Source organism: Kosakonia arachidis (genome assembly GCF_900116535.1).
Classification (GTDB): Bacteria; Pseudomonadota; Gammaproteobacteria; order Enterobacterales; family Enterobacteriaceae; genus Kosakonia; species Kosakonia arachidis.
This window is the reverse complement of the sequence record NZ_FPAU01000001.1, coordinates 57672-113519: the sequence shown is the minus strand read 5'-3', so window position 1 is coordinate 113519 and position 55848 is coordinate 57672. Positions and strand designations below refer to the sequence as shown.

Genomic DNA, 55848 nt, shown 5'->3' with positions numbered 1-55848 from the left:
GAAACCCGGCGTACTGCTGCTAAACGCCTCGCGCGGCGATCTGGTGAATGAAGCGGATCTGGCCGCCGCGCTGAATGAAGGCCGTATCGGCGGCGCGGCTGTGGATGTGCTCTCCAGTGAACCGCCAGCTGCCGATAACCCGCTGCTCTTTGCCAAAAACTGCCTTATCACCCCGCATATTGCCTGGGCATCAGTGGAAGCGCGTGGGCGTATTCTTGCGACAACCGTGGAAAACGTCGCCGCGTTTATTACCGGACAACCGAAAAACCGGGTGGATTAAGCGCCTGAAGCCCTTTTGTGCGCTTGAGCGCACAAATAAGCGCGATAGGCTACGCTTGGTTAATCACCTCTGTTTCAGCAAGGAGCCGCCGATGATTGCCACGCAGACCCTATTTCCGCGCCGCCAGCCGCACCCGGATCAAAGCGATCCGGCGATCCTCAACTGGGCGAAAAACGCCACGCTGGCGGCAGAAAATGCCCTGCAAACGCCGGAGAACGAAGCGCAATTGCAGGAAATGATCGCCGCAGCTGCGGGAAAAATTCGCTTTATCGGCAACCGGATGTCGCCGGGCAGAATGCTGGCACTTAGCGGCCAGAAAGACCGGCTTGTCGATCTCTCGCGCCTGCGCGGCGTGCTGGACGTGGGCAACGACAGCGTAACCTTTGGCGCAGGAACGCCGTTGCATGAGATGTTTGAAACGCTGACGGCGATGAACCGCATGCTGGCAGCCTCGCCGGGCGTGATTGATGCGCAGACGCTGGCGGGCGCGATCTCCACCGGCACCCACGGCCAGGGTATGCAGCAAAGCTCGCTGGCGGATGAAGCGCTGCGTATCCGGTTGGTTGATGCCACAGGTAAAGTGCATGAGATAGATCGCCAGCACCGCTGGTTTGGCGCGGCGCAACTTGGTCTGGGCACGCTCGGCGCCATCAGTGCCGTCACACTGCGTACCCGCCCTTTTACGCTTTTTACCTGCTTCAAAAGCGCCAGCAACGCCGATACGCTGGCGGAAGATCTGAACGACTGGAACGCACAATGGGCATTTAGCAAAGCCTGGTGGTTCCCGGATGAAAATAAAGTTCATGCGTGGAATGCCCGCGAAGCCACCGCCGAAGAGCAGGCGCGCTGGCACGACAATCACGGCGATCTTGTCGAGATGGAAGCGACGGACGCACAGATGAACGGCACCGTCGATAAAACGCTGGCGCAGATGCGCGACGACACGCGGATTGTCGATGACAACGGCAAACCGTTTCGCACAGTCACGCGCTTTAAAGATTTCACCGATGTGATTGGCGACATTTATCAGATCTTTTGCCGGGGGATTGCCACGCCGCAAATCAATATTGAAATCGGTATTCCCATGGCACGCGTTCCGGCGGTGATGGCGCGAATTAAGGCGTGGCATACCCGTTCGCATCCACATATGCACTACCCGATTATTTTGCGCTGCACCGGGCCTTCGCAGGCATGGCTCAGCCCCGCGTGGCAGGAACCGACCTGTTTTTTCGGTTTTGTCGTCTATTACGCCGCCGATGGCTCGCTCTCTGAAGAGGGACTGGAATTTCTGCGTGCCGCTGAGCGGCTGCTGGCAGAAGAAGGCGGTAAGCCGCACTGGGGAAAATATTTTGATCCGACGCTGTACGACTGGCCTGCGCTCTATCCGCAATGGTCAGCGTTTCAGGACGTTCGCCGACAGTTCGATCCACAGGGGAAATTCCTTAATCCTTTTATAACGGAGCTACTGGCATGAGCGATGCATTTGCCTGGGTGACGCTACTGACACAGCCGGGTTATCTGCGCGGCGTGGAGACGTTGCAGCACTCGCTGCGCGCCAGCGGTTCGCCGTGGCCACTGGTGGTAATGGTGACACCTGCAATTGATGACAACCTGCGTCAGCATCTGCAAATGCTGGGCTGCCGGGTAAAGGACGTCCCGGTCGTAGGCCCGGATCCGGCACTGGCGCACCGCTATGCCAATGAACGTTTTGCCGAAGTGTGGAGCAAGCTGGCAGTGTGGCGGTTGACGGAGTACCAGCGGGTGGCCTTTCTCGATGCCGATATGCTGGTGATTAACAATATGGATGAGGTGTTTTCACTCCCCCTCGCCGCAGATGCCATTGCCGCCTGCCATGCCTGTCGCTGTAATCCCCAGCACATTGCCAGTTACCCCGAAAGCTGGAGACCGGAAAACTGCTACTACAGCTGGTGTGATGATCCAGAAATGCACGGCCATCCGCCCGCGTCGCTGGATAACTACCTCAATGGCGGTTTTCTGGTGCTGACGCCGGACGAGGCGATGTATCAGCAGATGATGCAGAGGCTGTCGGAGAAAGCCGATATCTCAGCGTACGTTTTTGCCGAGCAGGATTTTCTCAACGATATATTTCGCGATCGCTGGCAGCCGTTGCATTACGGCTATAACGCATTAAAAACCCTGGCGCTCCAGCATCCACAGATGTGGGATCTCACGCGGGTGAAGAATATCCATTACATCATTGATAAACCGTGGGAGAAGATGCCGCAGCCGGGAGATAAGTGGTACGAATTACATAAGTTGTGGTGGGAATACGCGTAAATCATCGGGCAGGGTTCGGTTGATTTGCCCGGTGGCGGCTGCGCCTTATCGCTTACAACGCCTGTGCAGATGCAAAATTAGCATTCTTTCGCAGGTCGAATAAACGCAGCGCCATCCGGCATTTAACGCGCGTCGCAGGGTTCACCGGGCGACGCTAAGACCTCAAAGCATCTGCAAATAGATGCGGCGCAAAAGCTGAGTGATTGGCCCGGGTTTACCCTCGCCGATGGTCTGCCCGTCAACGGCTATCACCGGCCAGACAAACGTGGTGGCCGAGCTGATAAACACTTCACGCGCATTGCGCGCCTCTTCCGGGGTGAACAGCCGCTCCTCGATCGTCACGCCATGCTCCTCGGCCAGCTTCACCAGTGCTTTGCGGGTAATACCGTGCAGAATACTGTTGCTCAGTGGGCGGGTCACTACGGTGTTATCGTCCTGCACGATATAGCAGTTACAGGAACTCCCCTCGGTGATATAGCCGTTTTCCACCAGAAAAGCATCGTCCGCGCCCTGCGCTTCGGCAAAGGCTTTTGCCAGACAGGGTGCCAGCAACTGCACGGTTTTGATATCCCGCCGCTGCCAGCGAATATCCGGGCAGGTCACCACGCGAATGCCTTTGCTGGCCGCCGGATGATCCACCACCGCGCGCGCCTGGGTGAATAGCACCAGCGTCGGCGGCGTACTGGCGGGTGGAAAATGGAAATCCCGATCGCCCGCGTTACCGCGCGTCAGTTGCAGGTAAATGCCCCCTTCCTGTAATGCATTTTCCACAATCAGCCGTTGGTGGATCTCACGTAGGCCATTTTCATCCACTGCCAGCGTTAATCCCAGTTCGCCGCAGGAGCGCACCAGCCGCGCATAGTGCCCGGAAAAATCCACCAGTTTGCTATTCACCACGGCGGTCACTTCATACACGGCGTCGGCAAATAAAAAACCCCGATCAAAGATCGATACTTTCGCCGCCGCTTCCGGCAGGTATTCGCCATTCACATAAACGGTGCGTGACATTATTCTCTCCTTACGCTTCGCCATCAGCCCCACAGAGCCGGTGTCGGTGGAAAAAGTTCGCTGCCATCATAATGCAGCCCGTGCGGGCGATCGTTCGCCAGCAATAGCGGCCCGTCGAGATCGACAACGCTGGCTTGCTGCGCGACAACCACGGCGGGCGCCATCGACAGTGACGTCGCTACCATACAACCCACCATAATTTGCAGCCCAAGCTGCTGCGCATGCGCCCGTACGCGCAATGCTTCGGTCAGGCCACCGGTCTTGTCGAGCTTGATATTGATAAACTCATAGCGCCCGACCAGTTGTGCCAGCGTGGCGGAATCATGGCAGGATTCATCGGCACAAAGTGGCACCGGATGCGGCAACTGCGCCAGCACGGCGTCTTGCCCGACCGCAAGCGGCTGCTCGATAAGCGAGACGCCAAGCGCCGCCAGTGCCGTCGCCTGCTGTAAATAGATGCTTTCATTCCAGCCTTCATTGGCATCGACGATCAACCGTGTCTGCGGCGCGCCTTCTCGTACGGCCGTCACGCGGGCGATATCCTGCTCATCGGCCAGCTTCAGTTTGAGCAAAGGACGCCAGGCGTTTTCCCGCGCCGCCTGCTGCATTTTCTCCGGCGTATCCAGCGACAGCGTGTAAGCCGTTTGCAGGTGGTGCGGCGTTCCGCTGCCAGTCAGTTGCCAGATACTGTGCCCGCTGTGTTTGCACTGCCAGTCCCAGAAGGCACAGTCCAGCGCATTCCGCGCCGCGCCAGCCGGTAGCCGCTGCTGTAACTGCTCGCGGCTCATCCCGGCGACGAGATCGCCGCGCAGCGCCTCAATCTGTGCCATCACGCTCTCAACGGTTTCACCGTAGCGGGCGTAAGGCAGGCATTCACCGCGCCCGCTAATGCCCTGTGCCTGCAATGTTACCGATACCACATCGGCCGCCGTGCGACTGCCGCGCGAAATAGTAAATGCCTGCCGCAGCGGCCAGCGCTCATGCGCTACCGACAGTTCCATTACAGTGTCGCCAGCGCGTCAACCAGCGCGCCAACGCCCTGACGGAACGGATCGACTACCGGCAGCCCGGTACGCTGCTGCAGAGAGGACATCAGCGCAATCGCCTCTGTCTTATCCAGCGCCGACGTGTTGACGGAAATGCCGATAAATTTTGCTTTCGGGTTCGTTAGTTGCGCCATTTTCAGGTTCAGCGCCATGCAATCGAGAATGTCCGGTACAGGGTAATCAACGCCGCGCATATGGGTGCGGGTGGGCTCGTGGCACAGCACCAGCGCATCTGGCTGCGCACCGTGGATAAGCCCGGTGGTAACCCCGGCAAATGAAGGGTGAAACAGCGAACCCTGCCCTTCGATGACATCCCAGTGATCGGCGTCGTTATCCGGGGCGAGGGTTTCCACCGCGCCGGAGACAAAGTCCGAGACGACCGCATCCACGCTGATCCCGCTACCGCTGATCAGAATGCCGGTCTGACCGGTCGCGCGGAAGGTGGCTTTACCACCTCGGGCGAGGATCTCTTTTTCAATCGCCAGCGCCGTGTACATTTTGCCACAGGAGCAGTCCGTACCGACCGGCAGCAGACGTTTGCCGCTGCGTTTACGCCCGCTGGCAACCGGATATTGCTGAGTTGGGTGACGAACGTCAAACAGCGAGCGGCCAAGACGGTCGGCCAGTGCTTTCAGTTCCGCTACATCAGCCAGTTTATTATGCAGCCCCGCCGCCAGATCCAGCCCGCTTTCCAGCGCATGGCTGAGGATGGAAATCCACTCTTTTGAAATAATACCGCCGCGATTAGCAACGCCGACCACCAGCGTTTTTGCGCCCGCTTTTACCGCTGTCTCAATATCCATATCTGGCAACTGACAATTGGCATGACAGTTCGCCATACGGTATTGCCCGACACAATATTCCGGATGCCATTGTTTAATTCCTTCTGCGACTTTCGCCGCCAGTTGATCGTGCGCATCACCTAAAAAAAGCAGATAGGGTTTTTGAATATTCATTATTTATCCCCCTCAGGATAAGACTGAATAAAATAATTAACGCAGAAATAACATTTCTGAAAAATGGAATAATAAACTGACTGCCAATGCAGCATAACAAGGGTTTTATTATTGTCAACACATCACAATACAGGCCTTAATTACCATATTTATTGCCATTATCCAGTTTTTTATTCTGCTAAAGAGTTTGTAAAAAACAACTGAAAATATTTTTATCTTTAAACAAGGCGATCGCAGAATGCGAAGACATAAAAATATTTTGCGCGTCACCTCACTTATTTATTCACGCACCATAACGGCGCACCTGCACTATTTTAGATAGCCAAAATAGTGCTATCACGGCGGGTAAATCTATAAGAAGAATGGATGAGAAAAACCTAATTAATGGATGTATGGTGAAATCATTATTGACAGAGAAATTCTTTATTAAATAAACGCGATAAATCAAAAGCATCAGGCCGTTAATTCCTGTGTTCCGGCCGCTTCGTTATTCCAGTGTTGCGCATTAATTGATGGTTAAACATAAACAATCAACTGACGGACGTGAGGTAACAATGAAGAGTTTTGGTGGGAAAGTCTCTTTAATGGCCGTACTGATTTCCGGCCTGGCGGGCGCACACAGTGCACTGGCGGAAGAAATTAAAATCGGTGTGGTGTTGCCGCTGAGCGGCGCACTGAGCGGCTATGGTCAGCCTTCACAAAAAGGTCTGGATCTGATTCAAAGCATCACTCCGACGCTGAAAAACGGCGATACCATTAAGCTTATCGTAGTCGACGATAAGAGCGACAAAGTCGAAGCAGCGAACGCCATGCAGCGCCTGGTGTCCAGCGATAAAGTGGATGCTGTTATCGGTGAAGTGACCTCTTCAAATACGCTGGCGATGGTGAAAATCGCCGACGACACCAAAACGCCGCTGGTCTCTTCGACGGCGACGAACGACCGTGTTACCCGCAACCATCCCTATGTCAGCCGCGTCTGCTTCTCGGACAGCTTCCAGGGTGTGGTCGGCGCGAACCTCGCGTCCCGCGATCTGAAAGCCAAAACCGCAGCCATCGTATTTGACAGCAGCAACGACTACTCGGTTGGCCTGGCGAAAGCCTTCCGCACCCAGTTCCTGAAAAACGGCGGCACCATTCCTATCGAAGTGCAGGCGCCGTCGGGCAGCAAAGATTTCAAAGCACAACTCTCCAGCGTGAAAGCGAAAAACGTCGACATGATCTACATGCCGATTTACTACACCGAAGGCGCACTGATTGCCGTACAGGCGAAACAGCTCGGCCTCAACAAACCGGTTGTGGGCGGCGATGGCCTGGCGGCGGATCCGGTATTTTTCGAAGTGGGTAAAGATGCGGTCAACGGCTATATGACCACCGATTACTACTCACCGAACGCCAAAGAGCAGACACCTGCTGGTGAAGCTTTTATCAAAGCCTGGGAAGAGAAGTACAAAACCCCGACCCACACCTGGGGTGCGATGGCAGCCGATGCATACAACGTGATCGTCAACGCCATGAACCAATGTAATAACCCACGCGATCGCGTCTGTGTTAACGAGAAAATCCGCGCCACCAAAGACTTCCAGGGTGTGACCGGTACACTGACGCTGAAAGATGGCGATGCAGTGCGTAGTGCGGTGATCAACGAAGTGAAAGATGGCCAGCTAGCCTTTAAAACCGTCGTCAATCCGTAAGCAGTAACCGGCTGTTAATAAGAGGTTTTTTAATGGATGGCGCCATTTTTTTCCAGCAGGTAGTCAACGGCATGAGTCTGGGCGGCATGTACGCACTGATCGCTATCGGCTACACCATGGTTTACGGGGTTCTGCGCCTGATCAACTTCGCGCATGCGGATGTGATGATGGTCGGCGCATTTGCCACCCTGTTTCTGTTTTCCTCGATTGGGCTGCCCTTTGGGGTAGCCATTTTTCTGACCCTTGCTTTGTGCGGCCTGCTGGGCATGTTCATTGACCGGGTCGCCTATCGCCCGTTGCGCCAGGCATCGAAAATTTCGATGCTAATCACCGCTATCGGTGTCAGTTTTTTTCTTGAAAACCTGTTCAACGTGCTGTTTGGCGGCAGTTCCCGCTTCTTCTCCGCGCCGGACTATTTCAACAAAACGCTGACGTTCGGCAACATCATCATTACCAACGTGGCGTGGATCGTGCCGGTGATCACCGTGCTGTTGCTGCTGGCGATCCTCTGGCTGCTCTATCGCACTCGCTATGGTATGGCGATCCGCGCAGTGGCGTTTGACGTTAATACTGTGCGGCTAATGGGCATCGACGCGAACCGCATTATCTCGCTGGTGTTTGCCCTCGGCAGCAGCCTCGCGGCACTGGGTGGGGTGTTTTACTCCATCAGCTACCCAACCATTGATCCGTTAATGGGCGTGCTGATTGGCCTGAAAGCCTTTGCTGCGGCGGTACTTGGCGGTATTGGCAGCGTCACCGGCGCGGTGCTCGGCGGCTTTATTCTCGGTTTTACCGAAGTGGTTGCGGTTGCCATTTTCCCGGAGCTTGGCGGCTATAAGGACGCGTTCGCTTTCATGTTTTTGATTCTGGTCTTGTTGTTCCGCCCGGTAGGCATTATGGGTGACGAACGCCTGGAAAGGAGCCGTTTCTGATGTTGAACCCGACCACGACGCTTGCCGCACAGGGGCGTAATCTGCTGATTATTCTGATCACCATTGCACTACTGGTGGGGATTAACCTGCTGTTTAACGACTACATTGTGCGGGTGATCAGCACCGTTTTCGTCTTTATGATCCTCGCCGTCAGCTACAACCTGATAAACGGCGTCACCGGCCAGCTTTCGCTGGAGCCTAACGGGTTTGTCGCCGTTGGCGCGTATGTTACCTCGCTGTTTATTCTCTCCAGTGACAGCAAGATGGATATGTTCGAAATGGCGGCGCCCAGCCCATTTATTATGGTATTGCACGCCAGCTTCCTGCCCGCGCTGTTAATCAGCGGCGTGTGTGCTGCCGTGCTGGCAGTGTGCCTGGCGTTTCCGGTATTCCGTGTGCGCGGTGACTATCTGGCGATTGTCACGCTGGGCTTCGGTTTTATTATCAAGATCCTCGCCATTAACAACCCGCAAATCACCAACGGCGCGATTGGGCTGAACGATATTCCTCAGCAACCGCATCTGCTGTTCTGGTGCGGCCTGTTCGCGCTGGCGGCAACCGGGATAATCCTGCAACTGGTGTGGTCGAAGTATGGCCGCATGATGAAGGCGATTCGCGACGATGAAGATGCGGCAATTGCGATGGGCATCAATACCTTCCGCATTAAAACCTGCGCCTTCGCCACCAGCGCTTTTTTTGAAGGGATTGGCGGTGGCCTGCTGGCCTCGCTGCTGACGACGATCTCGCCGGGATTGTTTGATTTTATGCTCACCTTCCAGTTGCTGATCATTATTGTGCTCGGTGGTCTGGGCAGCACCACGGGTGCGCTGCTGGGCACCATTGTGGTGGTGGGTAGCGGCGAATGGCTACGTTTCCTTGACCAGCCGCTGTCGCTGTTCGGTCACGATCTGGGTGCCTATCCGGGGCTGCGTATGGTGGTCTTCTCGCTGCTGCTGTTGCTGATTATGTTGTTCGCCCGCGAAGGGTTGCTGGGAAAAAAAGAGCTGTGGCAGTTGCGCAGAAGGAGCCGTCATGACAGCAAATAACGTCATCCTGCAAGTCGAGGATATAGTGATGCAGTTCGGCGGGTTACGGGCCATCGACAACGTCAGTTTTCATGTCGATGAAGCTGAGATCTTCGGCCTTATCGGCCCCAATGGCGCAGGGAAAACCACGCTGTTTAACGTCATCACCGCTAACTACAAACCGACCAGCGGCAGCGTGACGCTGGCGGGGAAATCAATCAAAGGGTTGAAACCCAATCAGGTGGTGAATGCCGGTATTGCACGTACCTTCCAGAATATCCGCCTGTTTAACTCCATGACGGTGCTGGAAAATGTGATGGTCGGGCTGGATCACGCCAGCCGCTATTCGCTACTGGAAGCGGCGCTGCATATTGGCCGCTATTTCCCGGCTGAACGCGCCGCGCGGGCAAAGGCGATGGAACTGCTGGAGTATATCGGCATTGCTGAACACGCCAATTTGCAGGCCACCAATCTGAGTTATGGCAACCAGCGTAAAGTGGAAATTGCCCGTGCACTGGCAACGGGGCCGCAGCTGTTGTTGCTGGATGAGCCCGCCGCCGGGATGAACCCGAAAGAAACGGAAGATCTGGCCGGGCTGATTTTCCGCATGCGCAAGGATTATCAACTGAGCGTGCTGCTCATTGAACATGACATGCCTTTCGTCAACGCATTGTGCGAACGGGTGATGGTGCTGGAGTATGGCAAACCGCTGTTTAGCGGCCTGATGTCCGAGGCGATCCAACATCCGGAGGTGATCTCCGCCTACCTGGGAGAGGTACGTTATGCTTAGCGCCCGCGAGTTAAAGGTATTTTACGGCGTTATTCAGGGGCTGAAAGGCGTTGATATTGACATCAATGACCGTGAAATTGTTACGCTGATTGGCAGTAACGGTGCGGGAAAAACCTCGACGCTGAACGGCATCATCAACCTGGTTCGCTCAACCGGAACGGTGAATTTCCTCAATGAGGATATCTCGCGCAGCCAGACGCACCATATTGTGCGTAAAGGGCTGGCGCTAGTGCCGGAAGGCCGCAAAATCTTCACCAACCTGACCATCGAAGAAAACCTGCGCATGGGGGCGTATAACAACCTCGCAAACTTCACCCGCCTGCGGGATCGCATGTTTACCCTGTTTCCGCGCCTGAAGGAGCGGCGTAAGCAGATGGCGGGCACCATGAGCGGCGGTGAGCAGCAGATGCTGGCAATCGCCCGCGCATTGATGAGTGAACCGGTGCTGTTGATGCTGGATGAGCCAAGCCTCGGCCTTGCCCCGAAGATAGTGGGCGAGCTGTTTACCACCATTCGCCAGTTGCGCGAAGAGAACATCACCATTCTGCTGGTGGAGCAAAATGCTACCGCAGCGCTGACCATCGCCGATCGCGCCTATGTGCTGGAGAATGGCAAGATTGTGCTTTCCGGCGCGGCGCAGGAGGTACTCGCCAACCCGGAAGTGAAAAAAATGTATCTCGGCGGGTAAGCGGTATTCGTTGCAGGATGCCGGGAGTGGCTTCGCCTTTCCCGGCGCGATAAATGCCATACCCGATAAGCGCTTACGCCATCGGGCATGGCAGTGAAATCACGGCTGCGGCCAGCAATGCCCCGCTGAGGCCGCCGTTGCCAGCAGCCAGTCGCAGAAATCCCGGCTCATCCGCTGTAATACCGCGGATTCGTCGTAGACCAGATAATAGGCAATCGGTGAGACCACGGGAATGGCCAGCGGGCAGATCAGACGCCCACAGCTTAATGCCTCCGCCACCAGCACGCGACGCACCAGCGCAACGCCCCTCCCCGCCAGCGCGGCATCAATCACGCCGTTCGAATCGATAAATACCGGCCCTCTGTCGGTATCCACATCATGTATACCCTGCGTGTCGAACCACAAACGCCAGTCCAGCCGGTGTTCATCGTGCAGCAGTGGGTAATTCAGTAATTCGCGCGGTGATCCGGGTCGGTTTTCCGCCAGTAGCACCGGGCTGCATACCGGCAACAGATGGTCGTTCACCAGGCAGTGCGACTGCAGCCCCGGATACACGCCCGCGCCGTGACGCACGGCAAAATCAATCCCTTCATTGCTCAGATTGACCACCCGGTTAGTGGTATTAATCTGCACCTCCACACCGGGATGCAGTTTTTCGAAAGCGCCCAATCGCGGCAACAACCACTGAATGGCGAAGCCGGCCGTGCAACTGACGGTGACTTTGCTCTGGCAGGCGTTATCCATCAGACGCTGCGTGGCCTGCGATATCTGGTTAAACGCAGGCTGGATAGCGCGCAGGTAAATGTGCCCTTCTGTCGTCAGCGCCAGAAAACGTGGCCCGCGCATAAACAGCCGGATATTCAGCCACGCCTCAAGCCTGGCGATTTGCTGGCTCACAGCACTGGCGGTAATGCATAACTCCTCGGCCGCCGCTTTCATACTCATATGTCGGGCGACGGTAGCAAAACAGATTAAAGCCTGCAGGGGCGGTAGGGTCATTGCGGCTCTCCGCGTAATTAAGTACAACTAAACTGTAGCAAAAATGCTGGTTTGTCAGCCTGATGCCGCCGGGGTAAAACATTTTTAGTTAAAAACGCAACACGAGGCATTGCACAATGCGGGCCATTGATTGCCTGAGATTAATGATACTGGCGGCCATCTGGGGCGCGAGCTTTCTGTTTATGCGCATTGCCGCACCGGAATTCGGCGCCATCAACACCGCTTTCCTCCGCGTGCTGTTTGGTTTTGTTGGCCTGGCGATACTGCTGGCGTTATTTCGCCGCACCGTTGAGTTTTCCGGTAAGTTGCGCGCGACCTTGCTGCTTGGGGTGATTAACTCCGGACTGCCGTTTTTGATGTACTGCCTGGCCGCACGCTGGTTGCCTGCCGGGTATTCCGCCGTTCTCAATGCCACTACGCCGTTGATGGGCGCGTTAGCGGGCATCACGTTTTTTGGCGAACGCTTGAGCACGAAAAAGTGGGCGGGTGTTGTGCTCGGGCTGGTGGGGATTTTGACGATCACCACGCTCGGCGAAATGCGCAATGTGCAGGAGGTCGCCGCTGGCGTGGCCGCTTGCCTGGTGGCGACGGGCTGCTATGGTATTGCCGGTTTTCTCACCCGCAACTGGATAACGGCGCGCGGCGGGCTGGATCCGACGCTGGTCGCCTTCGGCAGCCAGGCAGGCGCCACGCTGTTTTTACTGCCGTTCTGCATCTGGTCGATTAGCAGCGGCGCAACCATCCATTGGGCGCAGCCGTCAGTGTGGGCCTGCGTACTGGCGGTGGGCCTGCTCTGTACCGCCGTGGCGTATATTCTCTATTTTCGCCTGATTGCCGATATCGGGCCGCTGCGCAGCCTGACTGTCACCTTTCTTATCCCGCCGTTTGCCGTGCTGTGGAGTTACCTCGCGCTGGGCGAAACGCTGGACGCCGGGTTTCTCATCGGCGCGATAATTGTCTGCCTGGCCGTGTGGCTGGTGGTCAGCCCGGCAGCCGCAAAACGCCGTTAGCACAAGGTTCAGCTACGCTTACATTTCACACCACTTTAGCGCGCTGCCGCTGCGCTTTGCATCAAAATGGTGCATTAGCGCCTGTACTCGCCACGAAAACGCATTGCCAGCCATGCTGGCATGCTTTCTGCATTTTTACAGAATCTTCACACGCGGAATGCAGGGGATGACAATGATAAAAATAACGCTTCCGACAGCACCTTACTACGATGAGATGCTCAGCGCAGAGGGCAGTCAACGCCAGCATTACGATGCCTGGTGGCAGTGGCTTCAACAGACCGACCAGCACGCCATCCATCAAAAGAAAGAACAAGCAGAACTGTTATTTCACCGGGTGGGTATTACATTCAACGTTTATGGTGAAGAGGGCGGCACTGAACGTCTGATCCCCTTTGACAGCGTACCGCGAATTATCCCGGCCCATGAATGGCGCACCCTCGATCAGGGCATCCGCCAGCGGGTCAAAGCGCTGAACGCTTTCCTGTACGATATCTATCATCAGCAAAATATCCTCAACGCCGGTATTGTCCCGCGCGAGCAGGTTCTGGCCAATGAGCAGTACCAGCCCTGTATGCAGGGTGTGGATCTGCATAACAATATTTATGCTCACATCACCGGGATCGACATGGTACGTAACAGCGATGGTCGCTATTACGTGCTGGAAGATAACCTGCGCACCCCGTCCGGCGTCTCCTATATGCTGGAGAACCGCAAGATGATGATGCGCCTCTACCCGGATCTCTTTGCCAGCCAGCATATTGCGCCGGTGGAGCGCTACCCCGGCTATCTGCTGCAAACCCTGCGTGAGAGTACTCCGGTGGACGATCCTACGGTGGTGGTGATGACGCCGGGGCGTTTTAACAGCGCCTATTTCGAGCACAGTTTTCTGGCGCAGCAGATGGGCGTTGAGCTGGTAGAAAGCGCCGATCTGTTCGTAAAAGGCGGCGCGGTTTATATGCGCACCACCGAAGGCCCGTGCAGGGTGGATGTGATCTACCGTCGCATTGACGATGCGTATCTCGATCCACTGGCGTTTCACGCCGATTCGATGCTCGGTGTTCCGGGCCTGCTGTCGGTCTACCGGGCGGGCGGCGTCGTACTGGCGAACGCGATCGGTACCGGCGTTGCCGATGATAAATCCATTTACCCCTATGTGCCGGACATGATCCGCTTCTATCTCAGCGAGGAGCCCATTCTCGGCAATATCGCCACCTGGCAGTGCCGTAAACCTGACGATCTTAACTATGTGCTGGCCCATCTCGACAGCATGGTAGTGAAAGAGGTTCACGGTGCGGGTGGGTACGGCATGCTGGTCGGGCCAAAATCGACCCGCCAGCAGATTGAGGATTTCCGCAAGCGGCTGCTGGCAAACCCCGGCAACTATATTGGCCAGGAGACGCTGGCACTTTCCACCTGCCCGACCTTTGTCGAGGAGGGGCTTGCACCGCGCCACATCGATCTGCGCCCGTTTGTGCTCTCCGGCGAAGAGATTCGCCTGGTGCCGGGCGGCCTGACGCGCGTGGCGCTGAACGAAGGTTCGCTGGTGGTGAACTCGTCGCAGGGCGGCGGCACCAAAGATACCTGGGTGATGGAGGAGGATGAATAATGCTAAGCCGCACAGCCAGCGAACTGTACTGGATGGCCCGCTACCTGGAACGGGCAGAGAGTTTTGCCCGGGTGCTGGATGTCACCTGGAAGCTGTCGATGATGCCACGCCATCGCCAGCAGCAACACGATTTGGCACTACCGCTGAATCTCACCTTTTCCCATGAACTGTTTCAGCAGCGTTATGCCCGCTTTTCCATGAACAACCTGCTGAACTTCTTCGCCCTCGACAGCCACAACCCCAGCAGCATTTATAGCTGTATTGAAATGGCGTGGAATAACGCCCATGCGGTACGCGGTAGCCTGTCGTCAGAAGTGTGGGAGTGTATCAACACCACGCGTATCGACATCCGCAATCTGCGTCAGTCCGGGGTGGATAAAATCGGTATTGATACCTTTTTTGACTGGGTGAAAGAGCGCTCTCATCTGTTTCGCGGCGCGATGTTCGGCACGCTACTGCGCAACGACGCACAGTGTTTTATCCGTGTCGGTACGCTGATTGAGCGCGCTTACGCCACCGCCCAACTGCTGGCGCTTAAAGATCAGCAACTGAACAACGATCCGGATCCGGTGCGTGAATATTATCGCCTCGACACCCTGCTGCGCGCGGTGAGTGCCCGCGAGGCCTATCACAGCATCTACCGCCAGCCGATCAGCCGCGAAACCGTCAGCGAACTGCTGGTGTTTCGTAATGATGTGCCACGTTCGCTGCATGCCAGTGTGGCGGATCTGGTACAGCAACTGGAGATGATCGGTAATACGCGGGCACATGTTCCGCTGCGCCGGGCGCACCTGCTGCATGTGGAGTTGCGCTTCGGTTCCCTCGACGAGGTGATGGCGCAGGGGCTGCAAAGCTGGCTGAACCACTTCCTCACCCAAATTAACGAGCTGGCCGACAGCATTCGCCAGACTTATCTGGAGGCGCTATGAAACTCACCATCAACCATTTAACACATTACCAGTACGATGAAGAGGTGAAATTCAGCACCCAGTATCTGCGGCTGACGCCACAAACCTCCGCGCGCCAACGGGTTAGCGAATGGAAACTGACGCTACCCGCCTCGGCCGTCGCCACCCGTGATGCTTATGGCAACCTGATGCATGTGCTGACGCTGGACAGCCCACACCAGGAGATTTTTATTCACGCTCAAGGGGTGGTAGAAATCGCCGATAATGTGGAAGAGAGCGAGGAGAGTAGCAATGAAATGTTGTCGCCGCTGGTTTTTTTACGCCACACGCCGCTGACGGAAGCGAACGATCTGATCCGCGGTTTTGCCAGCCGCTATTACCAGGAGGCGGCGCCCGAAGAGAGCCTCACATCGCTGATGGCGGAATTACGGCTAAAAATGCCGTATACTCCCGGCGCGACACATGTGCAGGACAGCGCAGCGGATGCATTCGCCAAAGGAAAAGGCGTCTGCCAGGATCATACTCATGTGTTTCTGGCCTGCTGCCGTAGCCTGAAGATCCCGGCGCGCTATGTCAGCGGTTATGTCTATAGCCAGGATACCGAGCACGTGGCGATGCATGCCTGGGCGGAAGCCTGGATCAACGACCGCTGGCACAGTTTTGATATCACCAACGATACCCGCCGGCTCAACCAGCATCTGCGGCTGGCGGTGGGAATGGATTATCTGGATGCCTGTCCGGTGCGCGGCAGCCGTTTGGGCGGCGGCTGTGAAGAGCTGTTTTCCACTGCTGAAGTGAATCTGTTTACGCAACAGCAGCAACAGGTTCAGCAGCAATAGCGTCAACTGTTATGTAGAAAGGTGTGGTAATGACCTACTGTGTGGCCATGCGTCTGTGCGACGGGCTGGTCTTCGCTTCCGACTCCCGGACTAATGCGGGCGTCGATCACATTGCGACGTTCAAAAAACTTCATGTTTTTCAGCGTGAAGGCGAACGTGTGCTGGTGATCCAGTCTGCCGGTAATCTGGCGACCACGCAGAGCATTATCAGTCTGCTGACCTCGCGTATCGAGAGCCAGCAGACGCCCAACCTGATGCAGGCCGAAACCATGTACGACGCCGCAACGCTGATCGGTGAAACGGTACGGGAAGTTATCCACCGCGACAGCAAGGCGCAGCAAAACGGCAGTAACACTAACTTTGGCTGCAACATGCTGCTGGGCGGGCAGATTAGCAACGAAGAGCACCGGCTGTTTCATATCTATCAGGAAGGGAATTTTATCGAGTCGACCAACGACACGCCCTACTTCCAGATTGGTGAAAGCAAGTATGGTAAACCGATTATCGATCGGGTATTAACGCCGGATACGCCGCTGGAGCAGGCAATGTGCTGCGCGCTGATCTCGATCGACTCCACGCTGCGCAGCAATCTCTCCGTCGGCATGCCGCTGGATGTGATGGTCTACCGCCGCGACAGCTTTCACGCCCGCGAACAGCAGCGGATTATTGAAAGCGATCCCTATTTTATTGCCATCCGCAAAGCGTGGTCCGAAGGGCTGCTTAACACCTTCCGTCAGTTAACGCCCTTCCCCACGCAACCCTGAGCCCGGCACGTCGCCGGGCGGTTTAAGCGTAGGCGATTTCGGTGACATCACCGCCGAGCGTCACCACTGTTTCTCACCTTTATGTTCGCATTTTGCGTACACTTTGCAGTCTGATTCGCTTTTTGGAGGGACGAGAAAATGAATAAACCGACGATTACTTTACATTATTGCTCGCAGTGTAACTGGATGCTGCGCGCCAGTTGGATGGCGCAAGAACTGCTGCATACGTTCAGTAGCGATCTTGGAGCGGTGCGCCTGATCCCCGGTACCGGTGGAATTTTTGTGATTGATATTGATGGTGCAGTCATCTGGGATCGCAAGCAGGAAGGCGGTTTTCCCGATGCCGCAGAGTTAAAACGCCGCGTGCGCGACTACTGCTTCCCGGAAAAATCGCTTGGACACATAGAGAAAAAAAGCGATTAAGCGTCGGGCCCCCTCCAGCGTAAGCGTATGGAAGGTGCCGGCCTACGCAGGTAACTGCCGGTGATGCTCATCGCGACAGGCAAAAAAGTACATAAACAGTTCGCTGCGCTGCCAATAAATTTATTTTTACATTCAGGAATGGACGTTATTGATTGCTATTGTCGGCAGGCGATTTGCTGTTCGCCATCATCGAAATAAAATACTTCTGATACGGAGAAAACTCAAAATTAATCGCGTCCGTCGCATTAAATTTAATAATTTTCACATACGTATAGCGCTCAATCATTTCATGGCCTGATGTGTCACCTCTGAAAAAATCGTGCATTCCGTAACTCTTTTTTTCTTTGCCCATCAACAACTCCAGATTCACATGTAAATGGCGAAAAACCAGGCCTGAGAACCGTTCTGGCTTACCGTTTTCCGGTAAGCCAAATAAAACAAAAAACAAAAAAAACAATATTTCCCGCTATCAGATTTTTCCAACAACTGATATTGCTAACGCGCTTATTCTTAATAATTATTGCGGGCTATATGGTCTATATGGTGTAGTCAGTTGCGTCAACGTTCCTAATTCTGCTTATTTGTCGTCATTAGTCAATACTCCCTCATCGTGCCATTTAAAAATTCAGAAAAAACATCCTCACAAGATTAAAATAAATGCGTTGCCAATAGTCCTGGTATTTTTACGGTTAAAGAGAAGGGAAGATATTTATCTCCTCCTGTGCACAGGCTCAATACAGTGCATTAATCAGCGTAAAACCCGGCGCCATCATCAGCAGCGATCCCACCATATGTACCAGCACGGAAGGCATTTATTAAGTCACCAGCTTAACTCCCCACGGTGTACCGCAAAATCGATGGCAGCCGGAAATAGCGGAACGCGTGCAGGTATATTTGCCGATGTCCTAAATTAGCACTATCAACGTCATTTAAGACATCTCTGGCGCAATTATGATGTTTCCATCGCATCCATTGTTGAACCAGGGAGTCTGCTATGAACATCGTGACACAACACCACAAAGGCACTGCCGTTATTACCGGTGCATCAACCGGTATCGGCGCGATTTACGCCAACCGCCTGGCCCGTATGGGCTACGACCTGATTATTATTGCCCGCAACCATAACCGCCTGAACCAGATGGCCAGCCACATTACTGCTGATACGTCGCGTAACGTGGAAGCGATCGCCGCTGACCTCAACGATCCGCAACAGCTCCGGGCACTGGAAGCCAGACTGCGCGAAGACGCCAGCATCACATTGCTGGTCAACAACGCTGGCGTTGGCACGCATACGCCGCTGCTGGGCAGCGAAATCGATCGAATGGAAGCGATGATTAACCTGAACGTCACCGCCCTCACCCGCCTTACTTACGCGGTAGTGCCGGGCTTCGTCGCCCGTGGCGTAGGCGCAGTTATCAATATTTCGTCCATCGTCGCGATCGCCCCCGAAGTGCTGAACGGCGTATACGGCGGGACAAAAGCCTTTGTGCTGGCGTTTAGCCAGTCTCTGCATCACGAACTGGCCGATAAAGGCATTCAGGTACAGGCCGTACTGCCTGGCGCAACAGCAACACCATTCTGGGACAACGGCGGACTGCCGCTGGAACAGCTCGACAAAACCATTGTGATGAGCGCCACGGACATGGTGGATGCGGCACTGGTCGGCTTTCTGCAGGGGGAGCTGGTGACCATTCCTTCTCTGCATGACGACGCCGACTGGCAGGCACTGGAACAGCATCGCCGGGCGCTTATGCCGCAACTCTCCACAAACGTACCAGCAGAGCGCTATCGCGCAACCGTCACCCACTAACCGTTAACAGAACACAGGATAAGATCATGAAACTGACAGGCAATACGATTTTTATTACCGGCGGCACCTCAGGTATTGGCCGCGCGATGGCTGAAAAATTTCACCAGCTTGGCAATCAGGTGATCATTTCCGGACGGCGCCAGGCGCTACTGGATAGCGTCACCGCCGCCAATCCCGGAATGGGCGCAGTCGTGCTGGATGTGACCCGCGCGGAGAGCATCAACACCGCAGCAAAAGAGGTGCTGTCACGCTACCCGGCGCTGAACGTCGTGATCAACAACGCAGGTATTATGCCGTTTGATAACGCTGCCGGTGAACTGGATGACGAAATGGCAACCACGCTACTGAACACGAACCTGCTGGGGCCCGTGCGCGTCAGCGCCGCGTTTATCGAACACCTGAAACAACAGTCGGACGCGGTGCTGATCAATAACAGTTCGATTCTGGCATTCCTGCCACTCGCAGCGAATGCGCTCTACTCCGCAACGAAGGCAGCCATTCACTCCTACACCCTGTCGCAGCGCTTCCTGCTGCGCGACAGCAGCGTCAAAGTGATTGAAATCTCGCCGCCATGGGTCGACACCGACCTGATTTATAAAAGCGGCGATCCGCGCGCAATGCCGTTGCAGGACTTTATCCAGCAGACCTTCGACAAACTTGGCACCGATACCCTTGAAGCGATTGTGGACAGCGTTTTGCCCGCGCGCGACAACCCCGGCGCGAATGAACATGCGATGGTTAACGCATTTAACCAGTCTCTCGTCGATAACCCCATTCCTGTTGCATAACCGATGATGGGGCAGCTTGCTGCCCCCTTGCAGGAGTTCAAGATGCAGAACCCAATCTCCCCTTCGCAAAGACGCGCCCTGTGGGCGCTGAGCCTGGCCTACTTTGTTCAGGCGACCGGCGCACTGTCGGTTGCGGGCAGCCTGGCCGCAGTCTCCCATGAATGGGGATTAAGTGACGGGCAAAGCGCCCGTCTGCTCTCCATTTTCGGTTTGACCTTCGCGCTGGCCGCTCCGCTGGCGCAGATCTTTTTCGGTCACCTGATGCGTAAATATCAGGTACTGGCCGGGATGCTGGTATTTGGCCTCGGCGCCCTGCTCTTCGCGATAGCCGCTAATTACCCGATGCTTATCGCTTCGCGCATTGTGATGGGGCTTGGCGCTTCGCTGATTGGCCCGGTACTGGTGGCGCTCGGCGCGGAGTTAGTGGCGCAGCACGATCGTGGCAGTGCTATCGCCATGATATTGCTTGGCGTCTCGATGGCGAGCATGGTGGGGATCCCGCTGGCCGCCTGGATTGCAACAACATGGGGCGCGCGTGAACTGTTTGCGCTGGTCGCCTTGTTCAGCTTGCTTACGGCGCTGGCAGTCTGGTTAAGCGTGCCGAATATCGTCAAAGGCGCGGATATCCACTTTCGCCAGCTGGTCGCTGTGCTGGCGGAGGGTAAATCGTTGGCGGCGTTCCTGGTGGTATTTTTTATCACCTCCGGCGTCTACGACATGTACGCCTTTATCTCTCCGCTGATCCGCGATAACTGGCACGGCACAGCCAGCAGCGTTTCTGTTGCCTTAGCGGTGATTGGTGTCGCCGGGATTTTGGGCAACCTGTTTGTTGGCCGCGCGGCGCGTCGCTACAGCGCCGAGCGTTTACTGGTGGTGGGCATCACACTGCTGATTGTGGATATGCTGGCGATAATGATCCTGCCCGCAAAACTGATGCTGCTTTATCTGCTGTTGGTCCTGTGGGCGTTCTCTACCGATCTGCTGTGGCCGTCCCAGCAACGGCGAGTGGTGGAAATCGCCACTGCCGAAACGCGCGGGATTTCGCTGGCGTTAACCAGCGCCTTTATGTTCTGCGGTATTGGTTTTGGCTCGGCCGTCGCGTCGTGGATCTATCCGCTGTGGGGTTTTTATGGTGTGATGATCAGCGCTGTTCTGTTTTTATTACTGGCATTAATCAGCTTGCTGATTTCGGAGCGCTTACGCGTTCGCTGCCTGACGCTCCAGCCCACCAGCCTGCCATCTTAGGGAGTCGCGATGCACAAAATTGGCTTAATCATTGCCGACCATTTCCAGATGCTGGCGATCTCCACACTGACCGTGTTTGAGTTTGCCAACATGGCCGCCGGCAAAGCCTTTTACCAGCCCGTGGTCTACTCCGAATTTGGTGGCACGGTGCGCTCATCATCGGGCATTGGTGTGGATTCGCTGCCGCTTTCGGATGACACGCAGGTGGATAGCTGGCTGGTGGCGGGTGTACTGACACCGGTTGAAGAACCGGCATCGGCTGGCATCGTCGATTTTCTGCAAACCACTGCGCGCCGGGCACGCCGCATTGCAGGAGTCTGTACCGGCGCCTTTGTGCTGGCCCAGGCCGGATTACTGGAGAAAAAACGCGCGACTACGCACTGGGCGCACGCCCGCAGTTTGTTGCAGATGCATCCCGACATACAGCTTGAAGATGACCGCATCTTTATCATCGATGATAGAATCTGGACCTCTGCAGGCATGACCGCCGGGCTGGATATGGCGCTCGGCATGGTGGAAAAAGATCTGGGCGCAGAGATCGCCCGCGCGGTTGCGCACAATCTGGTGATGAACCAGCGGCGCTCTGGCGGGCAAACACAGCATTCGGAGATGCTGGCGCTGGCACCGCGTTCCGATCGTCTGCAAAGCGCGCTCGAATATGCCCGCAGCAATCTGAGTAAAGCGCTGACGGTGGAACTGCTGGCCGACGCTGTCCATCTGAGCGCCCGCCAGCTTAGCCGCCTGTTTCGCCAGGAGACGGGGAAATCACCGGCCAAGGCGATTGAGGGATTACGTCTGGAAGCTGCGCGGCTGATGATTGAGCAAAGCCGTTTGTCGCTGGACGCCATCGCCCGCGAATCGGGTTTTCGCGATCGCCGCCATATGCGGGAAGTCTTTATTCGCGGCTATGGCATTCCACCGCAGTCGTTGCGTAGCGGGCGCTAAGCCCTATTTGCTCTTTGCGGATGAAAGTGTTGTCGCCAGAAAGTGAATTATTTGTTCACCCAGACGGCGTAGACTGAGTGCAGTTTTATACGCTTAAAGGAGCAGAAAAATGCAGGAAAAAATTACGATTGTCGCCACCATTACCGCCCATGCCGGTGCCCGCGACAAAGTAGCCCAGGCGCTGAAAACCGTGGAACGGGACGTTCAGGGCGAGCCAGGATGCGAGCTGTACCAACTACATGTCAACAGCAAAAACGATCATCAATTCGTGATGATTGAGCGCTGGAAATCGGCGCAAATGCTGGCACAGCATGAACAGGCCGCGCCGTTCAAAGCGATGGTTAGCGCTATCGACGGCTTAGCCGATTTGCAGGTAACGACGCTGACGGCTGTTGCCTGACGACTAAGAGCCTATCCCATCAGGCTCTAAACCCAGGCGTTCTGGCCTGGGTTTCTTATCTTCATGCATTCACCAGCTCCGGCCATAAACGCAGCGTGGTGTCGATAATCTGCATCAGCTTTTCCCGCGTCGCACCTTCCCGCGCGCTGACCGCCATCCCCTGCACAATACACATTAAGAAATGCGCAATAACTGGCAGATCGCCGTGCGACGGGATCTCGCCGCGCAACTGGCGCTGCTGCAAAAACGTCAGCAGGGTCTGTTCCTGGGAGGCATGCTTTGCCCGGATCGCCCCGACGATAGGCTCAGCCGACGCGGATACGGTGGCAGACGTGTTAATCAAAAAGCAGCCCGCTGGCGTGTCGCTACGGGTAAAACAGCTGGCGACCGCTGTGAAATAATCCCGCAGCGCCTGGGTTACGCTCTTCTCATCACAAAACAGCGTCGCCCGGTGTTTCGCAATAAAGCGTGCCATGTAGCGGTCGAGAACCGCCATGAATAACCCTTCTTTATTCGTAAACTCCGCGTATAACGTTGGCGCTTTCGCGCCGGTAGCTTCTGCCAGCTCAGCCAGCGATGTAGCTTCATAGCCATGCTGCCAGAACAGCATCATCGCCTTGTCCATCATTTCCGCTCTGTCGAAGACTTTCGGTCGTCCACGACTTTTTTTCGTACCGCATGTGACATCGGTTGTCATGGTTCCTCCCTTGTCCACATGAATTTAATTAATAATCATTATAAAAACATTGCAACGGCGATGACCAGCGGAAATTTTAAAAAAAATTCACCTCATAACAAATTGAATAATAAAACCTTTATATTTATTTTAATGATCACTATAAAAATAATATTGACGAGTGATGCAGATCACATTTATGATTTACCTATCGATCGTTAAGTTAATACTTACGACGCCCAAACAAACAATTTTAGAAAGGTAAATCACATGAAACGCATTCAATCCCTGATCGCCGTTGCAGTCCTTAGCTCCCTCTCTTTCGCCAGCATGGCTGCGGTAGAAGTTCAGTCTTCTCCGGCTAACCAGCAGAAAGTGGGCGTGATTTCCGCCAATGCCGGTACCAACCTCTCTTCGCTGGAAAGTGAACTGGCGCAGAAAGCCGATGAAATGGGCGCGAAATCGTTCCGCATCACCTCAGTAACCGGCCCGAACACCCTGCACGGCACTGCGGTTATTTACAAATAAGACGCTGACTGGTCACCGTGACCCGCCGCAACAGAAGATTTTAGATTCGGGCAATAACGCCCAACACGAATGAGAAATTTAAGGAATAACACCATGAAAACTTTCAATACTATCGCTATCGCTGCTGCACTTTCTGCTCTCTCTTTTGGTGCTTTCGCCCAGACCGTTACGGCAACCGGCCGCACGATGGATGATGCAGAATCCGTGATTGCCGCCCAGGCGCAGAAAGAAGGTGCGTCTTACAAAATTATTGAAGCCAATACCAATAACAACGTACACATGACCGCTGAACTGACTAAATAAGTTTGTTGCGATGTTCTGTGTGAGAGGCGCCTTCGGGCGCTTTTTTTATGTCTGCGGAGGCGACGCGAATGTCATTAACCAGCCCGGACGCCGACATCATGTTTCCGCGACAGGAGAGTTAGTTACAGGAGAGTTAGTTTTATAAAACAACTAGTTACTACGCATCCTAACAATGCCAATGCAACAGATTGACACTCACGTGAAAGCACCGTCGCCAGGCATAAAAAAAGGCTGCCGGGCAGCCTTTACGCATTTATCGGGGCTGACACTTCAGCCAGGCGATAAGTTTTATTCAAAATACACCGTCGGATTTTCGGCCAGCGAAACGTATTTCTTGCTGTTTTTATCCAACGTACGGATTTCGCCACTTTCAATATCGTAAACCCACCCGTGCAGACGCAGCGCGTTGTCACGAAGCCCGACGGCCACAGAAGGATGCGTTTTGATATTGTTCAGCTGCGCAATCACGTTCTCTTCAACCATCGCATTGACTTTGTCGGTCTCGTTTTCGAAAGTTCTTTTCTCAACAACGGCTTTTGCCGCATCTGAATAGTGCAGCCAGTGGGCAACCGCTGGCATTGGCTCCAGGCTCTGTGCAGTAGCGATCGCTTTCATCGCGCCGCAGTTGGAGTGACCACAAATCACGATATCCGTCACGCCCAGCGCCACAACCGCATATTCGATTGTCGCTGATACACCACCCGGCTCCGGCCCGAACGACGGCACGATATTACCGGCATTGCGGATAACGAAAAGCTGACCCGGTTCTTGTTGCGTTACCAGCTCCGGCACCAGACGGCTGTCTGAGCAGGAGATAAACAACGCTTTCGGGTTCTGGCTGGATGCCAGGCTACGGAACAGCTCTTTACGTTGCGGGAAAATTTCTTTCTGGAAGCTGAGGAAGCCTTCAATGATATGTTGCATAGCACGTTCTCTTTTTTCGGTATTTATATCGGGTTGAGAAAAACCTCCCGCCAAAAGTCCCGCATCTTGACGCAAATTGCAATAGCTCTCTTTCAGCATCTCTTTTTGCGTCTCGTCAGCTCACGGCGAGGCGCAGGCCAAGATTGGCGGGATAAGGCGCGAAATAGTTCTGTGTTTGCAGGTAACTGTCAGGATGTTCCGCCAGATAGTGTTGCAGCAATGTTAACGGCGCAAGCAGTGGCAATAACCCAAGCCGATAATTGGTGATCACCGACAGCAGTTCGGCGCGCTGTCGGCTGTTGAGCTGCCGGGTAAAATACCCCTGAATATGCATCAGCACGTTGGTGTGATTCTTGCGCGAAGCGACATGCTTGAGGATCGCCATAAACTGCTCGCGGTAAGCGACAAAGAAAGCGTCCAGATCTTGCCACTCGGCGAGCCGGGCCACAAAAGGCCCGATTTTGCGGTAGCCCCCCTGATGATGAGCCAGCAACTGAAGTTTGTAGCGGCTGTGAAACGCCAGCAGATTGCTGCGGGTTAACCCCTCTTCACGCAGCGCATTCAGCTCACGCAACGCGAAGATCCGCTCGACAAAGTTCTCGCACAGCAATGGATCGTGCAAACGCCCGTCCTCTTCTACCGGTAGCCACGGGTATTTTTTCAGTAGTGCAGCGGTAAACAACCCGGTGCCCTCTTTGCGCCCGCGATGGCCCTGCTCATCATACAGCCGTACGCGTTCCATCCCGCAACTGGGGGATTTAGCGCAGACAATAAAGCCGGATAAGTTACTGACGGAAGGCAGAAAACGCTCGGCAAAGTCAGCCATTTTGGCCGTAACATCTTCTTGCGGATCGTGGCTAAAACGCATGCGGGTGTCGCCATCGGTCGTCTGGATCAGACGCAGCGCCGGACGAGGAACCGGCAGACCGATGGCCATCTCCGGGCAGACAGGCTTAAACGTAACCCACTGCGCCAGTTCATCCATGACAAACCCCATGCGCTTATGTCCTCCGTCGAAGCGCACGGCGGATCCCGTCAGACATCCGCTAATCCCAATCATGGGTTGATGGTTCATAAATGCCCCCAGCGCTTAACAGGTATAAAAAGCGTTTCTTTAAAAATTACACAACAAAGCATATTTGTCTAAGTTTTATAGATGAAATTTATAAATAAACAAATATTACAAAGCGTTATGAAAAATAAAAAAATTAAGCTAACGGGCGTATTTTTAAAGGGTAATCACGTCGAGGGAGACAACCTGCTGCCACTGCGTAATCTGTTTTTTACGCGCGGCGGTCAGCTTTCCGCTGGTTACCAGCAGCCATTTGCGCTGCGGGAAGATTTCGGGTGCCAGCATTGCCGGAGGAGACGGGAGAATATCAATACGCTGCCCCTGTCCGGTCCGCAGTAACGCTTCAAGCCAGATTTCACAGGGATCGTTAAGGTGCCAGCCAGTGAGCAGATAGGGTTCGCCGGGCGCTTTTCTATCCCCTTCCAGACAAAACGCCGTGTAGGAGATAATGATGCCATCGAGAATTTCCCTCAATGTCATCATCGCTGCAACATTCGCCGACACCAGGCCGCGCAGCGGACGCAACACTTCGTGTACCAGCTCGCTCCTTGGATATTCACGGCCTGAGTTATAAATGAGCTGACGCAGGGATTCGATTTTGCCCTCTTTCAGATGCTGAAGCATCGTCTGCTGAAGCGTCAGCCAGTTATTCGCCTGACGGCTACCCGGACGCGCCAGTAGAGGTTTCACCTGGCTGACCGGCACACCTTTTTTTACCCAGTCGAGGATTTTTAGCGCCTGCTGCACATCGTCATCGCTGTACACCCTGTGCCCACCTTCAGTACGCATCGGCTTGAGCAGACCATAACGGCTCTGCCATGCACGCAGCGTCGTGGCGGGGATCCCGCAAAGCCTGGCAAATTCGCCGATCGAGTAGGACATGGGTTGCGCCTGATGAAAAAGAATAACGCTCAATATATCACGGATATTTTCTTGTTGAATGAAGCACCTGCCCGTCAGCTGGAGTGCCGTTCCCCTTTTCTCGTTGCTGTCGCGCTAATCCAAAGGATAGCACTGCGTCCAGTTGTAATTGATGCGGGCCAGTTTCAGATTGCCAGCAACATCACCATAATCACGCCCCTGTCGGGCGAGGAAGAATTCTCGCAGCGTCTGCGGCAAGTATGTTGCGCCGTAACGTAACAGTGTGCTGTGCCAAAATAACGGCGGCAAGGGTGACGCCGGGTGCCTGGCAAGCAACGTGTCCCGCCATGTTGAATGCAAAACTTGCCGGCAAAAAGCGTGGCGCATCGCCATCGCCCGTTCATCAGCGATACCCGCCAGCAATAGCTGACCGGGTAACGCCACCAGCCGTAATGCATCTATGTTAATTGTCTGAGCAGCATAGCTCTCCCAACACGTTGTTAAGTGATGGATTTTCTCCGGTAAAGGCTCCCCCTGTTCATAGAGCGGTAATGTCAGGGGTAAAAAGGTGAAATGAAATCCTTCAGCGGGCAGGATATCCGCTAACGGATCGCGCCCGGCAAGTTGCTGCAAATCATCAAGCAGCGCCCTGACCTGCACAGGCATGTCGGGTTGTATCCCTGCGGCCAGCGCAAGCCTGCACGGATCGTAATACGCGCCGCGTGGCTCGCCGATATCGCGGTTGATCCGCCACTGTGCAAGGGTTTGTTGGTTTGTCGAATGGTAGAGAGCATCCAGTTCGCGGTTAATCATCTGGCATCCCGTCGGCATAAAAAATAATGTTAGTACAAAGGTATGCCTGGCGGGTATCGCAACGCTTACCCGCCAGCAGAGGGTTATTCAGGTGATTTTATGGCTCGCGCCACAGGGCGGGCTACCGAAGAACGAACGTTTATCCGGTACCCGATAGCGTACACCGGCAGAGAATTTATAGCGGAACGGAGAACTGAAAACACGCGCCCTGCTGTTGTGGCTCAACCAGTCGGATATCCCCGCCGTGAAGCTGCAAAATACGGTGCACAATCATGAGCCCCAGCCCGCCCGCGCGGTGTTTGTTGGTGCTGAGAATTGACGGCCGCACAAACAGGCTGTCTTTTAGCTCCGGCGCAATGCCCGGCCCGGTGTCTTTCAACTGTACAATGACCTGTTCGCCGTTTTTCCACAGTTTAATCTCAATGACGCCGCCTTCCGGCGTGTGGCGGATAGCATTATCCATCAGGTTCGTCAGCACGCGCTCAATCATGCCCAAATCGGCATTCACCAACGGAATACCCGGCGTGATATCTGCCAGCAATTTCTGCCCGCGTGTTTCGGTCGCCAGCTCAAATTTCTGAAATACGTCCTGCACCAGTTCGCTCAGGGAAAACGGCTCTTTCTGCGGCTTCACCACGCCATATTCCAGGCGCGCCAGTTCAAATAATTCCAGCGCCAGACGCCCGACTTTTTTACTTTGCATCAGGGCAATATTCAGATACCGCAGCCGGTCTTCGTTACTCAGATGATCTGATTTCACCGACAGCGTTTCGAGATAGCCGTGCAGTGAGGTCAGCGGTGTCCGCAAATCGTGGGAAATATTGGCGATAAATTCACGGCGCTGCTGATCCTGCACCTTCAGACTTTGCCATTGCTGGTCGATGCGTTTTGCCAGCGCGACAAACGCCAGTTGCAACTGCGACACTTCATCGCGCGGCGCACCGGCAGGCGTCGGACTTTTTGCCAACGCCTGAATGGCGTCCATTCCGCCGCTGTCGAGTTGCGCAATCTGCTGCGTCAGTTTACGCACCGGATGCGTCACCCAGCGAAACGCCAGCGCCCCCGCCAGTAAACCGAACAGCGCCACCAGCCCCATGGAACGTAGCGCCAGCGCAATGGAAGACTGGTATTGCGCGTTGCTGGTCAGCGCAGTGTATTCATCACCTAGCAGCACAATATACACATAACCTTTGGTCACACCGTTCTCTTTGAGCGGTGCCACCGAGAACACCTGACGGGTTTGTGGATCACGCGGATTGTCGCCGAAAACCGGCATATCCGCGCCCTCAAGCAGCGCGTTAACCGGCATCAGATCGACTTTATCGGTTTTCAGACGCCCTGCCGGTGCCGCGTTGCTCACAATATTGCCGTCTTTATCCAGCAGATACACTTCCACACTCGGGTTCACCGCCATCAACTGATCAAACAGCGAATGCACGGCTTTCGGATCCCAGTTGCCCTGGCTGAGTAGCGGATTATTGGCCGCAATCTGCGTCGCCAGATTCGCGGAAAGCCGCTGGATAACCGACTGGCTGTACTGATTGCTGGAACGCACCTGCATGTAGCCGGAAAGCGCACAGCAGGCGATAAGCAGTACCGTAAACACCAGGGTCAGTCTTTGCGCCAGCGTGAAATTTTTCATGATTTACCCTTGCGCGTCTTCAGCAGAGGACACGAATTTATAGCCTTTTCCCCAAACGGTCAGAATGCGTTTCGGCTCGGCCGGATTGGCTTCTATCTTGATGCGCAGCCGGTTGATATGCGTGTTCACCGTATGTTCATACCCTTCGTGCTCATAGCCCCAGACCTGATTTAACAGGCTCAGGCGCGAGAACACTTTGCCGGGGTTTTTGGCAACGAAGTACAGCAAATCAAACTCACGCGGCGTCAGTTCTACCGGCTGATGGTCGAGCATCACTTCGCGCGCAATCGGGTCAATAACCAGCCCGGCAAAACTCAGCGTTCCGGCATCCATTTTCAGGTTGCGGCTCATCGCTTCCTGACGGCGGAACAGCGCTTTCACCCGCGCCACCAGTTCCAGCATGGAGAACGGTTTCGCAAGATAATCATCGGCTCCCAGTTCCAGCCCGAGCACGCGATGCACTTCGCTCGAACGGGCGCTGATAATGATGATGGGTGTGTAGCGCGTCATGTTGCGTGCACGGCGGCAGATTTCCAGCCCGTCCACGCCGGGCAACATCAGATCCAGGATCAACGCATCCCAGCCGCCTTTTTCCAGATGGGCGATGCCCAGATTGCCGTCCGGCGCATGCGTAGTTTCATAACCTTCGTCACGCAAATGCAGGCTCAGCAGTTCCGCAATATCCCCATCATCTTCAACGATAAGGATTTTTTTTGTTTTATCCATTTTGTTATCCCACCGTGTGGCGTCCTCATATCGTTTGAGTCTACACAAGCAATGCCCCCTGAGTTATCACATTTTATTTAACTTTGCGTGAGGTTTCGGGGAACAAATCTGCTCAATACTCGCTACATCACAGGGCAGTTGGCGGAAACGCATCATGACAATTCCCAGAGAAATCCCTCCGGCCGCGGCGCAAAAACCGGCAACGATCCATCCTTTATGGCTGCGTCTTGCACATTGGCTGAATGCGCTGGCGGTGCTGATTATGGTGACCAGCGGCTGGCAGATTTATAACGCGTCGCCACTGTTTGATTTTGATTTTCCTTCCACCGTCACCCTGGGCGGCTGGCTGGGTGGCGCGATCCAGTGGCATTTCGCTGGGATGTGGCTGTTCGGTTTTAACGGCCTGTTCTATCTGCTGATGAACATTCTGACCGGCCGGATGAAACGAAAATTCTGGCCGCTGACGCCGCACGGCATCTTCAACGATTTGCGTGCTGCCCTGCGCGGCAAGCTGCAACACAACGATTTACGCCACTACAACATGGTGCAACGCGCGGCGTATGTATTCGTGATGTTCGACGGCATCGTATTGGTGCTTTCCGGGCTGGTGGTATGGAAATCGGTACAGTTTCCATTACTGCGCGAACTGATGGGCGGCTACGACACCGCGCGTTACGTCCACTTTTTAGCGATGGCGTCGTTAGTCGGGTTTGCCGTGCTGCATTTAATCATGGTGGCGGTGGTGCCGAAAACGCTGATCGCCATGATCCGCGGACGTTAAGGGCCGAAGATGAAGAACACAATCAAAAAGATTTTCAGCACGTCAGACAGTGAAGCGATTGTGCAGGAAGCTAAAAAACAGATTATCCGCGAACTGGACGTCCCCTCGCGCCGCCTGTTTTTACAACGCGGTCTGACGCTCGGCGGCATCGCCATGCTGACCGGCTGCGACATCAGCGATAATGCCAGCGTGGAAACCGCACTGGGGAAAATTTCCGGCTTCAACGACCGCGTTCAGGGCTGGCTGTTTGGCTCAACGCGCCTCGCACCGGTATATGCCGAATCAATGATCACCCGCCCGTTTCCGTTTAATGCGTTTTACGCCGAAGACGATGCTCCGGACGTTGACGGGCTGGCCTATCGCCTAAAAATCGCTGGTCTGGCGTTGGATAAACGCGAATGGTCGTTGCTGGCGCTCTACAAAATGGCGCAGGTCAGCCAGGTGACGCGGCATATCTGCGTGGAAGGCTGGAGCGCAATTGGCAAATGGGGTGGCGTACCGTTTGGTGATTTTTTACGGCTGATTGGGGCTGACCTCACTGCGGAATACGTCAGTTTCAAATGCGCTGACGAGTATTACACCAGCATTGATATGGCGACAGCGCTGCATCCGCAGACATTGCTGGCGCTGACCTACGACGGACAGATTTTACCGCGCAAATACGGTTTCCCGATGAAACTCAGGATACCGACCAAGCTCGGTTACAAAAACCCCAAACACATCGAAGTAATTGAAATTACCAATAAATTCAGTGGTGGCTACTGGGAAGATCAGGGCTACAACTGGTTTGGTGGAAGTTAGAACACACGACGATGATCCCGATAAAACACCACAGAGAAAGGAATACCCCATGAAAAAGTTAACGGTAATAATGATGTCTGCCTGTCTGATGATGGGCGCAGTGAGCACCACCTACGCCGCAGACGCGATGACGAAAAAAGACACTATGGGCCATATGTCCAAAGACTGCATGAAAAAGGACAGCATGAGCAAAGACTGTATGTCGAAAGACAAAATGTCTAAAGACCACATGTCCAAAGACGCAATGAAGAAAGACACCATGTCGAAAGAAGACATGTCGAAAGATGGCATGAAAAAAGATGCCATGAGCCAGTAACTCGACGCGTCATTCGATTTAGAGTGAACGTAAAAATCGGGATAGAGGCTGATCTCACGATCAGCCTCCTCCCACACCACCGTACATACGGGTCCGTATACGGCGGTTCGGTTATGTTGATCGTCGCCTTCCTATAACTCTGGCAGGCCCCGTCTGATGAACAGGATATTGGGGAGGGCTATACTCAGCGACGGGCTACAGCTTATTCGCCATTACTTATGGCAACTCCCTACCGTTTGCGCTGCAAGGTCTTTGCTTATACCTCGACTTCGCAGTTCTATGCTCCCATCACGTCCATGAACGTCACACGATCCGATAATCTGCGATCCGCCATCGTCTTTTAAAATCAGGTGTACAGGTACAGCCATTTTTTACGCTCCTTGTAATTAGTCATATAGCCATTTCCCGGCTTTAGCTGACGCGATCAGCATACCAATAGTGAAATCTGGAACGGGTACGGGTTCCGTTTTCTTGAACGGATTCCATGAAAACGGGAGATTGGGAAGCAACAAGGCATTACGAACGATCTGAAATTCCGATGCGTTATAGAGCGTTACAGACCCCCACGGAACTGATCTTACCCACTATTAGCGCTGTCTACTGGGAAGTTAAGCCCATGGCTAAAACCAATCACCTCAACACTTCCTTCTCTATCCTGAACGTCAACGGAACCTTTGATTAGCGCCCTCCATCATCCATTAACCATATATAAGCGGGGATCGGCATTTCATTTATTCCTTGTTTTACTCATTAACATTTTTGTTGATAAATAAATTATTAAAGCGATAACTAAAATAATGATCCAATCAATATACGAAAATGTGTCATACATAGAATCAGCGTTTACACTGCCGTATAAAAAATCACATATCTGACTGGCAAAATCATAGTTGATATAAGTCTCCGGACCAGGTAACAGATGCCCCACTCCAATAATGATAAGTATGAAATAGCAAAATCTGGCAGTTTTACGGACAAGTTTTGTTATAGCCACCAGCGATTACCTCAATCCATCCACGCGCCATGAGAGAGCGCATACAGGGAACCTGAATTAAAGAAGTATTAATTAATGCACGGTGAATTTTTGCATAATCTGCGTTATTGGCAATGGTGATGCAACCTTCTGATACGTGCCCTGGATGTAATCTGAAGTTGCCCCGTTTCACACCTTCGAACCAAGTGTAATCGTCAATTCCTTTGTCATCGCGCCACAATGCAAACCAGTCAGACTTGCCAAAGGCGCGGCGCCCAGCAACGCTATTAAAGAAGTCACTCACCTCACGCTGCTTCTGAGAGAACCAGTTACCCTCAAGCCGATCAACAATCCAGTATTTGCCCGGTGGGATTGGGCCGCCAGAAGCTATTGATCCGCAGCCCCCTTTGTTTCTGTATACCCCTTTTCCAGAATGAGCCATAAATACGCCCACGCCATACAACTCAAAAGGCACATAATCTGCACCGTTTAATACCAACTTCCCTTGTAGCGCCATTTGGTCCCTCGCGTAACCGCCATTTATCAATGGCTATTTGGGGATATTAAAGTTAAACGGCCAGTAAACAACCAACGAAATTAAACTCTTTTCAGAATATAGAATCACCACAGGTTAGCAGGTAATTACCCCAAAAAACCAGCGCATGCGTTGCACTTCGGGTTTCAGGATGATAATCAACAGATAGGCATCGGGATCCATCGCACCCCGGCAATATACCAAATGCGCCTGATCGTTGGTTCGTTTGAACTGACGTAAAAACTCAGGGAATGGTGCATTACCATTAGCGAGGTGGATGTGGGCCACCCGGTCTTCTTTTACCAAGGGACAGGTGCGGTCATCATCATAAGGCGCATCACGACCAAAGGCATCTGGCAACATATCATCCCTTTTTTTGTCTCCATACAATGCACAACAAAAATTGAAGTCTGTTATGAGTACAAGCCATACAACAAGCACACGTTAAATAGCTGATATCGGGTCGCTGATCCGCTTATAAGCTGGCGCACGACGGCCAGCTTATGGCGATGTTATCCTCCAGGTGCGGATCGCGCTTCTCCGGGGCAATTTTCTCCGGGGAATGCTGGTTAATCCGGCGGCGGGCGGTAAAGCACAGTGTGCAGTACGGGCGGTAACGGCTGCTTCATTCCTGTTCCTCCCCGTCGAGCCAGCGCTGGTTGCAGCGATCGATCACGGCATCGAGTTGATCCGTCATCAGGTAAATCAGGGAAAGAAGTTGCAGACGCTCAGCCGGATCGCGGCGGGCGGTCGCCTTGTCCTGTTCCGCTGCCAGCTCGCTGACCAGATGGCCGATATTGCGCAGGTGTTCGAGATGTCTGAGATCGTCAAGGGTTAGGATGGGCTGGCTCATGCGTACACCTCCGCAACCGGCAGGCGAGCGATGTGTTCACCAGCGGCAAGAGTGCACAGCATACAGACACGCGGTTTACGTACGGAGCGACAAACGGCAGCGAAAACAAAGATAAATTTCGGGTGAGACAGGGTGAGGATCGTAGCCATAAGGGCACCTCCTTGAAGTAGTGTGAAAAACTACCACCGGAAACGCCAATTTCACTGGTGGCAGCCCGAACGGGGTTGGCGTAACCGGCCTTCAAGGGTACCGGCCAGCCCGAAGGCTGCCCCGCCCGGACTGCCATTATCTGAACGAAGCCATGGTGCAAAATTAGACACCACAGCCCGGAAAATGGGTGAGTCTGAGCCACGACACAAAAAAACACGCCTGGCGCGTGTTGTGTCGCCTTGAAGTCATTCGGAACGCCAATTCCGGCTGCCGATTTTGCGACAGCGGCAAAACTATACCTGGAAACGCCGAAAAGAAGCAAGCCAGAAAAAGGGCATTTTGCAGACAGGGCAACATTATGGGCAACATTATGCGTCACAACCCCGATTACGCGCAGCAATGCGACCACTTAACCCGGGAATAATTTCACTATGCTGCCAGGAGACATTTTTGCCGCCGAGGGAAACTGTTATGGAAAGGCAGTGCTGGTCGTGAGCTGGCGGAGAACTTCACCGGTCTGATTGCTGACCTGGAGACGGACAACTTCCGCGCCATGCTGGAGGTTCAACGGAGCACACACGCGCCTAACCGAGGATCAGCCGATAATAGGAGCAAATCAAAAACCTAACCACTTGATTTATAAATGTTTAATATTAAGAATCCATAAAAATGCCCCCAAATATGCCCCCAATAGTTTTTTATTTTAGAAATACTACAAGACGGGGTACGCCTTGTAGTTAATGATTCTAAGGTTCTTCAGTTACATAAAACTTATGGTCACGATCCAAGAAAACGACATAAAAAGTATTACTATCGAATGGCTGAGGAAGGTCTATAGTTTCAGCACAGTTGAACCCCTTAGGAACAATAAATCCAACTAGCCTTACTAAATTTTCTAATCGGAATCTTGCCCATGAAACATCATGAGGAACATGTTTTGGATGAATAAAGTTACTTTTCTTAGGGAAATCACCATAAATTTCGAAAACTTTCAACCCCCCTCTCCCGACTCTTTGATGGCGCCAGTATTCTAAAGAAGAACCTGAATAATTTTTCAATTTATCCATCAATTTAATCAGTTCATTATGAGACCAATCCTGAAAATCTTGTCCGTGTGGTTGGGTACAATCAAAAAATGAAAAGTTAAACTTGCAACGCTCGACAATCTCTCCTGACTCAAGACTAATAGAAGGTAGGCTTTCAAGAAAAGCCAATTTCCTTTTATTTGTAAACTCCTTGGCGCTCATAATTTAGGCACCCCACCAATTTTACCTTCATTATAAATAGGTGCAATCGCTCGTCCGTGCCTTAATATATCCCCACCTATCTCATCCAAACGATAGCAAAAACATTCATTATTCTCTTTATTAACCAAATAAGTCCTATATTTACTCAGTTTTTCAAGAACTTCAGTAATATGTGAAGTAAATATAAACTGTGCATCTAGTGGATTAGTCTCTCTGGATTCAAATAACTCTAGCAACTTAGGTAAAATAAAAGGATGACAATTTAGATCAAACTCATCTAAAACCAAAACACTGCCCAATGACAGAGCTCGCCAATAATGATTTAATTTGACATATAGAGATTTCGTTCCACTTGATTGATCATATATCGTTAATCGGAACTTCTTGTTCCCAACCCTGTGCTCGAACATTGGGAAATAATATTTTTTGCTATTTTCATCTACTCCCTCGACAATATCAACATCGCTTATCCCCAAGTCACTTTTAACAATGATATCCTTTACAAAATTAAAAGCCTTTTTATTTTTAAAATAATATTCTGATACAGATCTAATGCTATCTGAATCCAGAGAAAAATCTTTAAGCCCTGTATAACGGACATTTGTAATAAATGAAGAAAAAAAGATAAATACTTCATTTAATATTTTCAATGGTTCATCAAATTTATAATGAAATGCACTACTAATCAGTGAAGCATTATCTTTTAAAGAAATGATTTTCACTTGGTTGATCTCTGATAGGCAATCAGAGATCTCATTCCCCTCTCTAATAAAGACAGGAATCTTTCTTGTTTTTTTTGAATCCCCTTCGCTTTTATTGCTTTTCCTGAATAATCTCTCATAGATAACTTTATTGACAGTTACAGCTAGTTCATAGGTATAAACATATTCGCCATAAAGAAATTCAATATAAAACTCAGAAGGAGATTTATTATTAAAGTATGGATCTGCATCAATCGTTTCATCTTCTTTTGAATAAAAAGAATATGAGCAAAATGAAGAAAGAAAGTAAAGAGCTTTTAATAAATTAGTCTTACCTGCACCGTTAGCACCTTTTACTCCTAGTATCGTGGCAACGTTACGACCATATGACACATCTTTAGGCACCCTACCATTAAGGAGGAAAGAAACGTTAGCCCCTTCCTTGAATCCAAAATAATTTTTGAAACCATATGAGTAAATCATGACAACCCCAATAAATGCTCAACACATCGCATTTTCGCACTAAATAAAGTTAAAGAATAACTAAATCATAGCATAACATAAGATTTAGCGACAAAAAAGTCGCGAAGCTAAGATAAGACTCATAAGTGAAAGGCATCAAAACTGATATCCTATTAGATCGCTTTCACTCGGAAGTACATATGCCATAGCCACGCTATTGGATGCCATCGTTCTGCTGGCGGATCTATCAAGACAGTGTGCTAATCGCGCGCACTTGAATGCGCTATACACCACTCATAAAGTACACACAGACATACCACCGCATTTCTATTAGCGTAACCTTGCCAAACATGCACAAAACGCACCCCAGAAAAATAAAAACATCACAGACAAAAACGGCACTACACCGCACCCGCCTGCCACTTTCATGGCAGTAAAATTTTTCAGTTTTGTTTTTCTACAAACCGGTAAGCCAGCCCGCGCCAGTGCTGGCTCTCTGGCATCAAAACCGGACTGAAAAAATTGAAACTGATTTCAGTTTTTTTCAGTTTCTGCACTTTCAGGACTGGCGATAATTTTTTCAGGCGATTGTTTCAGAAGGGATTTTTAATTTTACGTCACTGTCCGGCAAGAAATAACGCCAAATACGAAATAATAATTTTATTAAATTCAGTCAGTTATTAAAGGAGCATACTGAAAAAGTTGCATCATAAATAAGCAGTACCGGGCACTTGTATCGCCTCCCGGTCTGCCGCCGTTAAGCCCGTTTTTTTGCCTGAAGAGCGCTTTTTCGCGATCCTGTTCCGGCAGGGCATCAATCAGTTCTTTTACCCTTCAGAGCGCTGGGGCTGATGGTAGATGTGCTGGTGCCGAATCACCTGACGCAGCATGCCATGCAAATCGACTCATTCCTGGCGGGGAATGGCACAAATATGGCACAAGGCGCTTTTGCAGAACTGGTGAATATCGCGTGAACCCGCGTGGTTAGTAGTGCGATAACAGGAAGTTGAAGTGGTGCCGATAATAGGAGTCGAACCTACGACCTTCGCATTACGAATGCGCTGCTCTACCAACTGAGCTATATCGGCCCTGCGATGTGTTCACGAACGTGAATCACGGGGTAGAAGGTTAAAACTAAGCGAGTGATGCGTCAATGCCCTTGGGAATCAAACGGCTACTTTTGCACCATACTGCTTCATTTCTGCTCGGTGGAGCATACTGTCGCGGGTAGATTGCCGATATTTTCAGCTGTCGCGCCGTTTTTGTATACCGTCACCGCAGGCATATCGTCGCCGGATCAAACGGGCGGTACATCATAACTGGATGTACCGCCCGTTTTATTTATGCGCGAACGGTATTGTCGCCAAAACCAATCCACTTATAAGTCGTCAGCGCTTCTAAACCCATCGGGCCACGCGCATGCAGCTTCTGCGTGCTGACAGCCACTTCCGCACCAAGGCCAAACTGGCCGCCATCGGTAAAGCGCGTGGAGGCGTTCACATACACCGCGGAAGAGTCCACTTCATTGATAAAGCGGTCTGCATTACGCAGCGTACGGGTCAGGATTGCGTCGGAGTGCTGCGTACCGTGCTGGCGAATATGATCGATAGCCGCATCCAGATCGGCCACGACTTTCACATTCAGATCCAGCGACAAAAACTCGTCGTCGTACTGCTCCGCTCTCACGGCTTCCACTTTTGCCGGGCCGCTTTTCAGCAGCGCCAGCGCCTGTTCATCGGCGTGGAGCGTAACGCCGCTTTCCGCCATCTGTTTGCTTAGCGCAGGCAGAAAAGTCGCTGCAATGCCCTGATGCACCAGCAGGGTCTCGACGGTGTTGCAGGTGCTTGGACGCTGCGTTTTCGCGTTGACGATCACCTTCAGCGCCGGTTCGATCTCGGCAGACTCATCCACCACAATATGACAAACACCAATGCCGCCGGTGATCACCGGGATGGTTGACTGCTCGCGGCACAGCTTGTGCAGACCCGCACCACCGCGTGGGATCAGCATATCGATGTACTTATCCATGCGCAGCATTTGATTGACCAGCTCGCGGTCCGGGCTTTCAATCGCCTGCACCGCACCGGCAGGCAGGCCACACTCTTCCAGCGCCTGCTGAATCACTTTTACCGTGGCCGCATTGGTACGCCAGGTTTCCTTGCCGCCGCGCAGGATTGCCGCGTTACCGGTTTTCAGACACAGCGAGGCCACGTCCACGGTCACGTTCGGGCGCGCTTCATAAATCACGCCAATAACACCCAGCGGTACGCGACGGCGCTCAATGCGCAGACCGCTGTCCAGCAAACCACCATCAATTACCTGGCCGACCGGATCGGCCAGTTTGCAAACCTGACGGACATCATCGGCGATCCCTGTTAAGCGTGCCGGGTTCAGCGCCAGGCGATCGAGCATGGCTTCGCTCAGGCCGTTGCGACGCGCTTCCAGCAGATCCTGTTCGTTCGCCTCCAGGATCTCGTGCGACTGCGCTTCCAGGTAATCGGCGATTTTTTCCAGTACGCGATTTTTTTCGCGGCTGGAGAGCAATGCCAGCTTATATGATGCTGCTTTCGCAGCAATGCCCATTTGTTCCAGCATACTTCTGCTCCTTAACGGGTAATCATGTCGTCGCGGTGAACGGCGACAGGGCCATACTCATAGCCCAGAATGGCGTCGATTTGCTGCGAGTGATGCCCGGCAATACGGCGCAGTGCATCGCTGTTATAGCGGGTTACGCCGTGGGCGATATCGCGCCCCTGCAAATTACAGATGCGGATCACTTCACCACGCGAAAAGTTGCCTGTCACGCTTTTAATGCCTTTCGGCAGCAGGGAACTCCCCCGTTCGAGGATCGCACCGGTAGCCCCTTCATCGACGGTAATCTCACCCGCAGGCGGTGCGCCGAAGATCCAGCGTTTGCGATTTTCCAGCGGCGACGCTTGCGCGTGGAAACGCGTTCCCACGGAGATCCCCTCCATCACATCGCCAATCACGCCCGGTTTGCTGCCTGCGGCAATAATCGTGTCGATCCCGGCGCGACAGGCGACATCGGCAGCCTGCAATTTGGTGCCCATTCCGCCAGTACCCAGGCCAGAGACGCTGTCGCCCGCAATGGCACGCAGGGCATCATCGATGCCGTAAACGTCTTTAATCAGTTCCGCATCCGGGTTGTTACGCGGATCGGCAGTAAACAGCCCCTGCTGATCAGTCAGCAGCAGCAGTTTATCCGCACCGGCCAGAATCGCTGCCAGCGCAGAGAGGTTATCGTTGTCACCGACTTTGATTTCCGCCGTCGCGACTGCGTCATTCTCGTTAATCACCGGCACGATATTGTTATCGAGCAGCGCACGCAGTGTGTCGCGAGCATTAAGGAAGCGCTCTCTGTCTTCCATATCCGCGCGGGTCAGCAACATCTGCCCGACGTGAATACCGTAAATAGAAAACAGTTGTTCCCATAACTGAATCAAACGGCTCTGCCCGACTGCCGCCAGCAGTTGTTTGGAAGCGATGGTGGCGGGTAATTCCGGATAGCCCAGGTGTTCGCGCCCGGCGGCAATCGCTCCGGAAGTCACAATTACAATACGATGCCCGGCGGCATGCTGCTGCGCACACTGGCGCACCAGTTCCACAATATGGGCGCGGTTCAGGCGACGGGAACCGCCCGTTAAAACACTGGTGCCGAGTTTTACCACCAGCGTCTGGCTGTCACTCATGATTCTCTGCCGTTTTTAAGAAAAAATAAGAAATATCGATAGTCGTCAGACGTTGTAACAGGAGTCGCGGCGATTGCCAACCGTCAGTGCAATCAGGCCACTTTTTTGTTGTGCGGGATCAGCCACCGTAACGGTAAATTTTGACGTTTTTATTGCAAACACACTCAAACACAACTTTTTAAATTTATTCTTAATTTGTCATAAATATTTAATTTCTGAGCGATAAAACCCTTCATGTTTTTTCACGGGGTATATGCCCAGCGAATATTAGCGCGTTAGTTAAATCAGGAATCAAAATGAAAAAGAGCACTCTGGCATTAATGGTAATGAGCGTTGTCGCTTCTACTTCTTCCGTTCACGCAGCAGAAGTTTATAACAAGAACGGCAACAAGCTGGATGTGTACGGCAAAGTGAGAGCCATGCACTACTTCAGCGACGATACCAGCAACGACGGTGATAAAACTTATGTTCGTTTCGGTTTCAAAGGTGAAACGCAGATTAACGATCAACTGACCGGTTTTGGTCGTTGGGAAGCTGAGTTTGCCGGTAACAACGACGAAACCAACAACAACAATGCTACAAGCAGCCAGAAAACCCGCCTGGCGTTTGCTGGCCTGAAAATGAAAGACATCGGTTCTATCGACTACGGTCGTAATCTGGGCATATTGTACGACGTGGCTGCCATAACCGATATGTTCCCGGAATTCGGCGGTGACGGTCTGGCCCGTAGCGATGACTTCATGACCAAACGTACCTCTGGTATTGCGACTTACCGCAACACTGACTTCTTTGGCCTGATCGACGGTCTGAATATGTCCCTGCAGTACCAGGGTAAAAACGAAAGCAGTCGTGCTGTTAACAAACAAAACGGCGACGGCTGGGGTACTTCTCTCTCTTATAACTTCGGCGGTAGCGCATTCAGCCTGATTGGTGCCTACGCTAACTCTGACCGTACCACCGCGCAGAATACTGCAGCGTTTGGTCGTGGCGAGAAAGCTGAAGCCTGGGCGACTGGCGCGAAATACGATGCAAATAACGTGTACGTCGCCACTATGTACGGCATCGCTTACAACATGACGCCAGTCTCTGCCGCATCTTCCACCGGTCTGGGTTCAGGTTTTGCTAACAAAACTGAGAACTTCGAAGCAGTAATCCAGTACCAGTTCGACTTCGGTCTGCGTCCGTCCCTCGGCTATGTACTGACCAAAGGCAAAGATATGGAAAAAGGGATTGGCGACGAAGATCTGGTTAACTACATCGATGTTGGCGCCATTTACTACTTCAACAAAAACATGTCTGCAATGGTGGATTACAAAATCAACCAGCTGAAAAACGACAACAAACTGGGCCTGGCGAATGACGACGTTGTTGCCGTTGCCATGACCTACCAGTTCTAAGTTTTTGAACCCGTAACACCCTCGTTATATTAATGCCCTCGACTGAGGGCATTTTTTTAACTTGCTTCTCTTTAACCTGCTTCAGGTTACAAACCGGCCAGTGCCAGAAACCCGATACGTGAAAGGCGGTCGGGCCTTTTTTATTCAGAGAGATTTACGCGGGGAGTTTCAACGACGCTTTGAAATTATCGGCAGGTTCCAGCTTCAGCTCTAAGGACGCCAGCATCTTATACGCCCGTTCGTGGAAATCACGTAGCGTCTGTTCGAGGCGATCGACCACTTCCTGGTCTTTAATGGTCGTCGGCTTCCAGTGCCCTTCTTTATCAAACAGGCCAAACTGATAACGATAGGTAAAACGTGTTTCCTGCGCTTCCATTTCCATCCACCATCCCCAAAACTCGCGTTTCTCCGGCGCTGGTTTTACGTTGACGCAAACAGCCAGGCAATCAAAGAAAAAGCGGTTATCTTCGCACTGCTCTTCGCGGATATAAGGCCCAAGCGCAGTAAATTTTTTAACCAGTCTGCTTTTCGGATGTCCACTCGGTAACGTCATTGCGATCTCCTTTTGTGAAGCAACTGTTTTACCAAATCAATAGAATTTATCAATCTATTAACGGAAATGATGATTGATCCATCCTGTTATTTGCTCCAGCGCCTTATCAAAATTGCGATAGACCGGATTGAAGGGGATCTCAAACAGTTTGCCTTCACTCGATGACGTACTGATTAAATGCGACTCCTCTTCCGGGCTGAACGGATCGTTTTGCCAGAAACCGGAAAGCATCGGCGTTGGGCAACGCCGTCCGAGCAGCCCCTGCGTTTTCAGGGAGTAGCGGTTCAACTCAACGCGCAGCGCTTCATCGGAAGCGTCATGCATACCCAGACGGCTGGCCAGGACATCAAGATACATTTCCGGCACCTGCCCCTGGCGTAACGGCTGGTTAAGCAACGCATGCACTATCGGCCCCAGACACGCCACCGCTTTCAGGCGCGGCGCTTCCAGATACGCCAGGCGTACCGCCACGTTTGCGCCAAAACGGAAGCCAAACGCCGCGACCCGCGTATGATCGACCCACGGAATATTCGGCAGCGCTTTCAAAACATGCTGATGCAACAGGCTAGAATCCTGGGTTAATTTCCATTTCGACGAAAAGCCGACAGAAGGCATATCCAGCGTCAGCATCGCCATCCCCTGCGGAGCAAAGTAACGCTCATACAGGGTGTAGTAATCGATTTGCAGGCCATCCAGCCCGCCGCACATTAAGACTGTCGGGAAAGGGCCGTCGCCAGGCGGCATATGCAAAAAGCCGGTTACCGGTGCGCCCCCCGGAATACTGAACGCGATCTCCTTGAGCGCCCCAGGCAGGCGCTGTGCCGCCTCTTCATAGGCGCGATTCGCCAGCGCCTGTGCCTGTTCGGCCAGTACATCGCCTTTGATGTGCGGATAAGCTGCCACGCTGTACAAGCAGGAGGCCCGCAGCCAGTGACGACCGCTCTGCGCCGCTTCCTGCTCCTGCATCGCCTTTTGCTGCCAGAGCATCGCCTGCGTGGACCATTCGTAGATCCAGTTACCGCTGCGGTAACCCACTACCGTGTCGTACAGTTCTGGATCGGTATGCTCGGCCTGGCTTATTACAATGCGCGACTGTACTTCAAGGATCTCGCGGGCATCAATGCCGCGCCAAATCCATATTAAGCGGTTGAGCATGCGATACCAGTGTGGGACGTTTTTACCATCCAGCGTTGATAAGATTTGCTGCTGCGTGCCAGCGTTAAACCGACGAACCAGCGTTGACGTTTCAGGATGCTTGAAACGGGGTTTGAACAGGGTTTCGCTAAGATTGGTTTGTGACATCGCGCGCAAGCCTCCATGTATCTATCACTGGAGGTTATTGTAACCTGAGGCGCTATAAAATGAACAACGCCCGGTAGAACCGGGCGTTAGCAGAATGTGCGGGGGAATTAGCGACCGCTGATAGGCGGAATGAAAACGACGCCCATATCCCACGGCTGTTCAATCCAGGTATCCTGCGGAATATCAACAACATAATCGTCAACCAGCGGTCGACCTGCCGGTTTAGCGAAGATGGTGACGAAGTGCGCTTTTGGATACATTTCACGGATCGCTACCGCAGTACCGCCGGTATCGACCAGATCGTCAATCACGATAAAACCTTCCCCATCGCCTTCTGCACGTTTCAGCACTTTCAATTCGCGCTGGTTATCGTGGTCGTAGCTGGAGATGCAAACGGTATCAACATGACGAATGCCCAACTCACGCGCCAGTAATGCGCCCGGTACCAGACCGCCGCGGCTTACGGCGATAATGCCTTTCCATTGTTCTGAAGGCATCAGTCGGGCGGCCAGTTTGCGTGCGTGAATCTGCAACATGTCCCAGGTGACGACGTATTTTTCGCTCATGTGAAGTGTCCCAGCCCGTGTTTTACGGCTTAAAAAGTGTTCCAGGGGAAAATCGGTTGCGCGAGATTATAGAGATCTGCGGCACTAAAAACCAGTAGAACCCGGCATTAGCGGCGCTATTTCCATGTTTACAGGCTCGCAGTCTGGCAAGAAAGTGTTATTCTCAAGGCCATCTCGCAAGCCGCTCTTGCGATGCCCTTTTATTTAACCCTGTGACCTGCAAGGTAAGTTTCGCAGGCTCTTTGTAAGGAGACTCATTGTGTCTGAACTGTCTCAACTATCGCCACAACCGCTGTGGGATATTTTTGCCAAAATCTGTTCTATTCCTCACCCGTCCTACCATGAAGAACAACTCGCCGAACATATTATGGGCTGGGCGAAGGAAAAAGGTCTCCACGCAGAGCGCGACCAGGTGGGCAACATTCTGATCCGCAAACCGGCCACCGCTGGCATGGAAAATCGCAAACCGGTGGTATTGCAGGCGCATCTGGACATGGTGCCGCAGAAAAATAACGATACCGTTCACGACTTCACCACCGATCCGATTCGTCCGTATATTGATGGCGAATGGGTTAAAGCGCGCGGCACCACACTCGGCGCGGATAACGGCATTGGTATGGCCTCTGCGCTGGCCGTACTGGCCGATTCCACCGTGCAACACGGCCCGCTGGAAGTGCTACTGACCATGACCGAAGAAGCGGGTATGGACGGCGCGTTTGGTTTGCAGGCCAACTGGTTGCAGGCCGATATTCTGATTAACACCGACTCTGAAGAAGAGGGTGAAATTTACATGGGCTGCGCGGGCGGGATAGATTTTATCACCACCCTGCCGCTGACCCGCGAAGCCGTACCGGCCGGTTATGAAACCTTCAAATTGACGCTGAAAGGCCTGAAAGGTGGCCACTCTGGAGCAGAAATTCATGTCGGTCTGGGCAATGCCAACAAACTGCTGGCGCGCTTCCTTGCCGGACACGCGGCGGAACTGGATCTGCGTCTGCTTGATTTCACCGGTGGCACCCTGCGCAACGCCATCCCGCGCGAAGCAATTGCCATCGTTGCTGTTCCGGCTGCTAACGTCGCACAGCTCAAAACACTGGCCAGCACGTACCAGGCAATCCTGAAAAACGAGCTGGAGATGAAAGAGAAGAACCTGGTGGTGCTGCTGGAAAGCGCAAGCAGCGACAAAGCCGCGTTGACCACGACTTCCCGCGACACATTTGTTCGCCTGCTGAATGCCACGCCAAACGGCGTCATTCGTAACTCAGACGTGGCAAAAGGCGTGGTTGAAACCTCGCTGAACGTCGGCGTAGTTACCCTGCAGGATGACAGCGCGGAAATCATCTGCCTTATCCGTTCGCTGGTTGATAGCGGTAAAGATTACGTGGTGAGCATGCTGGAATCGCTGGGCGCGTTGGCTGGCGCGAAAACTGCGCCGAAAGGCGGCTACCCGGGCTGGCAGCCTGATGCGCATTCGCCGGTAATGGCGCTGGTGCGTGAGACTTATCAGCGTTTGTTCAACAAAACGCCGAACATTCAGGTGATCCACGCGGGTCTGGAGTGCGGTCTGTTCAAAAAACCGTACCCGAACATGGACATGGTCTCCATTGGGCCGACCATTACTGGCCCGCACTCTCCGGATGAGCAAGTGCATATCGAAAGCGTGGGCCATTACTGGACGCTGCTGACCGAGCTGCTGAAAGCTATTCCGGCGAAATAAGCCCGCTGTCCGCGCCACCCGGCGCGGACATTCATTTATAACCCCAGTACCAGTTGCCTTTCCAGTTGCGGATCCAGCAACGTCACATGCAGCCCTACCAGCCGCACACCGCGCCCGCCGCGACGCTCATTCCACGTTTTCCGCGCCGTTGCCAGCAGATCCTCTTTATTTAAGCGCGGCCAGACATGTTCCTGAGTCGTGAGCTGAAAATCATTAAACTTCAGCTTTACGCCCTGGCGGGCAATCAGCAAATCCGGCTTCACTTTTGCCAGCCGTCGCTCCAGCTCCGGGTATAAATGCTCAATGATCGCTTCGCACTCTTCCCAGTGGTGAATATCGTCTGCCAGCGTGCGCTCCACACCGACGGATTTACGTAACCGCTCGCTACTGATCTCCCGTTCATCAATGCCCTGGCTGCGCTCCCACAAAATACGGCCAAATTTACCAAAGCGTTTAAGCAACATTGCCAGATCGCTGCGCTGCACGTCGTCGCAGGTGCGCAGCCCCAGCGTCTCCAGTTTTGCCGCCGACACTTTTCCGACGCCCGGGATCTTGCTTAACGGCAGCGTGCGGAGAAACTGCGGAACGTCCGCTGGCGTGATCACATACTGGCCGTTGGGTTTGTTGAGATCGGAGGCAATTTTGGCGAGAAACTTCACCGGCGCGACACCCGCCGAAGCCGTCAATTGCGTTTCATTAAAAATAGTCTGGCGGATCTCCTGCGCCATTAGCGTCGCTGAACCGTGGCAGTGCGGGCTGTCGGTGACATCCAGATAGGCTTCATCCAGCGAAAGCGGTTCAATCAACGTCGTGTAGCGGGAAAAGATCTCGCGGATCTGATTTGACGCCTCTTTATAAGCATCAAAACGGCCGGGCAGCAGAGTGAGGTGAGGACAAAGTTTCAGCGCCATTGCCGTGGGCATTGCGCTGCGCACACCAAATTTACGCGCCGGATAATTGGCAGTGCTGATAACGCCACGCTTAACGCGGCTGCCGCCAATAGCCAGGGGGATGTCGCGCAGGGCGGGATTATCGCGCATCTCAACCGCCGCGAAAAAGCAATCCATATCGACATGTATGATTTTGCGCATGTGTACGCCCTCACAGAACACTGGATAAGTATACAGCACACTGTAGTGAATTGAGAAGCCAGTGCGTAAAACTGCCGAAAAGAGGGTAATTTGATAGTTACTTCTGCCGTTTTAGTTTCATAATAAGCACCAGCTAAACGGCCAGGTGTTTGAAACGCAAAACAGAACATCATTTGCGCCATGGTGAAAATATCGCCAAAAAAGAGGAAGCGTGAAAGATGAACGCTATTCTGGCTTGCGAAAAAATGCCGTAATGCTAATGTGGGCGCTCCGAAACAGATTAGTCTGAATTTTGGGCATCTTTTGCCGTCCTGGCAATGTGGTATTCGCTTTATCAAGGAAACAAGTTGTATGCGCAAAATCGCATTATTTATTGCGATGCTTCTGATCCCGTGCGTCTCGTTTGCTGGCTTAATGGGCAGCAACAGTTCGATTACGCCGGTAAGCAAAGAATATAAGCAGCAATTAATGGGGTCGCCGGTTTATATCCAAATCTTCAAAGAAGAGCGCACCCTTGATCTCTACGTCAAAATGGGTGAGCAATACCAACTGCTCAACAGCTATAAAATCTGCAATTACTCCGGCGGTCTGGGCCCGAAACAGCGCCAGGGCGATTTTAAAAGCCCGGAAGGGTTTTACTCCATTCAGCGTAATCAGTTGAAGCCGGACAGCCGCTTCTACAAAGCGATCAACATTGGTTTTCCGAATTCCTATGACCGCGCCCACGGCTATGAAGGCAAATACCTGATGATCCACGGTGCCTGCGTCTCGATTGGCTGCTATGCCATGACGGATTCGAACATTGATGAGATCTTCCAGTTTGTGACTGCCGCGCTGGTCTTTGGGCAGCCGAATGTGCAGCTGAGCATCTATCCGTTCCGCATGACTGACGCCAATATGCAGCGTCACAAATACTCGACCTATGCGGATTTCTGGAAACAACTGAAGCCAGGTTACGACTATTTTGCCACCACCCACCAGCCGCCGGTTGTCTCGGTTGTGGATGGTCGCTATGTCGTCAGCAAGCCACTGAACACCGCTGTTCAGCCACAGCTGGCGTCAAACTACGCGCTCCCCCAGACAAAATAATGCCCACTCACCTGGCATAATCTTTTGCCAGGTTTCGTTGCCGGTTAACGGCTGGGTGGCAATCACGGTAACCACATCGTTCGGTGTGGTTTCCCGCTGAAAATCAATTTCAACGTCCTGATCCAGTAGTTTCGCTACGCCAAACGGTGCCCGCCGGGTGATCGAGAACAAATTCGTCGAGCAGAACGCCATCACGTAGCGCCCGTCCGATAACAACATATTGAAAACGCCCTTCTCGCGCAGTTGCGTTGCCAGCGAGGCAATGTACTTAAACACCGCCGTCATATTGGCCGGGGTACGCGGATAACGTTCCGTAAGCTTATGCAGCAACCAGCAGAACGCTTTTTCACTGTCGGTTTCGCCAACCGGGCGAAAATTGCCGGTCTCAAGCGACTTATAGCCACTCAACTGACCGTTGTGTGCGTAAGTCCAGTTGCGCCCCCACAGCTCACGGGTGAACGGATGGGTATTTTCCAGCGCCACTTCGCCACGGTTAGCCTGGCGGATATGCGCCACTACCGAGCGGGACTTGATCGGGTAGTCCTGCACCAGCTTCGCGATCGGGGAGTTAAAACTCGGTTGCGGATCTTTGAACGTGCGACAGCCCTTGCCCTCATAAAAAGTGATGCCCCAGCCGTCTTTATGCGGCCCGGTTCCACCACCGCGCTGAACAAGCCCGGTAAAACTAAAACAGATATCGGTCGGCACATTAGCGCTCATACCGAGCAGTTCGCACATATTAACCCCCAACAACGCCTTAATTCTGGGAAGGCGTAATTGTTGCAGCCAGTGTGAACAAGGACAGCGCAGAAAAACCGGAACGTACACAGAGTACGTGAGGATTTTGAGCACCGCCCAGGTTCAAAATGGCAGATAAAATAGCCTTCCCTACGCCTTAACCATCTCTTTTTCGATCAACTGAATCAGGATATGAATCACTTTGATATGGATCTCCTGAATACGATCAGCATAACCGAAATGCGGCACACGAATTTCAACATCCGCTGTCCCTGCCATCTTGCCGCCATCTTTACCGGTCAGGGTGATGACTTTCATCCCCTTCTCACGTGCTGCCGCCACCGCTTTGATCACGTTGCCAGAGTTACCAGAAGTGGAAATACCCAGCAGCACGTCGCCTTCACGACCCACGGCTTCCACATAACGGGAGAAGACGTAGTCGTAACCGAAGTCGTTGCTTACGCAGGATAGATGGCTGACGTCGGAGATAGCAATCGCCGGATAGCCAGGACGGTTTTCACGGTAGCGACCGGTTAACTCTTCCGCAAAATGCATGGCATCGCAGTGAGAACCGCCGTTACCGCATGACAACACTTTACCACCCGCTTTGAAACTGTCCGCCAACAGCACCGCCGCGCGCTGAATCGCGTGAATATTGGCTTCATCTTTCAAGAAATTCGCCAGCGTTTCCGCCGCTTCGTTCAGTTCGTTACGAATCAGATCCTGGTACATGAGGATATCCTTCAGCATAGATGTAAATAACATTGCGCAGTGTACCGGATAGGATCCGGAGCGAGAAGCTAAAGCCACAGCACCTTCGCGTTTTCGTTTTCCGTGCGCAAAATCCCCCCAACAATGTGAACCAGGTTGTAATTATTTTGTAAACACATTGCTAAAAGAAATCTCATCCACTACAACCATAACATCACAAGTGGTCAGACCTCCTACAAGACAGGGAGCTTTTTTCTATGATGATTTTGAGCCTTATCGCAACGGTCGTTCTCCTCGGTGTGCTGTTTTATCACCGGGTCAATCTGCTCCTGGGCAGCGTGATTTTACTGGCCTGGACTGCCGCGCTGGGTGTTATGGGGCTGTGGTCCATCTGGGTGCTGCTGCCGCTGGCGATCATTCTGGTGCCGTTCAACCTGCCGCCGATGCGTAAAGCGCTAATTTCCGCTCCAGTATTTCGCGGGTTTCGCAAAGTAATGCCGCCGATGTCGCGTACCGAAAAAGAAGCGATCGACGCAGGCACGACCTGGTGGGAAGGCGATCTGTTTCGCGGTAACCCGGACTGGAAAAAGCTGCACAACTATCCGCAGCCGCGTATGACTGCTGAAGAACAAGCCTTTATCGACGGTCCGGTGGAAGAAGCCTGTCGCATGGCGAACGATTTCCAGATCACCCATGAAATGGCCGATCTGCCGCCGGCGTTGTGGGCGTTCTTAAAAGAGCACCGCTTCTTCGCGATGATCATCAAAAAAGAGTACGGCGGGCTGGAATTTTCTGCTTATGCGCAGTCCCGCGTGTTGCAAAAACTCTCCGGCGTCTCAGGTATTCTCGCCATCACTGTCGGCGTGCCGAACTCTTTAGGTCCTGGCGAACTGCTGCAACACTACGGTACGGAAGAGCAAAAAAATCATTATCTGCCGCGCCTGGCACGGGGTCTGGAGATTCCCTGCTTTGCGCTGACCAGCCCGGAAGCCGGTTCCGATGCCGGCGCTATCCCCGATACCGGTGTGGTCTGCATGGGCGAATGGCAGGGCGAGCAAGTGCTCGGCATGCGTCTGAGCTGGAATAAACGCTATATCACACTGGCACCGATTGCCACCGTACTCGGCCTGGCCTTTAAACTGTCGGATCCGGAAAAACTGCTCGGCGGCGAAGAAGAGCTGGGCATCACCTGTGCGCTGATCCCGACATCAACGCCGGGCGTGGAAATTGGCCGTCGTCACTTCCCGCTGAACGTTCCATTTCAGAACGGGCCAACCCGCGGCGACGATGTGTTTGTGCCGATTGATTACATTATTGGCGGGCCAAAAATGGCCGGTCAGGGCTGGCGTATGCTGGTGGAATGTTTGTCAGTCGGTCGCGGTATTACTCTACCGTCTAACTCCACCGGCGGCCTGAAATCTGTCGCAATGGGGATTGGCGCTTACGCCCATATTCGCCGCCAGTTCAAAGTGCCAATCGGCAAAATGGAAGGTATTGAAGAGCCGCTGGCACGCATCGGCGGTAACGCTTACGTGATGGATGCTGCAGCCTCGCTCATCACCTACGGCATTATGCTCGGCGAAAAACCGGCGGTGCTCTCCGCTATCGTCAAATACCACTGCACCCACCGGGGCCAACAATCCATCATTGATGCGATGGATATTGCTGGCGGTAAAGGCATTATGCTCGGCGAAGGCAATTTCCTGGCTCGTGCCTACCAGGGCGCGCCGATTGCCATTACCGTGGAAGGTGCGAACATCCTGACCCGCAGCATGATGATTTTCGGCCAGGGTGCGATCCGCTGCCATCCGTATGTGCTGGAAGAGATGGCCGCCGCGCAGAACAATGATGTGGACGCTTTCGATAAACTGCTGTTTAAACATATCGGCCATGTCGGCAGCAATAAAATGCGTAGCCTGTGGCTTGGCCTGACGCGCGGTTTAACCAGCGCCACGCCGACCCGCGATGCGACGAAACGTTACTACCAGCATCTGAACCGCCTGAGCGCCAACCTTGCGCTGCTGTCTGATGTCTCAATGGCCGTGCTGGGTGGCAGCCTGAAACGCCGCGAGCGTATCTCCGCCCGTCTGGGCGATATTCTCAGCCAGTTGTTCCTCGCCTCTGCCACGCTTAAACGTTATGAGGATGAAGGCCGCCAGGAAGCGGATCTGTCCCTGGTACACTGGGGCCTGCAGGATGCGTTGTATCAGGCGGAGCAAGCGATGAGCGATCTGCTGGAGAACTTCCCGAACCGCTTCGTTGCGGGCACATTAAGCCTGGTGATTTTCCCGACCGGCCGCCATTACCGCGCGCCGTCTGACAAACTGGACCACGCAGTGGCGAAGATCCTGCAAACGCCGAGCGCCACCCGCTCCCGCATTGGGCGCGGCCAGTATCTGGCGCCGAGCGAGCACAACCCGGTGGGCCTGCTGGAAGAGGCGCTGGTCGATGTGATGGCAGCCGATCCTGTTCACCAACGCATCTGTAAAGCGCTGGGTAAAAATCTGCCGTTTACCCGCCTGAATGATCTTGCCCAGCAAGCGCTGGCAAGCGGGTTAATCACAGCAGAAGAAGCGGCACTATTGAGCAAAGCGGAAGTCAGCCGTCTGCGCAGCATTAACGTTGATGACTTTGCACCAGAGGCACTGGCAACTCAGCCGGTGGTCAACGCACCGGAAAAGCTGCGCAAACCGGAAGCGGCCTGATGCGGTAATAGTCTGGGTAATAGCCTGAAAGCATTCTTCCCTTACCAAAACCCGCAACTGCGGGTTTTTTTATGGCTTAGCATGCTACAGTGTGCAAATGCTGTCTTACGGGGAGCCAACACTGTGCCTGGTTTGAAAATTACACTGTTACAACAACCGTTAGTCTGGATGGATGGGCCCGCGAATCTGCGCCATTTCGACATCCAACTGGAAGGCGTTACCGGCCGGGATATCATCGTCCTGCCCGAAATGTTCACCACCGGCTTTGCGATGGAAGCCGCGAAACAGTCCATGTCGCAAGAAGATGTGGTGGCATGGATGCAAAGTAAAGCCCGCCAGGCCAATGCGCTGATTGCGGGCAGCGCCGCGCTACAAACGGATCGCGGGCCGGTAAACCGTTTTCTGCTGGTTGAGCCGGAAGGCAAAGTGCATTTTTACGATAAGCGCCATCTGTTCCGCATGGCCGAGGAGCACCATCACTACGAAGCAGGAAATGAACGCGTGGTATTTGAGTGGCGCGGCTGGCGCATTCTGCCGCTGGTTTGCTACGACCTGCGTTTCCCGGTGTGGTCGCGCAACCGCAACGATTACGATCTGTTGCTCTATGTTGCTAACTGGCCTGCGCCGCGCTCGCTGCACTGGCAGTCGTTGCTGGTAGCACGCGCGATTGAAAACCAGGTGTGGGTGGCGGGTTGCAACCGCGTCGGCACAGACGGTAATGGTCATCACTACCGTGGCGACAGCCGGGTGATCAGCCCGCAGGGCGAGATTATCGCCACCGCCGAGCCGCACCTGGCAACGCGCATCGACGCCGAAATGTCGCTCAGCGTGTTGCAGGAATACCGTGCGCAGTTCCCGGCGTGGCAGGATGCCGATCCGTTTACGCTGGATTAACGCAGAGTCTGAAGGCCGGATACTCTCCGGCCTTTTTATTTGCCGTGCAGATCCCGCCTGTGGCGCTACGCTTAGCGCGCCTACGATTTTGAGGGAAGCAAAAACAACGTGTGTCTGAAAGCGATACAGGCCGGATAAAGCGTCGCCGCCATCCGGCATGATCCCTTTTAACTCACTAACGCTTGCCCATCTTTGCGGCTTTCAGTCGCCGCAACGTAGTGCCCTTCCGGCATGCGATAGATCACCTGCGCACCACCAAAATGATACCCCTCCAGCGGATCTTCCACCGTAATCCGGTGCCCTAGCGCGCGCAGCCCGGCAATCAGATTGCGTTCAAACGTTGCTTCCACCACCACATCCCTGCCTTTTACCACGCGCCAGCGAGGTGCATCGATCGCCGCCTGCGGGTTCTGTCCGTGCAACATAATGCGCAACGCCATCTGCATATGGCCTTGTGCCTGCATCGGCCCGCCCATCACGCCGAAAGACATCAGCGGTTTGCCGTCTGCCCCCATCGCAAAGCCTGGGATAATGGTGTGTAACGGACGTTTTCCGCCCGCCAGCGCATTCGGGTGTTGCGGATCGAGCACAAAACCACAGCCGCGGTTTTGCAGACTGATACCCGTTTCGGGCACCACGACGCCGGACCCAAACCCCATATAGTTGGACTGAATAAACGATACCATCATGCCGCTGGCATCCGCTGTGGAGAGGTAAACCGTACCGCTTTGCGTCGGCGAACCGTAAACAAAATCGGCGGCCTTATCCGGGTCGATCAGCGCCGCACGGGCTTTTAAATAGTCGTCGCTGAGCAACAGGTCGGCAGCGAATTCCAGGTGATCTTCATCAGCGACATAACGATCGAGATCGGCCAGCGCCAGTTTCATCGCTTCAATCGACAGATGCAGCGACTGTACCGAATCCGGGTCATAGCGACCAATATCGCAGTGCTCAAGAATGCCGAGCGCAATCAGCGTCGCAATCCCCTGCCCGTTCGGCGGCAACTCCTGCACTGAACCACCGGCAAACGTCCTGGAGAGCAGTGTCACCCAGTCGGCTTTATGGTTTGCCAGATCCGCTTCGTTCAGGTGCGCCCCATGCTCTTTCGCGAAAGCGGCAATTTTCTGCGCCAGTTCACCGCGATAAAACGCTTCACCGTTGGTTTGCGCAATCAACTCCAGCGTCTTCGCTTGCGCCGGGTTACGGAAGATTTCGCCGATCTTCGGCGCGCGCCCTTCTGGCGCAAAACAGGCGCTAAAGCCCGGTTGATCTTTTAACCTGGTATAGCCGCGCTGCCAGAGTTCACCAATTAGCGGGGAAACCGGAAAACCGTTACGGGCATACTCAATCGCCGGTTGCGCCAGCGTAGTCAACGGCAGTGAACCAAAACGTTCGGCCAGCGCCACCCAGCCGGAAACCGCGCCGGGTACGGTAACGGCATTCCAGCCAAGCTCCGGTACCGCATCCAGACCAGCAAACATATCCGCATGCCAGCTCGCCGGGGAGCGGCCAGAAGCATTCAGACCGTGCAATTCTTTACCGTCCCAGACAATGGCAAAAGCGTCGCTACCAATGCCACAGCCGGTCGGCTCCACCACCGTCAGCGCCATCGCGGTGGCAATCGCCGCATCCACCGCATTCCCCCCGAGCGCCAGCATGCGCATGCCGGCCTGTGCCGCCAGCGGCTGGGATGTGGCTACCGCGTTGTGTCCCATCATCGGTGCGCGATATGAGGCATAACCCACTTTAAAATCAATCGCTTTCGTCATCGAAACTCCTTAGTCGTGGCGAGGATCGAGTGCATCGCGCAGCCCGTCGCCGAGTAAATTAAATCCCTGTACGGTCAGAAAAATCGCCACACCGGGGAAAATAGACATCCAGGGCGCTTGCTCCAGAAAACCTTTGGCAGTATTCAGCATCGCGCCCCAGGAGGGATACGGCGGCTGTTGGCCGAGGCCGAGAAAAGAGAGGCTGGCTTCGGTGATGATCGCCGAGGCAATCGCCAGTGTCGCCTGGACGAGGATCGGCGACATCACATTCGGCAGCACATAGCGCAGGATTATCCAGCGATCCGGCAGGCCAATTGCCCGCGCCCCGTCGATATACTCTTCGTTACGAATGGCGATCACCTGGCCACGCGTCAGCCGGGCGAAGATCGGCATCGCAGACAGGCCAATGGCGATCATGGCATTACTCAGGCTTGGGCCGAGGAACGCGCCGAGGGCGATCGCCATGATCAAAAATGGGCAGGCCAGCAGCGCTTCGATAAAGCGTGAAATCACCCCATCCCAGATCCCCTGGAAAAAACCGGCCAGCAGGCCAAGCGGCACGCCAATAACCACGGCAATCAGCACGGATATACAACCGGCCATCAGTGAGGTGCGCGCCCCCCAAACCATACGCGACAGAATATCGCGCCCCAGTTCATCGGTACCGAACCAGTACAGCTCCGAGGGTGGTTTACGTACCGCCAGAAAGTTTGCTTTTACTGGATCGAACGGTGCGATCCACGGCGCCAGCAAAGCGATCAATACGAAGATGCCGACAATCACCGCACCCA

Annotated in this window: 56 protein-coding genes, 1 tRNA gene and 4 pseudogenes (2 of these 61 running past the window's edge); 30 read left to right on the top strand and 31 right to left on the bottom strand. The window is 53.5% G+C overall.

Annotation, left to right across the window (positions count from 1 at the left end):
* The 3 genes from BM427_RS00545 to BM427_RS00535 form a co-directional block, all read left to right on the top strand.
* Nucleotides 1-280, top strand: partial view of a D-2-hydroxyacid dehydrogenase gene (locus BM427_RS00545; RefSeq protein ID WP_090118330.1) — the end only. It extends 677 nt beyond the left edge of the window; the window shows 280 of its 957 coding nt (coding positions 678-957); its start codon lies off the left edge, out of view; the stop codon is at nt 278-280.
* 91 nt (nt 281-371) lie between these two features.
* Complete coding sequence (locus BM427_RS00540; protein WP_090118329.1) at nt 372-1754, top strand: D-arabinono-1,4-lactone oxidase; 1383 nt, start codon at nt 372-374, stop codon at nt 1752-1754.
* Nucleotides 1751-2578 (top strand): glycosyltransferase family 8 protein, encoded by an 828-nt coding sequence (locus tag BM427_RS00535; protein WP_090118328.1) that lies wholly within the window; start codon nt 1751-1753, stop codon nt 2576-2578. Before BM427_RS00540 ends, BM427_RS00535 begins: the two co-directional genes overlap by 4 nt.
* A 162-nt stretch (nt 2579-2740) precedes the next feature.
* On the opposite strand, the gene BM427_RS00530 is transcribed toward BM427_RS00535, so the two are convergent.
* Genes BM427_RS00530 through dgcN form a run of 3 tightly spaced genes read right to left on the bottom strand, consistent with a single transcriptional unit; the run spans nt 2741 to nt 5588 of the window.
* Nucleotides 2741-3586 carry a D-amino-acid transaminase gene (locus BM427_RS00530; protein WP_090118327.1) on the bottom strand — a complete coding sequence of 282 codons (846 nt, stop codon included), beginning with the start codon at nt 3584-3586 and terminating at the stop codon, nt 2741-2743.
* Nucleotides 3587-3609: 23 nt separating this feature from the next.
* Nucleotides 3610-4587, bottom strand: coding sequence for an N-acetyl-D-Glu racemase DgcA (gene dgcA, locus BM427_RS00525; RefSeq protein ID WP_090118326.1), 978 nt, complete (start codon nt 4585-4587; stop codon nt 3610-3612).
* Nucleotides 4587-5588 (bottom strand): N-acetyltransferase DgcN, encoded by a 1002-nt coding sequence (gene dgcN, locus BM427_RS00520; protein ID WP_090118325.1) that lies wholly within the window; start codon nt 5586-5588, stop codon nt 4587-4589. The genes dgcA and dgcN overlap by 1 nt, the downstream gene beginning before the upstream one ends.
* Before the next feature lie 554 nt (nt 5589-6142).
* Here dgcN and BM427_RS00515 point away from each other — a divergent pair.
* Genes BM427_RS00515 through BM427_RS00495 form a run of 5 tightly spaced genes read left to right on the top strand, consistent with a single transcriptional unit; the run spans nt 6143 to nt 10714 of the window.
* On the top strand, nt 6143-7279 hold the full coding sequence (locus BM427_RS00515) for an ABC transporter substrate-binding protein (protein ID WP_090118324.1): 1137 nt from the start codon (nt 6143-6145) through the stop codon (nt 7277-7279).
* Between the two features lie 32 nt (nt 7280-7311).
* Entirely contained in the window at nt 7312-8211 is a 900-nt protein-coding gene (locus tag BM427_RS00510; protein ID WP_090118323.1) for a branched-chain amino acid ABC transporter permease, read from the top strand.
* Nucleotides 8211-9257: a branched-chain amino acid ABC transporter permease gene (locus BM427_RS00505; protein ID WP_090118322.1), complete on the top strand. Its 1047-nt coding sequence runs from the start codon at nt 8211-8213 to the stop codon at nt 9255-9257. The genes BM427_RS00510 and BM427_RS00505 overlap by 1 nt, the downstream gene beginning before the upstream one ends.
* A complete protein-coding gene (locus BM427_RS00500; protein WP_090118321.1) occupies nt 9244-10026 on the top strand; it encodes an ABC transporter ATP-binding protein in 783 nt (260 codons plus the stop codon). Before BM427_RS00505 ends, BM427_RS00500 begins: the two co-directional genes overlap by 14 nt.
* Nucleotides 10019-10714 (top strand): ABC transporter ATP-binding protein, encoded by a 696-nt coding sequence (locus BM427_RS00495; protein WP_090118320.1) that lies wholly within the window; start codon nt 10019-10021, stop codon nt 10712-10714. Before BM427_RS00500 ends, BM427_RS00495 begins: the two co-directional genes overlap by 8 nt.
* A gap of 99 nt (nt 10715-10813) precedes the next feature.
* Here BM427_RS00495 and gcvA read toward each other — a convergent pair whose 3' ends face one another.
* Nucleotides 10814-11713: a transcriptional regulator GcvA gene (gene gcvA, locus BM427_RS00490; protein ID WP_090118319.1), complete on the bottom strand. Its 900-nt coding sequence runs from the start codon at nt 11711-11713 to the stop codon at nt 10814-10816.
* A 116-nt stretch (nt 11714-11829) separates the two neighbouring features.
* Here gcvA and BM427_RS00485 point away from each other — a divergent pair, with 116 nt between their 5' ends.
* The 6 genes from BM427_RS00485 to BM427_RS00460 all read left to right on the top strand — a co-directional run bounded on the left by BM427_RS00485 (nt 11830) and on the right by BM427_RS00460 (nt 17263).
* The gene (locus tag BM427_RS00485) at nt 11830-12723 is read left to right on the top strand and encodes a DMT family transporter (RefSeq protein WP_090118318.1); all 894 of its coding nucleotides are present in this window, start codon (nt 11830-11832) and stop codon (nt 12721-12723) included.
* Nucleotides 12724-12895: 172 nt separating this feature from the next.
* Entirely contained in the window at nt 12896-14329 is a 1434-nt protein-coding gene (locus BM427_RS00480; protein WP_090118317.1) for a circularly permuted type 2 ATP-grasp protein, read from the top strand.
* The gene (locus BM427_RS00475; RefSeq protein WP_090118316.1) at nt 14329-15258 is read left to right on the top strand and encodes an alpha-E domain-containing protein; all 930 of its coding nucleotides are present in this window, start codon (nt 14329-14331) and stop codon (nt 15256-15258) included. Before BM427_RS00480 ends, BM427_RS00475 begins: the two co-directional genes overlap by 1 nt.
* Nucleotides 15255-16076 carry a transglutaminase family protein gene (locus BM427_RS00470; protein ID WP_090118315.1) on the top strand — a complete coding sequence of 274 codons (822 nt, stop codon included), beginning with the start codon at nt 15255-15257 and terminating at the stop codon, nt 16074-16076. Before BM427_RS00475 ends, BM427_RS00470 begins: the two co-directional genes overlap by 4 nt.
* A gap of 29 nt (nt 16077-16105) precedes the next feature.
* Nucleotides 16106-16840, top strand: coding sequence for a proteasome-type protease (locus BM427_RS00465; RefSeq protein ID WP_090118314.1), 735 nt, complete (start codon nt 16106-16108; stop codon nt 16838-16840).
* A 138-nt stretch (nt 16841-16978) separates the two neighbouring features.
* Nucleotides 16979-17263 carry an Rdx family protein gene (locus BM427_RS00460; protein ID WP_090118313.1) on the top strand — a complete coding sequence of 95 codons (285 nt, stop codon included), beginning with the start codon at nt 16979-16981 and terminating at the stop codon, nt 17261-17263.
* Between the two features lie 145 nt (nt 17264-17408).
* Here BM427_RS00460 and BM427_RS00455 read toward each other — a convergent pair whose 3' ends face one another.
* Entirely contained in the window at nt 17409-17615 is a 207-nt protein-coding gene (locus tag BM427_RS00455; protein ID WP_139234368.1) for a hypothetical protein, read from the bottom strand.
* Between the two features lie 642 nt (nt 17616-18257).
* On the opposite strand from BM427_RS00455, the gene BM427_RS00450 reads away from it, so the two are divergent.
* The 5 genes from BM427_RS00450 to BM427_RS00430 all read left to right on the top strand — a co-directional run bounded on the left by BM427_RS00450 (nt 18258) and on the right by BM427_RS00430 (nt 22451).
* Nucleotides 18258-19073 (top strand): SDR family NAD(P)-dependent oxidoreductase, encoded by an 816-nt coding sequence (locus tag BM427_RS00450; protein ID WP_090118311.1) that lies wholly within the window; start codon nt 18258-18260, stop codon nt 19071-19073.
* A 26-nt stretch (nt 19074-19099) separates the two neighbouring features.
* Nucleotides 19100-19861, top strand: a complete 762-nt coding sequence (locus BM427_RS00445; RefSeq protein ID WP_090118310.1) for an SDR family oxidoreductase — start codon at nt 19100-19102, stop codon at nt 19859-19861.
* A 42-nt stretch (nt 19862-19903) separates the two neighbouring features.
* Nucleotides 19904-21106 (top strand): MFS transporter, encoded by a 1203-nt coding sequence (locus tag BM427_RS00440; RefSeq protein WP_090118309.1) that lies wholly within the window; start codon nt 19904-19906, stop codon nt 21104-21106.
* A gap of 9 nt (nt 21107-21115) precedes the next feature.
* Nucleotides 21116-22051: a GlxA family transcriptional regulator gene (locus BM427_RS00435; RefSeq protein ID WP_090118308.1), complete on the top strand. Its 936-nt coding sequence runs from the start codon at nt 21116-21118 to the stop codon at nt 22049-22051.
* A 109-nt stretch (nt 22052-22160) separates the two neighbouring features.
* Nucleotides 22161-22451, top strand: a complete 291-nt coding sequence (locus BM427_RS00430; RefSeq protein WP_090118307.1) for a putative quinol monooxygenase — start codon at nt 22161-22163, stop codon at nt 22449-22451.
* A 61-nt stretch (nt 22452-22512) separates the two neighbouring features.
* Here BM427_RS00430 and BM427_RS00425 read toward each other — a convergent pair whose 3' ends face one another.
* Nucleotides 22513-23148: a TetR/AcrR family transcriptional regulator gene (locus tag BM427_RS00425; protein ID WP_090118306.1), complete on the bottom strand. Its 636-nt coding sequence runs from the start codon at nt 23146-23148 to the stop codon at nt 22513-22515.
* A gap of 249 nt (nt 23149-23397) precedes the next feature.
* Between BM427_RS00425 and bhsA the strand changes: the two genes are divergently transcribed.
* The gene (gene bhsA, locus BM427_RS00415; protein WP_090118304.1) at nt 23398-23655 is read left to right on the top strand and encodes a multiple stress resistance protein BhsA; all 258 of its coding nucleotides are present in this window, start codon (nt 23398-23400) and stop codon (nt 23653-23655) included.
* 93 nt (nt 23656-23748) lie between these two features.
* Nucleotides 23749-23958 carry a YdgH/BhsA/McbA family protein gene (locus BM427_RS00410; protein ID WP_090118303.1) on the top strand — a complete coding sequence of 70 codons (210 nt, stop codon included), beginning with the start codon at nt 23749-23751 and terminating at the stop codon, nt 23956-23958.
* Nucleotides 23959-24246: 288 nt separating this feature from the next.
* Here BM427_RS00410 and BM427_RS00405 read toward each other — a convergent pair whose 3' ends face one another.
* From BM427_RS00405 to BM427_RS00380, 6 genes are all read right to left on the bottom strand, one after another.
* Nucleotides 24247-24882 carry a carbonic anhydrase gene (locus BM427_RS00405; RefSeq protein WP_090120621.1) on the bottom strand — a complete coding sequence of 212 codons (636 nt, stop codon included), beginning with the start codon at nt 24880-24882 and terminating at the stop codon, nt 24247-24249.
* Nucleotides 24883-24997: 115 nt separating this feature from the next.
* On the bottom strand, nt 24998-25957 hold the full coding sequence (locus BM427_RS00400) for a YbgA family protein (protein WP_090118302.1): 960 nt from the start codon (nt 25955-25957) through the stop codon (nt 24998-25000).
* 153 nt (nt 25958-26110) lie between these two features.
* Nucleotides 26111-26836, bottom strand: a complete 726-nt coding sequence (locus BM427_RS00395) for a MerR family transcriptional regulator (protein ID WP_090118301.1) — start codon at nt 26834-26836, stop codon at nt 26111-26113.
* A 114-nt stretch (nt 26837-26950) separates the two neighbouring features.
* Nucleotides 26951-27628, bottom strand: a complete 678-nt coding sequence (locus BM427_RS00390; protein ID WP_090118300.1) for a hypothetical protein — start codon at nt 27626-27628, stop codon at nt 26951-26953.
* Between the two features lie 175 nt (nt 27629-27803).
* Nucleotides 27804-29270, bottom strand: coding sequence for a sensor histidine kinase (locus BM427_RS00385; RefSeq protein ID WP_090118299.1), 1467 nt, complete (start codon nt 29268-29270; stop codon nt 27804-27806).
* A gap of 3 nt (nt 29271-29273) precedes the next feature.
* Nucleotides 29274-29996: a response regulator transcription factor gene (locus BM427_RS00380; protein ID WP_090118298.1), complete on the bottom strand. Its 723-nt coding sequence runs from the start codon at nt 29994-29996 to the stop codon at nt 29274-29276.
* A 154-nt stretch (nt 29997-30150) separates the two neighbouring features.
* On the opposite strand from BM427_RS00380, the gene BM427_RS00375 reads away from it, so the two are divergent.
* The 3 genes from BM427_RS00375 to BM427_RS00365 are packed head-to-tail and all read left to right on the top strand — an operon-like array spanning nt 30151 to nt 31894.
* Entirely contained in the window at nt 30151-30777 is a 627-nt protein-coding gene (locus BM427_RS00375; protein ID WP_090118297.1) for a cytochrome b/b6 domain-containing protein, read from the top strand.
* Between the two features lie 9 nt (nt 30778-30786).
* On the top strand, nt 30787-31578 hold the full coding sequence (locus BM427_RS00370; RefSeq protein WP_090118296.1) for a molybdopterin-dependent oxidoreductase: 792 nt from the start codon (nt 30787-30789) through the stop codon (nt 31576-31578).
* Between the two features lie 49 nt (nt 31579-31627).
* On the top strand, nt 31628-31894 hold the full coding sequence (locus tag BM427_RS00365) for a pentapeptide MXKDX repeat protein (RefSeq protein WP_090118295.1): 267 nt from the start codon (nt 31628-31630) through the stop codon (nt 31892-31894).
* Between the two features lie 386 nt (nt 31895-32280).
* On the opposite strand, the pseudogene BM427_RS00355 reads toward BM427_RS00365, so the two are convergent.
* From BM427_RS00355 to BM427_RS00320, 8 genes and pseudogenes are all read right to left on the bottom strand, one after another.
* Nucleotides 32281-32397, bottom strand: a pseudogene (locus BM427_RS00355) (DUF1493 family protein); the annotation flags it as partial.
* 83 nt (nt 32398-32480) lie between these two features.
* A pseudogene (locus BM427_RS25875) lies at nt 32481-32620 on the bottom strand (type VI secretion system tube protein Hcp); the annotation flags it as partial.
* A 242-nt stretch (nt 32621-32862) separates the two neighbouring features.
* On the bottom strand, nt 32863-33384 hold the full coding sequence (locus BM427_RS00345; RefSeq protein ID WP_090118293.1) for a DUF2778 domain-containing protein: 522 nt from the start codon (nt 33382-33384) through the stop codon (nt 32863-32865).
* Nucleotides 33385-33528: 144 nt separating this feature from the next.
* Nucleotides 33529-33777, bottom strand: a pseudogene (locus BM427_RS00340) (type II toxin-antitoxin system YafO family toxin); the annotation flags it as partial.
* Between the two features lie 250 nt (nt 33778-34027).
* The gene (locus BM427_RS00335; RefSeq protein ID WP_090118291.1) at nt 34028-34255 is read right to left on the bottom strand and encodes a hypothetical protein; all 228 of its coding nucleotides are present in this window, start codon (nt 34253-34255) and stop codon (nt 34028-34030) included.
* Nucleotides 34252-34754 (bottom strand): annotated as a pseudogene (locus BM427_RS00330) (host cell division inhibitor Icd-like protein). Before BM427_RS00330 ends, BM427_RS00335 begins: the two are co-directional and overlap by 4 nt.
* A gap of 397 nt (nt 34755-35151) precedes the next feature.
* The gene (locus BM427_RS00325) at nt 35152-35652 is read right to left on the bottom strand and encodes a hypothetical protein (RefSeq protein WP_090118290.1); all 501 of its coding nucleotides are present in this window, start codon (nt 35650-35652) and stop codon (nt 35152-35154) included.
* Nucleotides 35649-36836, bottom strand: coding sequence for an AAA family ATPase (locus BM427_RS00320; RefSeq protein ID WP_090118289.1), 1188 nt, complete (start codon nt 36834-36836; stop codon nt 35649-35651). Before BM427_RS00320 ends, BM427_RS00325 begins: the two co-directional genes overlap by 4 nt.
* Nucleotides 36837-37666: 830 nt before the next feature.
* Between BM427_RS00320 and BM427_RS26200 the strand changes: the two genes are divergently transcribed.
* Complete coding sequence (locus tag BM427_RS26200) at nt 37667-37789, top strand: hypothetical protein (RefSeq protein WP_280116128.1); 123 nt, start codon at nt 37667-37669, stop codon at nt 37787-37789.
* 38 nt (nt 37790-37827) lie between these two features.
* On the opposite strand, the gene BM427_RS00305 is transcribed toward BM427_RS26200, so the two are convergent.
* From BM427_RS00305 to proB, 3 genes are all read right to left on the bottom strand, one after another.
* Nucleotides 37828-37903: transfer RNA gene (locus BM427_RS00305), tRNA-Thr, on the bottom strand.
* 253 nt (nt 37904-38156) lie between these two features.
* Complete coding sequence (gene proA / locus BM427_RS00300) at nt 38157-39410, bottom strand: glutamate-5-semialdehyde dehydrogenase (protein WP_090118288.1); 1254 nt, start codon at nt 39408-39410, stop codon at nt 38157-38159.
* 11 nt (nt 39411-39421) lie between these two features.
* The gene (gene proB, locus BM427_RS00295) at nt 39422-40525 is read right to left on the bottom strand and encodes a glutamate 5-kinase (RefSeq protein ID WP_090118287.1); all 1104 of its coding nucleotides are present in this window, start codon (nt 40523-40525) and stop codon (nt 39422-39424) included.
* A 296-nt stretch (nt 40526-40821) separates the two neighbouring features.
* On the opposite strand from proB, the gene phoE reads away from it, so the two are divergent.
* Nucleotides 40822-41922, top strand: coding sequence for a phosphoporin PhoE (gene phoE / locus BM427_RS00290; protein ID WP_090118286.1), 1101 nt, complete (start codon nt 40822-40824; stop codon nt 41920-41922).
* A 154-nt stretch (nt 41923-42076) separates the two neighbouring features.
* Here the strand turns inward: phoE and crl are convergent, their stop codons facing one another.
* From crl to gpt, 3 genes are all read right to left on the bottom strand, one after another.
* Entirely contained in the window at nt 42077-42475 is a 399-nt protein-coding gene (gene crl / locus BM427_RS00285; protein WP_090118285.1) for a sigma factor-binding protein Crl, read from the bottom strand.
* A 57-nt stretch (nt 42476-42532) separates the two neighbouring features.
* Nucleotides 42533-43777: an esterase FrsA gene (gene frsA, locus BM427_RS00280; RefSeq protein WP_090118284.1), complete on the bottom strand. Its 1245-nt coding sequence runs from the start codon at nt 43775-43777 to the stop codon at nt 42533-42535.
* A gap of 107 nt (nt 43778-43884) precedes the next feature.
* On the bottom strand, nt 43885-44343 hold the full coding sequence (gene gpt, locus BM427_RS00275; RefSeq protein ID WP_090118283.1) for a xanthine phosphoribosyltransferase: 459 nt from the start codon (nt 44341-44343) through the stop codon (nt 43885-43887).
* A gap of 259 nt (nt 44344-44602) precedes the next feature.
* Between gpt and pepD the strand changes: the two genes are divergently transcribed.
* Complete coding sequence (pepD, locus tag BM427_RS00270) at nt 44603-46060, top strand: cytosol nonspecific dipeptidase (RefSeq protein ID WP_090118282.1); 1458 nt, start codon at nt 44603-44605, stop codon at nt 46058-46060.
* Between the two features lie 35 nt (nt 46061-46095).
* On the opposite strand, the gene dinB is transcribed toward pepD, so the two are convergent.
* Nucleotides 46096-47151 (bottom strand): DNA polymerase IV, encoded by a 1056-nt coding sequence (gene dinB, locus BM427_RS00265; RefSeq protein ID WP_090118281.1) that lies wholly within the window; start codon nt 47149-47151, stop codon nt 46096-46098.
* Between the two features lie 351 nt (nt 47152-47502).
* Here dinB and dpaA point away from each other — a divergent pair, with 351 nt between their 5' ends.
* On the top strand, nt 47503-48240 hold the full coding sequence (gene dpaA / locus BM427_RS00260) for a peptidoglycan meso-diaminopimelic acid protein amidase (protein WP_090118280.1): 738 nt from the start codon (nt 47503-47505) through the stop codon (nt 48238-48240).
* Here the strand turns inward: dpaA and BM427_RS00255 are convergent.
* Nucleotides 48211-48978 carry a class II glutamine amidotransferase gene (locus tag BM427_RS00255; protein WP_090118279.1) on the bottom strand — a complete coding sequence of 256 codons (768 nt, stop codon included), beginning with the start codon at nt 48976-48978 and terminating at the stop codon, nt 48211-48213. The two genes, dpaA and BM427_RS00255, sit on opposite strands and share 30 nt — an antisense overlap.
* A gap of 150 nt (nt 48979-49128) precedes the next feature.
* Complete coding sequence (gene lpcA / locus BM427_RS00245) at nt 49129-49710, bottom strand: D-sedoheptulose 7-phosphate isomerase (protein ID WP_007373312.1); 582 nt, start codon at nt 49708-49710, stop codon at nt 49129-49131.
* Nucleotides 49711-49946: 236 nt separating this feature from the next.
* On the opposite strand from lpcA, the gene fadE reads away from it, so the two are divergent.
* Together fadE and BM427_RS00235 are read left to right on the top strand one after the other, a co-directional pair.
* Entirely contained in the window at nt 49947-52394 is a 2448-nt protein-coding gene (gene fadE, locus BM427_RS00240; protein WP_090118277.1) for an acyl-CoA dehydrogenase FadE, read from the top strand.
* A gap of 123 nt (nt 52395-52517) precedes the next feature.
* Nucleotides 52518-53288, top strand: a complete 771-nt coding sequence (locus tag BM427_RS00235) for an amidohydrolase (RefSeq protein ID WP_090118276.1) — start codon at nt 52518-52520, stop codon at nt 53286-53288.
* A 167-nt stretch (nt 53289-53455) separates the two neighbouring features.
* Here BM427_RS00235 and BM427_RS00230 read toward each other — a convergent pair whose 3' ends face one another.
* Complete coding sequence (locus BM427_RS00230) at nt 53456-55057, bottom strand: gamma-glutamyltransferase family protein (RefSeq protein ID WP_090118275.1); 1602 nt, start codon at nt 55055-55057, stop codon at nt 53456-53458.
* A gap of 9 nt (nt 55058-55066) precedes the next feature.
* Nucleotides 55067-55848: the 3' portion of an ABC transporter permease gene (locus BM427_RS00225; RefSeq protein WP_090118274.1), read on the bottom strand. Its footprint extends 94 nt past the window's final position; 782 of the gene's 876 nt are visible here — the last part of the coding sequence; its start codon lies off the right edge, out of view; the stop codon is at nt 55067-55069.

Excerpts from the sequence above, each read along its gene's own strand:
- gcvA (WP_090118319.1), bottom strand. The coding sequence starts at position 11,713 with ATGACCCTACCGCCCCTGCAGGCTTTAATCTGTTTTGCTACCGTCGCC.
- BM427_RS00540 (WP_090118329.1), top strand. The coding sequence starts at position 372 with ATGATTGCCACGCAGACCCTATTTCCGCGCCGCCAGCCGCACCCGGAT.
- BM427_RS00445 (WP_090118310.1), top strand. The coding sequence starts at position 19,100 with ATGAAACTGACAGGCAATACGATTTTTATTACCGGCGGCACCTCAGGT.
- BM427_RS00455 (WP_139234368.1), bottom strand. The coding sequence starts at position 17,615 with ATGGGCAAAGAAAAAAAGAGTTACGGAATGCACGATTTTTTCAGAGGT.
- fadE (WP_090118277.1), top strand. The coding sequence starts at position 49,947 with ATGATGATTTTGAGCCTTATCGCAACGGTCGTTCTCCTCGGTGTGCTG.
- BM427_RS00380 (WP_090118298.1), bottom strand. The coding sequence starts at position 29,996 with ATGGATAAAACAAAAAAAATCCTTATCGTTGAAGATGATGGGGATATT.
- gpt (WP_090118283.1), bottom strand. The coding sequence starts at position 44,343 with ATGAGCGAAAAATACGTCGTCACCTGGGACATGTTGCAGATTCACGCA.
- BM427_RS00385 (WP_090118299.1), bottom strand. The coding sequence starts at position 29,270 with ATGAAAAATTTCACGCTGGCGCAAAGACTGACCCTGGTGTTTACGGTA.
- proA (WP_090118288.1), bottom strand. The coding sequence starts at position 39,410 with ATGCTGGAACAAATGGGCATTGCTGCGAAAGCAGCATCATATAAGCTG.
- BM427_RS00505 (WP_090118322.1), top strand. The coding sequence starts at position 8,211 with ATGTTGAACCCGACCACGACGCTTGCCGCACAGGGGCGTAATCTGCTG.
- BM427_RS00530 (WP_090118327.1), bottom strand. The coding sequence starts at position 3,586 with ATGTCACGCACCGTTTATGTGAATGGCGAATACCTGCCGGAAGCGGCG.
- BM427_RS00325 (WP_090118290.1), bottom strand. The coding sequence starts at position 35,652 with ATGAGCGCCAAGGAGTTTACAAATAAAAGGAAATTGGCTTTTCTTGAA.
- BM427_RS26200 (WP_280116128.1), top strand. The coding sequence starts at position 37,667 with ATGGTAGATGTGCTGGTGCCGAATCACCTGACGCAGCATGCCATGCAA.
- BM427_RS00515 (WP_090118324.1), top strand. The coding sequence starts at position 6,143 with ATGAAGAGTTTTGGTGGGAAAGTCTCTTTAATGGCCGTACTGATTTCC.
- dgcA (WP_090118326.1), bottom strand. The coding sequence starts at position 4,587 with ATGGAACTGTCGGTAGCGCATGAGCGCTGGCCGCTGCGGCAGGCATTT.
- BM427_RS00450 (WP_090118311.1), top strand. The coding sequence starts at position 18,258 with ATGAACATCGTGACACAACACCACAAAGGCACTGCCGTTATTACCGGT.
- BM427_RS00440 (WP_090118309.1), top strand. The coding sequence starts at position 19,904 with ATGCAGAACCCAATCTCCCCTTCGCAAAGACGCGCCCTGTGGGCGCTG.
- proB (WP_090118287.1), bottom strand. The coding sequence starts at position 40,525 with ATGAGTGACAGCCAGACGCTGGTGGTAAAACTCGGCACCAGTGTTTTA.
- BM427_RS00410 (WP_090118303.1), top strand. The coding sequence starts at position 23,749 with ATGAAAACTTTCAATACTATCGCTATCGCTGCTGCACTTTCTGCTCTC.
- frsA (WP_090118284.1), bottom strand. The coding sequence starts at position 43,777 with ATGTCACAAACCAATCTTAGCGAAACCCTGTTCAAACCCCGTTTCAAG.
- BM427_RS00370 (WP_090118296.1), top strand. The coding sequence starts at position 30,787 with ATGAAGAACACAATCAAAAAGATTTTCAGCACGTCAGACAGTGAAGCG.
- BM427_RS00425 (WP_090118306.1), bottom strand. The coding sequence starts at position 23,148 with ATGACAACCGATGTCACATGCGGTACGAAAAAAAGTCGTGGACGACCG.
- BM427_RS00480 (WP_090118317.1), top strand. The coding sequence starts at position 12,896 with ATGATAAAAATAACGCTTCCGACAGCACCTTACTACGATGAGATGCTC.
- BM427_RS00465 (WP_090118314.1), top strand. The coding sequence starts at position 16,106 with ATGACCTACTGTGTGGCCATGCGTCTGTGCGACGGGCTGGTCTTCGCT.
- BM427_RS00500 (WP_090118321.1), top strand. The coding sequence starts at position 9,244 with ATGACAGCAAATAACGTCATCCTGCAAGTCGAGGATATAGTGATGCAG.
- BM427_RS00475 (WP_090118316.1), top strand. The coding sequence starts at position 14,329 with ATGCTAAGCCGCACAGCCAGCGAACTGTACTGGATGGCCCGCTACCTG.
- BM427_RS00405 (WP_090120621.1), bottom strand. The coding sequence starts at position 24,882 with ATGCAACATATCATTGAAGGCTTCCTCAGCTTCCAGAAAGAAATTTTC.
- dgcN (WP_090118325.1), bottom strand. The coding sequence starts at position 5,588 with ATGAATATTCAAAAACCCTATCTGCTTTTTTTAGGTGATGCGCACGAT.
- dpaA (WP_090118280.1), top strand. The coding sequence starts at position 47,503 with ATGCGCAAAATCGCATTATTTATTGCGATGCTTCTGATCCCGTGCGTC.
- lpcA (WP_007373312.1), bottom strand. The coding sequence starts at position 49,710 with ATGTACCAGGATCTGATTCGTAACGAACTGAACGAAGCGGCGGAAACG.
- BM427_RS00495 (WP_090118320.1), top strand. The coding sequence starts at position 10,019 with ATGCTTAGCGCCCGCGAGTTAAAGGTATTTTACGGCGTTATTCAGGGG.
- BM427_RS00460 (WP_090118313.1), top strand. The coding sequence starts at position 16,979 with ATGAATAAACCGACGATTACTTTACATTATTGCTCGCAGTGTAACTGG.
- BM427_RS00470 (WP_090118315.1), top strand. The coding sequence starts at position 15,255 with ATGAAACTCACCATCAACCATTTAACACATTACCAGTACGATGAAGAG.
- BM427_RS00395 (WP_090118301.1), bottom strand. The coding sequence starts at position 26,836 with ATGTCCTACTCGATCGGCGAATTTGCCAGGCTTTGCGGGATCCCCGCC.
- BM427_RS00230 (WP_090118275.1), bottom strand. The coding sequence starts at position 55,057 with ATGACGAAAGCGATTGATTTTAAAGTGGGTTATGCCTCATATCGCGCA.
- BM427_RS00390 (WP_090118300.1), bottom strand. The coding sequence starts at position 27,628 with ATGATTAACCGCGAACTGGATGCTCTCTACCATTCGACAAACCAACAA.
- BM427_RS00435 (WP_090118308.1), top strand. The coding sequence starts at position 21,116 with ATGCACAAAATTGGCTTAATCATTGCCGACCATTTCCAGATGCTGGCG.
- BM427_RS00535 (WP_090118328.1), top strand. The coding sequence starts at position 1,751 with ATGAGCGATGCATTTGCCTGGGTGACGCTACTGACACAGCCGGGTTAT.
- phoE (WP_090118286.1), top strand. The coding sequence starts at position 40,822 with ATGAAAAAGAGCACTCTGGCATTAATGGTAATGAGCGTTGTCGCTTCT.
- crl (WP_090118285.1), bottom strand. The coding sequence starts at position 42,475 with ATGACGTTACCGAGTGGACATCCGAAAAGCAGACTGGTTAAAAAATTT.
- BM427_RS00510 (WP_090118323.1), top strand. The coding sequence starts at position 7,312 with ATGGATGGCGCCATTTTTTTCCAGCAGGTAGTCAACGGCATGAGTCTG.
- BM427_RS00430 (WP_090118307.1), top strand. The coding sequence starts at position 22,161 with ATGCAGGAAAAAATTACGATTGTCGCCACCATTACCGCCCATGCCGGT.
- dinB (WP_090118281.1), bottom strand. The coding sequence starts at position 47,151 with ATGCGCAAAATCATACATGTCGATATGGATTGCTTTTTCGCGGCGGTT.
- BM427_RS00335 (WP_090118291.1), bottom strand. The coding sequence starts at position 34,255 with ATGAGCCAGCCCATCCTAACCCTTGACGATCTCAGACATCTCGAACAC.
- BM427_RS00345 (WP_090118293.1), bottom strand. The coding sequence starts at position 33,384 with ATGGCGCTACAAGGGAAGTTGGTATTAAACGGTGCAGATTATGTGCCT.
- BM427_RS00255 (WP_090118279.1), bottom strand. The coding sequence starts at position 48,978 with ATGTGCGAACTGCTCGGTATGAGCGCTAATGTGCCGACCGATATCTGT.
- BM427_RS00320 (WP_090118289.1), bottom strand. The coding sequence starts at position 36,836 with ATGATTTACTCATATGGTTTCAAAAATTATTTTGGATTCAAGGAAGGG.
- BM427_RS00365 (WP_090118295.1), top strand. The coding sequence starts at position 31,628 with ATGAAAAAGTTAACGGTAATAATGATGTCTGCCTGTCTGATGATGGGC.
- BM427_RS00400 (WP_090118302.1), bottom strand. The coding sequence starts at position 25,957 with ATGAACCATCAACCCATGATTGGGATTAGCGGATGTCTGACGGGATCC.
- BM427_RS00485 (WP_090118318.1), top strand. The coding sequence starts at position 11,830 with ATGCGGGCCATTGATTGCCTGAGATTAATGATACTGGCGGCCATCTGG.
- BM427_RS00375 (WP_090118297.1), top strand. The coding sequence starts at position 30,151 with ATGACAATTCCCAGAGAAATCCCTCCGGCCGCGGCGCAAAAACCGGCA.
- bhsA (WP_090118304.1), top strand. The coding sequence starts at position 23,398 with ATGAAACGCATTCAATCCCTGATCGCCGTTGCAGTCCTTAGCTCCCTC.